Origin of the sequence: Roseateles saccharophilus, from assembly GCF_031458095.1 — a bacterium.
GTDB lineage: Bacteria > Pseudomonadota > Gammaproteobacteria > Burkholderiales > Burkholderiaceae_C > Pelomonas > Pelomonas saccharophila_A.
In genome coordinates this window covers 835,462-891,129 of sequence record NZ_JAVDXU010000002.1, presented here as the reverse complement: position 1 = coordinate 891,129, position 55,668 = coordinate 835,462, and the positions used below count along the sequence as shown (strand labels likewise).

The 55,668-nt window shown below is 64.8% G+C and carries 54 protein-coding genes and 1 pseudogene (2 of these 55 cut by a window edge); 36 read left to right on the top strand and 19 right to left on the bottom strand.

Annotated elements, in window-relative coordinates; all coding sequences use genetic code 11:
- Together J2X20_RS16780 and J2X20_RS16775 are read left to right on the top strand one after the other, a co-directional pair.
- Window positions 1-514, top strand: the 3' portion of a protein-coding gene (locus tag J2X20_RS16780) for a DUF6250 domain-containing protein (RefSeq protein ID WP_310266873.1). Its footprint begins 182 nt before the window's first position; the window shows 514 of its 696 coding nt (coding positions 183-696); the start codon falls outside the window, past its left edge; it ends in the stop codon at window positions 512-514.
- A 2-nt stretch (window positions 515-516) separates the two neighbouring features.
- Window positions 517-828 (top strand): hypothetical protein, encoded by a 312-nt coding sequence (locus tag J2X20_RS16775; protein ID WP_310266871.1) that lies wholly within the window; start codon window positions 517-519, stop codon window positions 826-828.
- 6 nt (window positions 829-834) lie between these two features.
- Here J2X20_RS16775 and dnaA read toward each other — a convergent pair whose 3' ends face one another.
- Window positions 835-2,289: a chromosomal replication initiator protein DnaA gene (gene dnaA / locus J2X20_RS16770; protein ID WP_310266868.1), complete on the bottom strand. Its 1,455-nt coding sequence runs from the start codon at window positions 2,287-2,289 to the stop codon at window positions 835-837.
- Between the two features lie 334 nt (window positions 2,290-2,623).
- On the opposite strand from dnaA, the gene rpmH reads away from it, so the two are divergent.
- The 7 genes from rpmH (at window position 2,624) to J2X20_RS16735 (ending at window position 8,499) form a co-directional block, all read left to right on the top strand.
- A complete protein-coding gene (gene rpmH, locus J2X20_RS16765; RefSeq protein WP_054021782.1) occupies window positions 2,624-2,758 on the top strand; it encodes a 50S ribosomal protein L34 in 135 nt (44 codons plus the stop codon).
- 45 nt (window positions 2,759-2,803) lie between these two features.
- A complete protein-coding gene (locus J2X20_RS16760) occupies window positions 2,804-3,286 on the top strand; it encodes a ribonuclease P protein component (protein ID WP_310266859.1) in 483 nt (160 codons plus the stop codon).
- Window positions 3,283-3,588 carry a membrane protein insertion efficiency factor YidD gene (yidD, locus tag J2X20_RS16755; protein ID WP_310266857.1) on the top strand — a complete coding sequence of 102 codons (306 nt, stop codon included), beginning with the start codon at window positions 3,283-3,285 and terminating at the stop codon, window positions 3,586-3,588. Before J2X20_RS16760 ends, yidD begins: the two co-directional genes overlap by 4 nt.
- The gene (yidC, locus tag J2X20_RS16750; protein ID WP_310266856.1) at window positions 3,581-5,296 is read left to right on the top strand and encodes a membrane protein insertase YidC; all 1,716 of its coding nucleotides are present in this window, start codon (window positions 3,581-3,583) and stop codon (window positions 5,294-5,296) included. Before yidD ends, yidC begins: the two co-directional genes overlap by 8 nt.
- A gap of 198 nt (window positions 5,297-5,494) precedes the next feature.
- Window positions 5,495-6,859 (top strand): tRNA uridine-5-carboxymethylaminomethyl(34) synthesis GTPase MnmE, encoded by a 1,365-nt coding sequence (mnmE, locus tag J2X20_RS16745; protein WP_310266853.1) that lies wholly within the window; start codon window positions 5,495-5,497, stop codon window positions 6,857-6,859.
- Window positions 6,860-6,934: 75 nt separating this feature from the next.
- Window positions 6,935-7,117, top strand: a complete 183-nt coding sequence (locus tag J2X20_RS16740) for a hypothetical protein (RefSeq protein WP_310266851.1) — start codon at window positions 6,935-6,937, stop codon at window positions 7,115-7,117.
- A gap of 92 nt (window positions 7,118-7,209) precedes the next feature.
- Window positions 7,210-8,499: an alkaline phosphatase family protein gene (locus J2X20_RS16735; RefSeq protein ID WP_310266850.1), complete on the top strand. Its 1,290-nt coding sequence runs from the start codon at window positions 7,210-7,212 to the stop codon at window positions 8,497-8,499.
- On the opposite strand, the gene J2X20_RS16730 is transcribed toward J2X20_RS16735, so the two are convergent.
- Genes J2X20_RS16730 through J2X20_RS16715 form a run of 4 tightly spaced genes read right to left on the bottom strand, consistent with a single transcriptional unit; the run spans window position 8,486 to window position 11,711 of the window.
- Complete coding sequence (locus J2X20_RS16730; RefSeq protein ID WP_310266848.1) at window positions 8,486-9,406, bottom strand: SMP-30/gluconolactonase/LRE family protein; 921 nt, start codon at window positions 9,404-9,406, stop codon at window positions 8,486-8,488. The genes J2X20_RS16735 and J2X20_RS16730 overlap by 14 nt on opposite strands.
- Window positions 9,396-9,866, bottom strand: coding sequence for an acyl-CoA thioesterase (locus J2X20_RS16725; protein WP_310266846.1), 471 nt, complete (start codon window positions 9,864-9,866; stop codon window positions 9,396-9,398). The genes J2X20_RS16730 and J2X20_RS16725 overlap by 11 nt, the downstream gene beginning before the upstream one ends.
- 13 nt (window positions 9,867-9,879) lie before the next feature.
- On the bottom strand, window positions 9,880-10,947 hold the full coding sequence (locus J2X20_RS16720; RefSeq protein ID WP_310266843.1) for an aldose epimerase family protein: 1,068 nt from the start codon (window positions 10,945-10,947) through the stop codon (window positions 9,880-9,882).
- Window positions 10,947-11,711 carry an SDR family NAD(P)-dependent oxidoreductase gene (locus J2X20_RS16715; protein WP_310266841.1) on the bottom strand — a complete coding sequence of 255 codons (765 nt, stop codon included), beginning with the start codon at window positions 11,709-11,711 and terminating at the stop codon, window positions 10,947-10,949. The genes J2X20_RS16720 and J2X20_RS16715 overlap by 1 nt, the downstream gene beginning before the upstream one ends.
- Before the next feature lie 220 nt (window positions 11,712-11,931).
- Here J2X20_RS16715 and J2X20_RS16710 point away from each other — a divergent pair, with 220 nt between their 5' ends.
- The 16 genes from J2X20_RS16710 (at window position 11,932) to J2X20_RS16635 (ending at window position 30,869) form a co-directional block, all read left to right on the top strand.
- On the top strand, window positions 11,932-12,861 hold the full coding sequence (locus tag J2X20_RS16710; protein WP_310266840.1) for a dihydrodipicolinate synthase family protein: 930 nt from the start codon (window positions 11,932-11,934) through the stop codon (window positions 12,859-12,861).
- The gene (locus J2X20_RS16705; protein ID WP_310266838.1) at window positions 12,861-13,787 is read left to right on the top strand and encodes an arabinan endo-1,5-alpha-L-arabinosidase; all 927 of its coding nucleotides are present in this window, start codon (window positions 12,861-12,863) and stop codon (window positions 13,785-13,787) included. Before J2X20_RS16710 ends, J2X20_RS16705 begins: the two co-directional genes overlap by 1 nt.
- Before the next feature lie 16 nt (window positions 13,788-13,803).
- The gene (locus tag J2X20_RS16700; protein ID WP_310266835.1) at window positions 13,804-14,895 is read left to right on the top strand and encodes an ABC transporter ATP-binding protein; all 1,092 of its coding nucleotides are present in this window, start codon (window positions 13,804-13,806) and stop codon (window positions 14,893-14,895) included.
- Window positions 14,892-15,785, top strand: coding sequence for a carbohydrate ABC transporter permease (locus tag J2X20_RS16695; protein WP_310266833.1), 894 nt, complete (start codon window positions 14,892-14,894; stop codon window positions 15,783-15,785). Before J2X20_RS16700 ends, J2X20_RS16695 begins: the two co-directional genes overlap by 4 nt.
- Window positions 15,782-16,618, top strand: coding sequence for a carbohydrate ABC transporter permease (locus J2X20_RS16690; protein ID WP_310266830.1), 837 nt, complete (start codon window positions 15,782-15,784; stop codon window positions 16,616-16,618). Before J2X20_RS16695 ends, J2X20_RS16690 begins: the two co-directional genes overlap by 4 nt.
- Window positions 16,618-17,946, top strand: coding sequence for an ABC transporter substrate-binding protein (locus tag J2X20_RS16685; RefSeq protein WP_409034170.1), 1,329 nt, complete (start codon window positions 16,618-16,620; stop codon window positions 17,944-17,946). Before J2X20_RS16690 ends, J2X20_RS16685 begins: the two co-directional genes overlap by 1 nt.
- A complete protein-coding gene (gene arfA / locus J2X20_RS16680; protein ID WP_310266825.1) occupies window positions 17,946-19,484 on the top strand; it encodes an arabinosylfuranosidase ArfA in 1,539 nt (512 codons plus the stop codon). Before J2X20_RS16685 ends, arfA begins: the two co-directional genes overlap by 1 nt.
- Window positions 19,481-20,419 (top strand): glycoside hydrolase family 43 protein, encoded by a 939-nt coding sequence (locus J2X20_RS16675; RefSeq protein ID WP_310266822.1) that lies wholly within the window; start codon window positions 19,481-19,483, stop codon window positions 20,417-20,419. The genes arfA and J2X20_RS16675 overlap by 4 nt, the downstream gene beginning before the upstream one ends.
- A gap of 4 nt (window positions 20,420-20,423) precedes the next feature.
- Window positions 20,424-22,319, top strand: coding sequence for a glycoside hydrolase family 97 protein (locus J2X20_RS16670; RefSeq protein WP_310266819.1), 1,896 nt, complete (start codon window positions 20,424-20,426; stop codon window positions 22,317-22,319).
- A gap of 29 nt (window positions 22,320-22,348) precedes the next feature.
- The gene (locus J2X20_RS16665) at window positions 22,349-23,101 is read left to right on the top strand and encodes a FadR/GntR family transcriptional regulator (RefSeq protein WP_310266818.1); all 753 of its coding nucleotides are present in this window, start codon (window positions 22,349-22,351) and stop codon (window positions 23,099-23,101) included.
- 5 nt (window positions 23,102-23,106) lie between these two features.
- Window positions 23,107-24,093, top strand: a complete 987-nt coding sequence (locus tag J2X20_RS16660; protein ID WP_310266816.1) for a LysR family transcriptional regulator — start codon at window positions 23,107-23,109, stop codon at window positions 24,091-24,093.
- Window positions 24,094-24,302: 209 nt separating this feature from the next.
- Entirely contained in the window at window positions 24,303-25,415 is a 1,113-nt protein-coding gene (gene dnaN / locus J2X20_RS16655) for a DNA polymerase III subunit beta (protein ID WP_310266814.1), read from the top strand.
- A gap of 95 nt (window positions 25,416-25,510) precedes the next feature.
- On the top strand, window positions 25,511-28,060 hold the full coding sequence (gene gyrB / locus J2X20_RS16650; RefSeq protein ID WP_310266811.1) for a DNA topoisomerase (ATP-hydrolyzing) subunit B: 2,550 nt from the start codon (window positions 25,511-25,513) through the stop codon (window positions 28,058-28,060).
- A gap of 115 nt (window positions 28,061-28,175) precedes the next feature.
- Entirely contained in the window at window positions 28,176-28,928 is a 753-nt protein-coding gene (locus J2X20_RS16645) for a nucleotidyltransferase family protein (RefSeq protein ID WP_310266808.1), read from the top strand.
- Window positions 28,929-28,930: 2 nt separating this feature from the next.
- Window positions 28,931-29,656, top strand: a complete 726-nt coding sequence (locus J2X20_RS16640) for a DUF6602 domain-containing protein (protein ID WP_310266806.1) — start codon at window positions 28,931-28,933, stop codon at window positions 29,654-29,656.
- A gap of 265 nt (window positions 29,657-29,921) precedes the next feature.
- Window positions 29,922-30,869 carry an Eco29kI family restriction endonuclease gene (locus tag J2X20_RS16635; protein ID WP_310266805.1) on the top strand — a complete coding sequence of 316 codons (948 nt, stop codon included), beginning with the start codon at window positions 29,922-29,924 and terminating at the stop codon, window positions 30,867-30,869.
- Between the two features lie 152 nt (window positions 30,870-31,021).
- Here the strand turns inward: J2X20_RS16635 and J2X20_RS16630 are convergent, their stop codons facing one another.
- The 6 genes from J2X20_RS16630 to J2X20_RS16605 form a co-directional block, all read right to left on the bottom strand.
- Window positions 31,022-32,449 (bottom strand): XRE family transcriptional regulator, encoded by a 1,428-nt coding sequence (locus J2X20_RS16630; protein ID WP_310266803.1) that lies wholly within the window; start codon window positions 32,447-32,449, stop codon window positions 31,022-31,024.
- Entirely contained in the window at window positions 32,446-32,973 is a 528-nt protein-coding gene (locus J2X20_RS16625; RefSeq protein ID WP_310266801.1) for a hypothetical protein, read from the bottom strand. Before J2X20_RS16625 ends, J2X20_RS16630 begins: the two co-directional genes overlap by 4 nt.
- 514 nt (window positions 32,974-33,487) lie before the next feature.
- Window positions 33,488-34,681, bottom strand: a complete 1,194-nt coding sequence (locus J2X20_RS16620; protein ID WP_310266798.1) for a DNA cytosine methyltransferase — start codon at window positions 34,679-34,681, stop codon at window positions 33,488-33,490.
- Window positions 34,668-35,081, bottom strand: coding sequence for a very short patch repair endonuclease (locus J2X20_RS16615; RefSeq protein WP_310266796.1), 414 nt, complete (start codon window positions 35,079-35,081; stop codon window positions 34,668-34,670). Before J2X20_RS16615 ends, J2X20_RS16620 begins: the two co-directional genes overlap by 14 nt.
- Window positions 35,082-35,291, bottom strand: coding sequence for a ribbon-helix-helix domain-containing protein (locus J2X20_RS16610; protein ID WP_310266794.1), 210 nt, complete (start codon window positions 35,289-35,291; stop codon window positions 35,082-35,084).
- 59 nt (window positions 35,292-35,350) lie between these two features.
- Window positions 35,351-35,566 carry a helicase associated domain-containing protein gene (locus J2X20_RS16605; RefSeq protein WP_310266792.1) on the bottom strand — a complete coding sequence of 72 codons (216 nt, stop codon included), beginning with the start codon at window positions 35,564-35,566 and terminating at the stop codon, window positions 35,351-35,353.
- 449 nt (window positions 35,567-36,015) lie between these two features.
- Here J2X20_RS16605 and J2X20_RS16600 point away from each other — a divergent pair, with 449 nt between their 5' ends.
- From J2X20_RS16600 to J2X20_RS16575, 7 genes and pseudogenes are all read left to right on the top strand, one after another.
- Window positions 36,016-36,441 (top strand): helix-turn-helix domain-containing protein, encoded by a 426-nt coding sequence (locus J2X20_RS16600; RefSeq protein ID WP_310266790.1) that lies wholly within the window; start codon window positions 36,016-36,018, stop codon window positions 36,439-36,441.
- A 364-nt stretch (window positions 36,442-36,805) separates the two neighbouring features.
- Window positions 36,806-37,393 (top strand): TnsA endonuclease N-terminal domain-containing protein, encoded by a 588-nt coding sequence (locus tag J2X20_RS16595; RefSeq protein WP_310266787.1) that lies wholly within the window; start codon window positions 36,806-36,808, stop codon window positions 37,391-37,393.
- Entirely contained in the window at window positions 37,356-39,371 is a 2,016-nt protein-coding gene (locus J2X20_RS16590; protein ID WP_310266785.1) for a Mu transposase C-terminal domain-containing protein, read from the top strand. The genes J2X20_RS16595 and J2X20_RS16590 overlap by 38 nt, the downstream gene beginning before the upstream one ends.
- Complete coding sequence (locus tag J2X20_RS16585; protein WP_310266782.1) at window positions 39,368-40,330, top strand: TniB family NTP-binding protein; 963 nt, start codon at window positions 39,368-39,370, stop codon at window positions 40,328-40,330. Before J2X20_RS16590 ends, J2X20_RS16585 begins: the two co-directional genes overlap by 4 nt.
- 25 nt (window positions 40,331-40,355) lie before the next feature.
- Window positions 40,356-40,694: pseudogene (locus J2X20_RS29490) on the top strand (TniQ family protein); the annotation flags it as partial.
- A gap of 150 nt (window positions 40,695-40,844) precedes the next feature.
- On the top strand, window positions 40,845-41,579 hold the full coding sequence (locus tag J2X20_RS16580) for a hypothetical protein (RefSeq protein WP_310266779.1): 735 nt from the start codon (window positions 40,845-40,847) through the stop codon (window positions 41,577-41,579).
- The gene (locus J2X20_RS16575; protein ID WP_310266778.1) at window positions 41,579-43,426 is read left to right on the top strand and encodes a TniQ family protein; all 1,848 of its coding nucleotides are present in this window, start codon (window positions 41,579-41,581) and stop codon (window positions 43,424-43,426) included. The genes J2X20_RS16580 and J2X20_RS16575 overlap by 1 nt, the downstream gene beginning before the upstream one ends.
- Here the strand turns inward: J2X20_RS16575 and J2X20_RS16570 are convergent.
- From J2X20_RS16570 to J2X20_RS16545, 6 genes are all read right to left on the bottom strand, one after another.
- Window positions 43,367-44,137 carry a S1/P1 nuclease gene (locus J2X20_RS16570; protein ID WP_310266776.1) on the bottom strand — a complete coding sequence of 257 codons (771 nt, stop codon included), beginning with the start codon at window positions 44,135-44,137 and terminating at the stop codon, window positions 43,367-43,369. The genes J2X20_RS16575 and J2X20_RS16570 overlap by 60 nt on opposite strands.
- The gene (locus J2X20_RS16565; protein WP_310266774.1) at window positions 44,137-45,540 is read right to left on the bottom strand and encodes an HNH endonuclease; all 1,404 of its coding nucleotides are present in this window, start codon (window positions 45,538-45,540) and stop codon (window positions 44,137-44,139) included. The genes J2X20_RS16570 and J2X20_RS16565 overlap by 1 nt, the downstream gene beginning before the upstream one ends.
- Before the next feature lie 125 nt (window positions 45,541-45,665).
- On the bottom strand, window positions 45,666-47,033 hold the full coding sequence (locus J2X20_RS16560) for a YfjI family protein (RefSeq protein WP_310266772.1): 1,368 nt from the start codon (window positions 47,031-47,033) through the stop codon (window positions 45,666-45,668).
- Window positions 47,033-47,914: a plasmid partitioning protein RepB C-terminal domain-containing protein gene (locus J2X20_RS16555; protein ID WP_310266770.1), complete on the bottom strand. Its 882-nt coding sequence runs from the start codon at window positions 47,912-47,914 to the stop codon at window positions 47,033-47,035. The genes J2X20_RS16560 and J2X20_RS16555 overlap by 1 nt, the downstream gene beginning before the upstream one ends.
- Complete coding sequence (locus J2X20_RS16550; protein WP_310266768.1) at window positions 47,911-48,810, bottom strand: plasmid partitioning protein RepB C-terminal domain-containing protein; 900 nt, start codon at window positions 48,808-48,810, stop codon at window positions 47,911-47,913. Before J2X20_RS16550 ends, J2X20_RS16555 begins: the two co-directional genes overlap by 4 nt.
- Window positions 48,807-50,369 carry a recombinase family protein gene (locus J2X20_RS16545; protein WP_310266766.1) on the bottom strand — a complete coding sequence of 521 codons (1,563 nt, stop codon included), beginning with the start codon at window positions 50,367-50,369 and terminating at the stop codon, window positions 48,807-48,809. The genes J2X20_RS16550 and J2X20_RS16545 overlap by 4 nt, the downstream gene beginning before the upstream one ends.
- A gap of 782 nt (window positions 50,370-51,151) precedes the next feature.
- Between J2X20_RS16545 and J2X20_RS16540 the strand changes: the two genes are divergently transcribed.
- Together J2X20_RS16540 and J2X20_RS16535 are read left to right on the top strand one after the other, a co-directional pair.
- Window positions 51,152-51,367, top strand: coding sequence for a hypothetical protein (locus J2X20_RS16540; protein WP_310266763.1), 216 nt, complete (start codon window positions 51,152-51,154; stop codon window positions 51,365-51,367).
- A 580-nt stretch (window positions 51,368-51,947) separates the two neighbouring features.
- On the top strand, window positions 51,948-52,343 hold the full coding sequence (locus J2X20_RS16535) for a 6-pyruvoyl trahydropterin synthase family protein (RefSeq protein WP_310266761.1): 396 nt from the start codon (window positions 51,948-51,950) through the stop codon (window positions 52,341-52,343).
- A gap of 12 nt (window positions 52,344-52,355) precedes the next feature.
- Here J2X20_RS16535 and J2X20_RS16530 read toward each other — a convergent pair whose 3' ends face one another.
- On the bottom strand, window positions 52,356-53,135 hold the full coding sequence (locus tag J2X20_RS16530) for a ThuA domain-containing protein (protein ID WP_310266758.1): 780 nt from the start codon (window positions 53,133-53,135) through the stop codon (window positions 52,356-52,358).
- A 129-nt stretch (window positions 53,136-53,264) separates the two neighbouring features.
- On the opposite strand from J2X20_RS16530, the gene J2X20_RS16525 reads away from it, so the two are divergent.
- Window positions 53,265-54,122: a GNAT family N-acetyltransferase gene (locus tag J2X20_RS16525; RefSeq protein WP_310266756.1), complete on the top strand. Its 858-nt coding sequence runs from the start codon at window positions 53,265-53,267 to the stop codon at window positions 54,120-54,122.
- Between the two features lie 7 nt (window positions 54,123-54,129).
- Here J2X20_RS16525 and J2X20_RS16520 read toward each other — a convergent pair whose 3' ends face one another.
- Complete coding sequence (locus J2X20_RS16520; protein ID WP_310266755.1) at window positions 54,130-55,098, bottom strand: alpha/beta hydrolase; 969 nt, start codon at window positions 55,096-55,098, stop codon at window positions 54,130-54,132.
- Window positions 55,099-55,449: 351 nt separating this feature from the next.
- Between J2X20_RS16520 and J2X20_RS16515 the strand changes: the two genes are divergently transcribed.
- Window positions 55,450-55,668: the beginning of a sensor histidine kinase gene (locus J2X20_RS16515; protein ID WP_310266754.1), read on the top strand. The gene runs 2,700 nt beyond the window's last position; 219 of the gene's 2,919 nt are visible here — the first part of the coding sequence; the start codon lies at window positions 55,450-55,452; its stop codon lies off the right edge, out of view.

Sequence of the window (55,668 nt, the reverse complement as noted above, 5' to 3'; positions counted from 1 at the left end):
CAATGGCCGGCTTGTCCTGGACACCGCCGGCGGCGTCACCGTCTGGCTGAACCGGCGTCTGAGCGGCAACCTCCTCATCGAATACTGCCGTCGCATCGTCATGCAGGGCGGCGCCAACGACAGGCTCAGCGACCTCAACCAGTTCTGGATGGCGACCGCGCCCGGTGGCGGCTCGCCGCTGGGTCGCAATGGCGTCTTCGAGTCCTATGACGGACTCAGCCTCTACTACTTCGGCATCGGCGGCAACGGCAACACCAGCACGCGGCTGCGCAAGTACGAAGGCGGCCAGCGCACGCTCTTGCAGGAGAGGCTGGACACTGACCACCTGCTCAAGCCCAACCACGACTACCTCGTCCAGACCTTGGTCAAGGGCGGCCGCTCGGCGGTCTATGTCGATGGCCAGCTCTTCTTCGAGCACCGCGACGCGAGTCCGCTGAAGCAGGGCTGGTTCGGCCTGCGCAGCACCTGGTCGCGCCAGGAAGTCAGCGCCGTGAGGATCTACGCGCTGGAGTAGTCTTGCGCGCCATGCGCTATCTGATCTTCGACTTCAGCGACGGCGACGACGGCATCGCCACGCTGGAGGCCATGGCCTCGACCCGCGCGGCCGAGCACGCGGCGGTGCTGGCCGAGGCCCGGCAGGTGCTGGACTGGGCCCAGGCCCACTTTCCCGGCCGCCAGGGCCCCGTCGAGGACGGCAATGCCTGGGACCATGAGCTGCTCGTGCAGCAGGAGGAGGGCGGCTGGCTCACCGTCACGCTGACGCTGAGCGCGTCGCCCGAATTCCTCGCGGCCTTCCTGGAGGTGTACGACGAAATCGACGACGACTGAGGGCCTTTAGCCCTTGAGCGTCTGCTCGAGCACATGCAGCTGCTGGTTCAGCTCGGTGTTCTTCTGGCGCTCGCCGCCGATCTTGCGCACCGCGTGCAGCACGGTGGTGTGGTCCCGCCCGCCGAAAAGTTCGCCGATCTCGGGCAGGCTCTTCTGCGTCAGCTCCTTGGCCAGGTACATCGCGATCTGGCGCGGCCGGGCGATGCTGGCCGGCCGCTTCTTGGAGTACATGTCGGCGACCTTGATCTTGTAGAAGTCGGCCACCGTCTTCTGGATGTTCTCCACGCCGATCTGTCGGTTCTGGATGGACAGCAGGTCCTTCAGCGCCTCGCGGGCCAGCGTGATGCTGATTTCCTTGTGCGAGAACTTGGCATAGGCCAGCACCTTGCGCAGCGCGCCTTCCAGCTCACGCACATTGGCGCGCACGTTTTTGGCGACGAAGAAGGCCACGTCCTCGGGCATGGGCTGGCCCTCGGCCTCGGCCTTCTTGATCAGGATGGCGACGCGCATCTCCAGTTCGGGCGGCTCGATGGCCACCGTCAGGCCGGCGTCGAAGCGGCTGGTCAGGCGCTCGTCGATGTCCACCAGCCCCTTGGGGTAGGTGTCCGACGTCATGATGATGTGGGCCTTCTTGGCCAGCAGGGCCTCGAAGGCGTTGAAGAACTCTTCCTGGGTGCGGTCCTTGCCGGCGAAGAACTGCACATCGTCGATGAGCAGCAGGTCCAGGGAGTGGTACTTGGCCTTCAGCTCGTCAAAGGTCTTGCGCTGGTAGTTCTTGACGACGTCGGAGATGAATTGCTCGGCGTGCAGATAGAGCACCCGGGCGTCCGGCCGGTCCTTCAGCAGCGCGTTGCCGACGGCGTGGATCAGATGGGTCTTGCCCAGGCCGACGCCGCCGTAGATGAACAGCGGGTTATAGGTGATGCCAGGAGCGCCGGCCACATGCAGGGCGGCCGTGCGGGCCATCTGGTTGGCGCGGCCGGGGACCAGGGTGTCGAAGGTCAGCTGCTGGTTGATGCGGTGCTTGCTGGCGGCCGGGCCTTGCGAGGGCAGCATGACGGTGGACGTGGCCGGCTGGACGACCGGCCTCAGCGCCGCGCTCAACTCGGCCTGGGCGGCCGGCTGCTGGGGCGCGGGCACCTGGCTGGCTGGCAGGCTGATGGCGGCGGCGGAGGGCTCGCGGGCAACCAGGGCCAGCTCCAGCCGCGTCGGGCGGCCGGCCAGTTCGGTCAGGATGGCTTCGATGCGGGCGGCGTACTGGCGACGGATCCAGTCGCGCTTGAAATGGTTGGGAACCTTCAGCGTCGCGATCAGCGCACTGGCGGCGTCGGCGCTCTCGCCGGCCACCGTCGCCGGCGGCAGCGGACGGATCCAGGTGTTGAACTGCTGCTCGGGAAGCTCGGTGGCCAGGCGCTCACAGCCGCGCCGCCACAGGTCCGATGCCCAATCCGCCGAATTCATGCCCGCTGTCACCTGCACCCCGTCCGCCCCGTTCTGTTCTTCTAGGCTCATTGTGGAAAACTTGTTCTCGAGCGGCTGGATTGTACGGATCCGGGGCCACCCAAACCGTGGGTTATCCACAGAATTTCGGAAGGGGTCAATCCCTGGCAAACCCGGCTTGAGAGGGGCGACTTATTGACCGCGCCGGCCGCTTCTGCTGTAATCACGGGTTTTCGCGCATTGCGACTCGTTCGCCATGCGCTTTTTTAGCCGGAATCCTCCTGAGGGCGCCGGCCTTTCTGCCGGGTGCCAACCGCTGCGCCCAGCCTGAACAAACCCTCAAAAGAGGTCTCCCATGAAGCGTACCTATCAAGCCTCCAAGACCCGCCGCGCTCGTACCCACGGTTTCCTCGTGCGCATGAAGACCCGCGGTGGCCGTGCCGTCATCGCCGCTCGCCGCGCCAAGGGCCGCAAGCGCCTGGCCGTCTAAGCCGCGCGACGACGCCTGCGTGCGTCGTCAGCCTCCGGGCAACCGATGATGATCGGCAAGCTGCAACGCCCGGTGGACTTTGAGCGTGTGCTCGGCCGCCAGAGCCGGGCTCGCAGCGCGCATTTCGCGCTGCACCACCTTTCGGCCAATCCGGCGCCCAGCGCCTGGCACGCCGCAAAGTTGCGCACAGCCTCAGCCGAGTTATCAACAGGCGAATCACAGCCTGTTCACAACCCTGTGGAACAAGACCCGCCCGCTGCGCCTGAAGGCTGCTGGGTGGGCATCGTCGTTCCCAAGCGGCATGCCAAGCGTTCGGTGACGCGCCAGCTCTTGAAGCGCCAGATCCGCGCCGCATTTGCCGAGCGTCCCGGCATGCCGCCGGGTTTGTGGGTTGTCCGCTTGCGCTCGCCTTTTGACCGCCAGAAGTTCCCCAGCGCCGCGTCCGACGCGCTGCGAGCCGCCGCCCGGGCCGAACTGGCGCAGCTGCTGGACAAAGCCATGGCGCCCAAGCCGGCGCCCAAGGCATGAAGCCCAGTTGGCCGGCCCGCGCTCTGATGGCCGTCGTGCGCGGCTATCGCCTGATGCTCAGCCCCTGGTTGGGCAATGCCTGCCGTTTCGAGCCGACCTGCTCGCGCTATTCGCTGGCGGCGCTGGAAAAGCATGGTGCCCTGGCCGGCAGCTATCTGACCGTGCATCGCATCCTGCGCTGCCACCCGTTCTGCGCCGGCGGGCACGATCCCGTGCCTGACAATCCGCCGCGCCTGTTTTCCCGCCTGACGTCCCCGGTGCCTTGCGCGCCGTCCTCCTCTCCCGAGTCCTTCCATGACTGATATTCGCCGCACCGTGCTGTGGGTGGTGTTCACGATGTCCCTCGTCCTGCTCTGGGACGGCTGGCAAAAGCACAACGGGCATCCTTCGATGTTCAGCCCGACGCCCAAGGCCGTGTCGACGGCACCGGCCACGCCCGCCTCGGGCGGCGTGCCCGCGGCCACCAGCGTGGCGGGCCAGGCTCCGGCAACGACTGCCGCCACTGCGGCTGCGGCGCCTTCCGAGAAGATCACCATCCGCACCGACGTGCTGACGGTCACCGTGGACACCCTGGGTGGCGACATCGTCCGCGCCGAGCTGCCCAAATACCTGACCTCGCCCGACCCGACGGTGACCGACCAGCTGCTGCAGATGGTGCATCTGCAGAAGAAGCCCGAGTTCACGCCCGAGCCCGTCGTCCTGTTCAACGCCGCCCAGCACTACCGCGCCCAGACCGGCCTGGTCAGTGCCCAGGGCCCGCTGCCCGCCCACACGACGCCGATGACGCCCGTCGCCGGCGAGCGCGAGCTCAAGGACGGCCAGGACGAGGTCAAGCTGCGACTGGAGTCGGCCGAGGTCGGCGGTGTCAAGCTGATCAAGACCTTCACCTTCAAGCGCGGCGCCTACACGGTGGGCGTCACGCATGAGGTCGTCAACCACGGCGCCGCCCCGGTCACGCCCCAGGTCTATCTGCAGTTGGTGCGCGATGGCAGCACCGTCACCGGCGGCGCGGCCTTCACGCCCAGCTTCACCGGCCCGGCGATCTACAACGACAAGACCAAGTTCAAGACCCTCAAGTTCGAGGACATCGACAAGGGCAAGGTCGACATCGAGAAGCAGGCCAACGACGGCTGGGTCTCGATGGTCCAGCACTATTTCGCCAGCGCCTGGCTCGTCAACGAACCCGGCAACCGCGAATTCTTCGTGCGCAAGCTGGCCGGCCAGGCCGGTGTGCGCGGCGACACCTATGCCGCCGGCATGGTCTTTACGCTGCCGACGCTGCAGCCCGACACCAGCGTGACCCAGCAGGCCACCCTCTTCGCCGGCCCGCAGGAGGAGAACAACCTCTCCAAGCTGGCTCCGGGCCTGGAGCGCGTCAAGGACTACGGCATGCTGACCATCCTGGCCGAGCCGCTGTTCTGGCTGCTGGACAAGCTGCATGGCCTGATCGGCAACTGGGGCTGGACCATCGTCGCCCTGGTGCTGCTGCTGAAGATCGCCCTCTACAGCCTGAACGCCAGCGCCTACAAGTCCATGGCCCGCATGAAGGCGGTGGCGCCGCGCATCAACGAGATGAAGGAGCGCCTGAAGGACAAGCCGCAGGAAATGCAGCAGGAGATGATGAAGATCTACCGCGAGGAGAAGATCAACCCCATCGGCGGCTGCCTGCCCATCTTCCTGCAGATGCCCATCTTCATGGCCCTGTACTGGGTGCTGCTGTCCACCGTCGAGATGCGCCAGGCGCCGTGGACGCTGTGGATCACCGATCTGTCGGTGCGTGACCCCTACTTCATCCTGCCGCTGCTGATGATGGCGTCCAGCCTGTTCCAGGTCTGGCTCAACCCGCCGGCCGCCGATCCCATGCAGCAGAAGATGATGTGGATCATGCCCGTGGCCTTTGGCGTCATGTTCTTTGTCTTCCCGTCCGGCCTGGTGCTGTACTGGCTGACGAACAACATCCTGTCCATCGCCCAGCAGTGGCTCATCAACAAACGGTTGGGCGTGAACTGATTCACACCCCCCATATGAGCCCCCGCAGCCGGGGGCTTCTTTCTGCCCGGCGTTGGCAGTTCAATAGCTCCGCGGGGCAGAGAACACCGGCCCGGACGAGTCTCACGAGAGCACTCGAACCGAGCCTCCCCCGCGCCAACGCCTGATGCAGCCGCTCCCTCGAGCGGCTGTTTCTTTTGGGCCGCGACAATCGCATCCATGCTGTCCCGCCACGCCGACCCCATTGCCGCCATTGCCACCGCGCCAGGTCGTGGCGCCGTTGGCATCGTGCGCGTGTCGTCGCCGCAAGACCTGACGCCGCTCATCGAAGCCGTTTGCGGCCGGCCGCTGAAAGCCCGCGAAGCGACTTACCTGCCGTTCCGCGACGCGAGCGGCGCGGCCATCGACCAGGGCCTGGCCCTGCACTTCCCGGCACCGCACTCCTACACCGGCGAGCATGTGCTGGAACTGCAGGCCCATGGCGGCGCCGTCGTCATGCAGTTGCTGCTGGCGCGGGTCATCGAAGCGGGTGCAAACCTCCGCCTGGCCGAACCGGGTGAGTTCACGCAGCGCGCCTTCCTGAACGGCAAGCTCGACCTCGCCCAGGCCGAGGCGGTGGCCGACCTCATCGACGCCAGCACCGAGGCTGCCGCGCGCAGCGCGAGCCGGGCGCTGGGTGGCGCGCTGTCGCAGGAGGTGGGTGTGCTGCGCGACCAGCTCATCCAGCTGCGCATGCTGGTCGAGGCGACGCTGGACTTCCCCGAGGAAGAAATCGACTTCCTTGAGAAGGCCGATGCCTTCGGCCGGCTGGATCGCCTGACCGCGCAGCTCAGTGCTGTGCAGGCCCGCACGCGCCAGGGCGCGCTGCTGCGCGATGGCCTCAAGGTCGTGCTCGCCGGCCAGCCCAATGTCGGCAAAAGTTCGCTGCTGAATGCGTTGGCCGGCGCCGAGCTGGCCATCGTCACGCCCATTCCCGGCACGACGCGCGACAAGGTCAGCCAGACCATCCAGATCGAAGGCGTGCCCCTGCACGTCACCGACACGGCCGGCCTGCGCGACTCGACGGCCGACGAGGTCGAGCGCATCGGTGTGTCACGCTCCTGGGATGCCATCGCCGATGCCGACGTCGTGCTCTTCCTGCACGACCTGGGCCGCGTCGGCCAGCCCGACTACGAGGCCGAGGACGAGCGCATCCGTGCGCGGCTGGCCGGCGTCGACACGAGCCGCATCGTGCAGGTCTTCAACAAGGCCGACCTGGCCGCAGCGCCTGCGGGCGAGATCGCGCTGAGCCTGAAGACGGGTGAGGGCTTGGAGGCGCTGCGCCAGCGCCTGCTGCAGACGGCGGGCTGGCAGGCGGTGCCCGAAGGTCTGTTCATCGCCCGCGAGCGCCATGTGCAGGCCCTGGCCCGCACGGCCGAGCACCTGGAACAGGCCCGCGGCATCGCCGAACAGCGCGACGCCGCCCTGGACCTGCTGGCCGAGGAGCTGCGCCTGGCCCATGACGCCCTGGGCGAAATCACCGGCGCCTTCTCGGCGGACGAGTTGCTCGGCGTCATCTTCAGCAGTTTTTGCATCGGCAAGTAGTCCGCCAGCCCTCCTTATGCGTTCTTGACGCGCCACTGCCTACGGTGGCGCTGTCTCGATGCCAGAGGAGGTCGCATGCGACGCCTTCAACACTTCAGCTTCACGGCCACCGCCCTGGAGCCCCGCCAGCCGGCGACCCAGGCCCGGCCTGCAACGCCCGTCAGCCCGCAGCCACGCGACGAGATGTGGCGCTCGCGCCGAGTGCTGTCGGGCTCGGACTGGATGGATGCCTGGGTGCAGAAGCCCGGCCGGCGCTAGGCGGCGGCTGGCGCCGACTTCGGGGGTGGAAGCGGACTCTGGCCGGCGCGACCGCCGCTAAAGTGAAGGACGGCTTTTCTTCAGCGTCCCTCATGCCGACACCTCCTCGCGATGCCCGGCCCTTGCTCGGCGCAGCCACCACCGCCGCAAGCCTGCTGACGGCCATCGTGCTGGGCCTGACCGGCTGTGCCACGCAGGCGCCGACCGCCACCGAGTCGCGCCAGCCCGTGACCATCCTCGTGTCCATCGACGGCTTCCGCGAGGACTACCTGCGGCGCGGCGTGAGTCCCACGCTGTCGCAGCTGGCGGCCGATGGCGTCTCGGGCGTCATGCACCCTTCCTTTCCGACCAAGACCTTTCCCAACCATTGGACGCTGGTGACGGGCCTGCGCCCGGACCGCCATGGCATCGTCGGCAACCGGATGGAGTCGCCCGAGCGCAAGACGCCCTTCACGATGGCCACGGACGACCCCTGGTGGTGGAACGCGGCACCGCCGATCTGGGTGGATGCGGAGAAGGCCGGCGTGCGCACCGCCGTCATGTTCTGGCCGGGCGCCAACGTCGCCATCGGCGGCATGGAAGATGTCGACGGCCACAAGCAGGTCGAGGGCACGCGCCCCTCGGACTGGATGCAATACCACCAGGCCATCACCGACGTGCAGCGCGTCAATACGGTGCTGGACTGGCTGCGCCGGCCCGCCGAGATCCGCCCGAAGTTCGTCACGGTGTACTTCGAGAAGGTCGACACCGCCGGCCATGACTACGGTCCGGACAGCGCACAAACCACGCAGGCCGTGGCCCAGGTCGACGGCGCGATTCGCGCGCTGCTGGCCGGCCTGAAGGAGCTGGCCCAGCCGGCCAATCTCGTCATCGTGGCGGACCACGGCATGGCCGCCACCAGCAGCGAACGCACGATCCCGCTCGACAAGCTGGTCGACCCCAAGCTCTACCACCTCGTCGAGACCGGCACCTTCGCCAGCCTCGCACCCCTGCCCGGCATGCAAGCGCAGGTCGAGAAGGCCTTGCTCGTTGCGCACGAGCACATGCAGTGCTGGCGCAAGACCGACATCCCGGCGCGCTTCCACTACGGTTCGAACCCGCGCATTCCACCGATCCTGTGTCTGGCCCAGCCGGGCTGGCTGGTGCTGGCCAGCGCGCCGCGCAAGGCCGCCACCGGCGGCAACCATGGCTACGACCACATGGCACCGGAAATGAACTCGCTGTTCATCGCGACCGGCCCCGCCTTCACCGGGCCTCGGGTGCTGCCGGACTTCGACAACGTCGAGGTCTATCCGCTGCTGCGCCGGCTGATGGGGCTGCCGGCGGCCACCGGCGTGGATGGCGACGGCGCCGTCTTCCGCGACGCGTTCAGGCGTCGTTGAACAGCGGGTCGGGCAGATAGAGCCCGGCTTCGACGACCATGCCGAACAAGCTGCCCGACAGCGGACGGGCCATCAGGTCGGCGGTGCTGAGGCCTTCACGAGCGGTCGTGACCAGCAGCTGGTCGCCCTCCGGGCCGCCGAAGGCCGGGCAGGTCACGTGGCTGACCGGCACCGAATAGCGCCCCAGCAGCCGGCCATCCGGCGCATAGCGGGCGACTGCCGCATTGCCCCATTCCGCATTCCACAGACAACCCTTGGCGTCGATGACGGAGCCATCGGGCCAGCAGTTGTCGTCGAATTCCTTCTTCGCGAAAAGACGCGGCTCGCTGACGCGGGCGCTGTCGGCGTCGTAGTCACAGACCATCATGCGCGTGGTGGTCGTGTCGCAGTAGTGCATGCGCTTGCCGTTCGGGCTGAAGCAGATGCTGTTGGAGATGCCCACGCCATCCAGCGCCAGGCGGCGCAGGCCGTGGGCCAGCGAGTATTGGTAGAAGCTGCCGATGCGCTGGCGCGGGTTGGCCTCATCCAGCGTGCCGAAGACGAAGTTGCCGCTGCGGTCGCAACGCCCGTCGTTGGCGCGCGTGGTGGGCAGATGGGCTTCCAGCGGCGTGATCGTCTCGGGCTCGGCCGCAATGCTGCCGCTCGCCTGCAGGTCCGGCAGGGTCAGGCGCGCCAGGCGCTTGGCCATGGCCAGGATGAGGGCTCCCGAGCGTGCATGCACGAAGCTGCCGACGCGCTCGGGCAGGCGCACCTGCAGCGTGACGCTGGCCCCGGGGGTCCAGGCGTAGATGCAGGCGCCTTCGATGTCGGTCCACCACCAGCGGCCGCTGGAGGCATGCCACTGGATGCCTTCGCCGAGGTTGTTGGCCTGGGCAAGGGCGAGGGCGAAGGGGTGTTCAGCTGGCATCGGGGGGAGCTTCAAGGCTGGCGCGGGCCTGTTTGCGGGCGATGGCCGCGGCGTGGCGGCGGCGTTCGTCCGGCGTGAAAGGCCGCAGCGGCGCGACGGCCACGGGCTTGTTGTCGTCGCCCACCGCCACCATCGTGAAATAGCAGCTGTTCACGTGGCGGGTTTCCTGGGTGCGGATGTTCTCGGCCACCACCTTGATGCCGACTTCCATCGACGAGGTGCCGGTCATGTTGACACTGGCCAGGAAGGTGACCAGCTCGCCGACGTGGATGGCTTGGCGGAAGATGACGCGGTCCACTGACAGCGTGACGACATAGCGCCCGGCATAGCGGCTGGCGCAGGCATAGGCCACCTGGTCCAGCAGCTTGAGGATGTTGCCGCCGTGGACGTTGCCGGCAAAGTTGGCCGTGTCCGGTGTCATCAGCACCGTCATCGTCAGTTGGTGGGCGGGCAGGTCCATGGCGCGATCCTCGTCAGGAGAAGCGATGGATTGTGGTGCTGCGCCACGTCTCACCGGGCCTCAGCACCGTCGAAGGCCAGTCGCTGCTGGCTTCGTGGTGCGGCGAGTCGGGGTTGTGCTGGGTCTCCAGGCACAGGCCGTCGCCCTGGCGGTAGATGCGCCCGTTCGGCCCGGCCAGACTGCCGTCGAGGAAATTGCCGGAATAGAACTGCATGGCCGGCTCGCTGGTCAGCACCTCCATGCGGCGGCCTGAGTGGGGATCTTCCAGCGTGGCGGCGTGGCGAACGCCGTCGGCGTTCAGCTCGCCGTCGAGCAGCCAGTTGTGGTCATAGCCCTTGCCGATCAGCAGCTGGGGATGGGCCTTGCGGATACGCGCCACGATCGCCGTTGGTTGGCGGAAGTCGAAAGGCGTGCCGTCCACCGGCGCGTGGCGCTGCGGGATCAGGTGCTCGTCGACCTCGCTGTAGCGCGACGCGGGAATGGTCAGGCGATGGCGCAGCACGCTGCCGTCGCCGGCGAGGTTGAAGTAGTCGTGGTGGGTCAGGTTGACGACGGTGGCGCGGTCGGTCGTGGCTTCGTAGTCGATGCGCCAGCTGTTGTCGGTGGCGCTGACCGAGTAGCGCACGCTGACCTGCAGCTCGCCCGGGAAGCCTTGCTCGCCATGCGGGCTCGTGTAAGTGAACAAAAGCGCTTCGGCCTCACCGGCGCGGGGCTCCGCGGGTGCGGCGTTCCACAGCCGATGGCCGAAGCCCTCGGTGCCGCCATGCAGGCAGTTGAGCCCGTCGTTGCAACCCAGCAGGTGGACCTCGCCGTCCAGCTCGAAGCGGGCGCCGGCAATGCGGTTGCCGTAGCGCCCGACGATGATGCCGAAGGACGGGTTGCGGTGCACATAGTCGTCCAGGTTGTCGAAGCCCAGCACGACATTGCCGCTCTGGCCCTGGGCGTCCGGCACCCACAGGCCGGTGACGATGCCGCCCAGCGTGATGGCGGTCAGCTTCAAGCCGAGGCCGTTGCTGAGGGTGTATTCATGCACCGGCCGGCCATCGGGCAGGCGGCCGTAGTCGCGCCTCTGCATGCTCATCAGGCCCAGCCGCCGTCGACGATGAAGTCCTGCGCGGTGCACATGGCGCTGTCATCCGCTGCGAGGAACAGCGCCATCGAAGCGATGTGCTGAGGCATCAACGGCTCGTCGATGCACTGGCCCTTGGCGATTTCCTTCTTGGTCTCTTCGGTGACCCAGAGCTTCAATTGCTTCTCGGTCATGACCCAGCCCGGCGCCAGCGTGTTGACGCGGATCTTGTGCGGTCCGAAGTCGCGCGCCAGGCAGCGCGTCAGCCCTTGGACCGCGGCCTTGCTGGCCGTGTAGGCCGGCATGCCACCCTGCTTGAGCATCCAGCTGATGGAGCCGAAGTTGATGATGGAGCCACCGCCCGCCGCCTTCATGTCGGCCAGCACGGCCTGGGCCGTGAAGAACTGGTGCTTGATGTTGACGGCGACGCTGGCGTCCCAGAACTCGGGCGTGGTCTCTTCGACGGCGTGGCGCTTGTCGTTGGCGGCGTTGTTCAGCAGGACCGTGAAAGGGCCCGTGCGCTCGCGCAAGGCAGCGACCGCCGAGCGCAGGGATTCGACGTTGGACAGGTCGGCCGCCGCGAACTGCGGCGCATGGCGCGAGCCCGCGAGGCGGGCGGCCAGCGCCTGGCCCTCATCCGCGGCCAGGTCGATGAAGGCCACCTTGGCGCCCTGGGCGGCAAAGGCCTCGACCAGGGTCTCGCCGATGCCGGTGGCCCCGCCGGTGATCAGGACGCCCCGGTCCTGAAGGCTGGGGTAGCGGGCGTAAGAACTCATCGAACTGTCTCCTGCGATAGGCGGCCCGGCTGCTTTGGCCCGGCGATGGATGGATTATTAGTCATACTTTTTTCTTTGAAAAGACGAGTAATTTCGGGTTAACCCCGATGATCTCGCATAAATAGTCATACTTTAATGACGGCCAATGCCGGCGAAGACAGCTGGCCGGGCCCGCCCGTCGGTGCCTGCATTCAACTTCCCAGAGACAAAGGCCCGCATCATGAGCGCCTCCACCACCCGCCCCTATCGCGGCGTCTTCCCCGTCGTTCCGACCATCTTCCACGCCGACGGCACGCTGGACCTCCCCGGCCAGCTGCGCTGCGTCGACTTCATGATCGACGCCGGCTCCACCGGCCTGTGCATCCTCGCCAACTTCTCCGAGCAGTTCGTGCTGTCGGATGCCGAGCGCGAGACCCTGACCCGCGCCATCCTCGAGCATGTGGCCGGCCGCGTGCCCGTCATCGTCACGACGACGCATTACTCGACGCAGATCTGCATCGAGCGCAGCCAACTGGCGCAATCGCTCGGCGCGGCCATGGTCATGGTCATGCCGCCGTATCACGGCGCCACCTTCCGCGTGTCCGAAGGCCAGATCGAGAGCTTCTACCAGCGCCTGTCCGATGCGATCTCGATTCCCATCATGATCCAGGACGCCCCGGTGGCCGGCACGCCGCTGTCGGTGCCGCTGCTGGCACGCATGGCCCAAACAATAGCCAACGTGAAGTACTTCAAGCTGGAGATGCCCCAGGCCGCCAGCAAGATGCGCGAGCTGATCCGCGTCGGCGGTGCGGCCATTGAAGGCCCGTGGGACGGAGAAGAGGCCATCACGCTGCTGGCCGACCTGGACGCCGGCGCCACCGGCGCGATGACGGGCGGCGGCTTCCCCGACGGCATCCGCAAGATCTTCGACGCCTTCCACGCCGGTGACCGCGAGGAGGCCGTCGTCCAGTACGGCCGCTGGCTGCCGCTGATCAACTACGAGAACCGCCAGGGCGGCATCCTGACCGCCAAGGCGCTGATGAAGGAAGGCGGCGTCATCAAGAGCGATGCGCCTCGCCACCCCTTCCCCGAAATGAGCCCCGAAGTGCGCGCCGGCCTGCTCGACGCGGCCAAACGACTCGATCCCCTGGTCCTGCGCTGGGGCAAGTGATGCGCTGGCTGGCAGCGCTGCTGGCGCTGTGCCTGAGCGCATCCGCGCTCGCGCTGGAACTTCAGGGCGACACGGGCGCGCATGACCCCACACTGCTGATCCAGGGCGAGCGCTGGTTTGTCTTCACGACGGGCAAAGGGCTGCAGCGGCTGGAGTCCACCGATAGCGGCAAGACCTGGCGCCGCCTGGCACCGGTGTTCAGCGAGCCACCCGCCTGGTGGGCCGAGGCCGTGCCCGAGCACAAGGGCCTGGACGTCTGGGCACCCAAGCTGTTCGCCCACCGGGGCCGCGTCTGGGCGCTGTACTCCATCTCCACCTTCGGCAAGAACCGCTCGGCCATCGGCCTGGTCAGCAGCGACAAGCCGGACGCCAGCGAGTGGCGCGACGAAGGCCTGGTCGTGCAGAGCGTGGCGAGCGACAACTTCAACGCCATCGACCCCGACCTCTTCGCCGACACCGACGGCAAGCTGTGGCTGAGTTATGGCTCCTTCTGGGGCGGCATCCGCCTCACCGAGCTGAATGCCGACACCCTGCGCCCCATCGGCGAGACGCGCTTCATCGCCCGCCGCAAGGCCGGCGTCGAAGCGCCCACCCTCGTGCGGCACGGCGACTGGATCTATCTGTTCGCATCCCTTGACCTCTGCTGCCGCGGCGTGGACAGCAGCTACAACATCGCCGTCGGCCGCGCGCGCAGCGTCGAAGGCCCCTATTTCGACCGCGACGGCAAGGCGCTGATGGACGGCGGTGGCACCCGGCTGCTCGCAGGCGGTACGCGCTGGAAGGGTCCCGGCCACCAGGACGTCGTCGGCGACTGGCTGGTGCACCACGCCTATGACGGCGAACGCGGCGGCAAGCCGCATCTGCGCATCAAGCGCCTGAGCTGGTCCGACGAAGGCTGGCCCGTGATCCCCTCTGAAGAAGAATGAACCGGAGACACCCAACGTGGCTGGCCTGAAGCTGGAGAACGTCTGCAAGCGCTACGGCGCCGTGCAGGTCATCGAGAACCTGTCGCTGGACGTGGCCGAAGGCGAGTTCGTCGTCTTCCTCGGCCCGTCGGGCTGCGGCAAGACGAGCCTGCTGCGCATGGTGGCGGGCCTGGAAGAGGTCAGCGGCGGCCGCATCCTCATCGGCGACCGCGACGTGACCGTCGCGCCTCCGGGCCAGCGCAACCTGGCCATGGTGTTCCAGCACTACGCCCTCTACCCGCACATGAGCGTGCGCGACAACCTCGCCTTCGGGTTGAAGAACATCGGCATCCCGGCGGACGAGATTGCCAAGCGCATCACCGAGTCGGCCCGCATGCTGGAGCTGGACACCCTGCTGGACCGCAAGCCCGGCCAGCTCTCCGGCGGCCAGCGCCAGCGCGTCGCCATCGGCCGCGCGGTGGTCAAGGAGCCCGGCATCTTCCTGTTCGACGAGCCGCTGTCGAATCTGGATGCAGCTCTTCGTGGACGCACGCGACTGGAGCTGGCGCAACTGCACCAGCGCCTGGGCGCCACCATGGTCTTCGTCACCCACGACCAGATCGAGGCCATGACCCTGGCCACACGCATCGTCGTCATGAAGGGCGGTGCCATCGAGCAGGTCGCCACGCCGGCCGAGCTGTACCGCCGGCCCGCAACCAGGTTCGTGGCCAGCTTCATCGGCACACCGGGCATGGGCTTTGTGCCGGTGCAGCGGGCGCCGGACGACCGCGGGCGCGTCGTGGTCACGGTGCCGGGCGGCCAGTGGGTGACGACGCGTGTCGCCAGCGAAGGCCTGTCGGCACAGGCCCTGACCTTGGGTATCCGGCCCGAGAACCTGCGCGTGGCCGAGCAAGGCCCGCTGCGTGGCCGCGTCGAGCTGGTCGAGTTCCTGGGTGAGCGCACGCTGGCCCACTTGAAGCTCGAAGGCGGCAGCCCACTCATCGTGACCGTGCCGGCCGGCACATCGCCCAAGCTGGGTTCCTATGTCGCCGTCAGCGTCGACGTGGCCGAAGCCCACCTCTTCGACGAGACCGGCCGCGCCCATCATGCGCAGGAGTCGCTCGCATGAGTGCGCCCACCGTCGGGCTGCGCGCCTCACGCCCGGCCTACGCCCTCTTTGTGCTGCCCTTCGTGGCGGTCTACGTGCTGATGCTGCTGTGGCCGCTGGCCAAGGGCGTGTGGATCAGCTTTCACGACCACGACCTGCTGTCCGACGACAGCTTCTGGGTGGGCCTGGCCAACTACAAGGAACTGTGGAGCGACGAGGTCTTCCAGCAGGTAGTCTGGAACACCCTCCGCTTCGTCGCCATCAGCACGCCCATCTTCGTCGTGCTGTCACTGATGCTGGCGCTGGCACTCAACCGCCCGGGCAAGCTGGCCACCTTGCTGCGCGCCACCTTCTTCTGCGCCTCGGTCTTCTCGGTCACGCTGATCACCCTGGTCTGGAAGCTGGCGCTGATGCCCGAGCGCGGCCTCATCGCCCAGGCCTTCGCGGCCGTGGGCCTGCCCGAGCTGCCGCTGCTGACCAGCGATTCGCTGGCCCTGACCACCATCGCCTTGGTCACGGTGTGGTGGATCATCGGCCTGCCGATGATCCTCTTCCTGTCGGCCCTGCAGCAGATCCCCTCGGACATCTACGAGGCCGCGGCCCTCGACAACACGCCGCGCTGGCGCGTGCTGACCCACATCACCCTGCCCAGCCTGAAGCGCGCCATCGTGCTGGTCGCGCTGATCGAGGTCATCCGCCAGTTCCAGGTCTTCCCGCAGATCATGCTGATGACCAACGGCGGGCCCAACAACACCACCCGGTCCATCGTGCAGTTCACCTACGAGCAGGCCTTCATGCAGCTGTCGCTGGGCTATGCCACCGCCGCCTCGCAGGTGCTGCTGGCCATCATGCTGGTGGGTGTTTCCGCACAGCTCTGGCTGGAACGTGATCGCAAGGGAGGCACGCGATGAACCCCTTGCTGCGCCGCGGTTGGTTCGACCGCTTGGTGATGGCAGCTCTCACGCTGCTGGCCCTGGCCTGGATGGCGCCGCTGCTGTGGGTGCTGGCCCTGTCCTTCAAGCCCAACGAGTTCCTGCTGCGCCACACCGACGTCTTCCTGGCGCCGCCCTACACGCTGGCCAACTACCTGGACATCCTGCAGACCTCGCAGGTCTTCCGCTGGCTGGGCAACAGCGCGCTGGTGGCCCTGCTGCAGACGGTGGGCGTGCTGGTGCTGTCGTCGCTGGCCGGCTATGGCTTCGCGCGCTGCGAGTTTCCGGGCCGAAAGATCCTGTTCGCCCTCGTCATGTTCGGCCTGGCCGTGCCGGCGCAATCGGTCTTCATCCCGCTGCACCGGTTGTTCTCGGAGTGGAACCTGCAGAACACGATTGCCGGCCTGGCGCTGCCGGGCTTGGCCGCGCCCTTCGGCGTCTATTTGATGACGCAGTACTTCAAGGCCATCCCGGCCGAACTGGAAGAGGCCGCGCTGCTGGACAACGCCTCGCGCTTCAAGACCTTTTTGACCATCATCCTGCCGCTGACGCTGCCGGCCCAGGCCACCTTGGGCATCTTCACCTTCCTGGCCTGCTGGAACGACTACCTCTGGCCGCTGGTCATCGCGACCCAGCCCGACATGTACACGCTGACGCGCGGCCTGGCCTCCACGCAGACCAACTTCGCGCAGTCGGAAGGGCTGGGCTTCCTGATGGCGCAGGCCGTGTTTGCCGGTGTGCCCGCGCTGATGCTTTATCTCTTCTTCCAGCGCCATCTGGTGACGGCCGTTGCCGGGACGGGCAAGTCATGATGAAGCGCTTGGCAGTTCTCTTTTGCACGGCCCTGCTTGCCGCCTGCGGCGCGGGCAAGGACAACTCGGGCAAGACCGAGATCACGCTGATGCGCTTCTTCGGCAGCTGCGAGTCGCAGTTCGGCCAGGTCGTGAAGGCCTCCGAGGGCGTCGGCGAATGCGGCATCGTCACGGCCCTGGTCAACGAGTTCAACGCGACCCATCCCGACGTCGTCGTGAAGACGCAGATCGGCGAGTGGGGACCCTACTACGACCAGCTCACCGCGCGCCTCGTGTCCAAGGACATCCCGACCGTGGCCGTCATGCACGAGTCGGCCCTGGGCGACTATGTGCGCCGCAAGCTGGTGCTGCCGCTGGACGAGGATTTCAAGCGCGTCGGCGTGCCGGTGGACGACTTCACCGAGCATGCGCGCAAGGGCACCACGTTCAACGGCCAGACCTATGCGCTGCCCTTCGACACCTGGGCCTGGCTGTGGCACATCAACACGAAGTTGATGAAGCAGGCCGGCCTGCTGGGCGCCAACGGCGAGCCGGTGCTGCCGCGCTCGCCCGAGGAGCTGCTGGCGCAGGCGCGCCAGTTCAAGCAGAAGACGGGCAAGCCCTTCTTCGCCTGGGCCGTGGCCAACGAGACCGCCGCCAACGACCGCACCTTCCAGACGCTCGTGGCCCAGCAGGGCGCGGCCCTGTTCGCTGAAGACGGCAAGAGCATCCGCATGCAGCAGCCCGCCGTGACGAAGGCGTTGACGCTGATGCAGACCCTCTACAAGGAAGGCCATGTGCGGCCCAACCTGGACTACGCCGCCGCCAACCAGGCCTTCCTGAACGGCGAGGCCGGCGTCGTCGTCGTCGGCACCTGGACCATCGACCAGTTCCTGCGTGAATCCAAGAAGCCCGACTCGCCGCTGCAGGGCGGCTACGCGGTGCGGCCCTTTGCCCAGCTCTATGACAGGCCGGCCGTGTTCGCCGACGGCCACTCGTGGGCCCTGTTCAAGGGCGGCACGACCGACGCCAAGGGCCACGAGGCGGCGCTGAAGTTCCTCAAGTTCGTCTGGGACCACAGCGCCGAGTGGTCGCGCACCGGCCATCTGCCGGTCAGCAAGACCGTGGCGGGCAGCGAGGCCTTCCGCGCTTTGCCGCAGCGCGAGTCGCTGGCCGAGATCACGCACACCGGTGCGTCCATGCCGGGCAACGTGCCCACGCAACGCAATATCGAACTGCTGATCGGCGAGGACGTGGCCAATTTGCTGCTATCGGGCAAGCCGGTGGCCGAGGTGCAGGCCAGCGTCGAGAAGCGTGTCAACAAGGCACTTCAAAAGGCACGCCGCTGATGTTCGAAGCCCAACTCATCGTCGACCGCGACTTCGCCCTCGCGCCGCTGGACCGCCGCTTGTTCGGCGTCTTCGTCGAGCACCTCGGGCGCTGCGTCTACAACGGCATCCACGAGCCCGGCCACCCCACCGCCGACGAGCACGGTTTTCGGGGCGACGTGGCCGAGCTGACGAAGGAGCTGGGCGCCACCATCGTGCGCTACCCCGGCGGCAATTTCATGTCGGGCTACAACTGGGAAGACGGCGTCGGCCCCAAGGAGCAGCGCCCGCGGCGCCTGGACCTGGCCTGGTTCTCGACCGAGACCAACCAGGTCGGCACGCATGAGTTCATGCACTGGTGCCGCAAGATCGGCATCGAGCCGATGTTCGGCGTCAACCTCGGCACGCGCGGGCCCGACGAGGCACGCCACTACCTCGAGTACTGCAACCACCCCGGCGGCACGGCGCTGTCGGACCTGCGCCGCAGCCACGGCGCCGAGGAGCCGCTGGGCATCAAGTTCTGGTGCCTGGGCAACGAGATGGACGGCCCTTGGCAGATCTGCCAGAAGACCCCCGACGAATACGGCCGCATCGCCAAGGAGACCGCCAAGCTGATGCGCTGGGTGGACCCGAGCATCGAGCTGGCCGCCTGCGGCTCGTCGGCCTACGACATGCCGAGCTACGGCGTCTGGGAAGACCGCGTGCTGGAGCATTGCTTCGAGTTCGTCGACTACCTGTCGCTGCACAGCTATTTCGTCAAGCCGCCTGTGGGTCAAGGTTCAGATACCAGCACCGAGGCCTTCTTCGCGCAGATCGAGACCAATGCCCGCTACATCGAGGACACGGTGGCGATTGCCGATGCGGTGGCCACGCGCAAGCGCTCCAACAAGCGGCTCAAGCTGTCCTTCGACGAATGGAATGTCTGGTACCGCGCCCGCCATGGCGAGCACCTGAAGCAAGCCGGCTGGCCCGAGGCGCCGCGACTGCTGGAAGAGGTCTACACGGCCGAGGACGCCCTGCTCATCGGCGGCATGCTGACCATGATGATGAACCACGCCGACCGGCTCAAGGTCGCCTGCATGGCCCAGCTGTGCAACGTCATCGCGCCCATCATGACCGAGCCCGGCGGCCCGGCCTGGCGGCAGACCATCTTCCACCCCTTCGCCCAGGCCGCGCGCTGGGCACATGGCGAGGTGCTGCGCTCGGTGGTCAAGTCGCCCGGCTATGCCAACGCCCGCCACGGCGAGCTGCCTTATCTGTGCGCCAGCGTCGTCGACGACCCGGCCACGGGCCGCACCGCCGTCTTCCTGCTGAACCGCCACCTGACCGAGGAGATGGACCTGTCCATCACGCTGCGCGGCCTGGGCGCCGAGCGCCGCCTCGTGCAGGCCGAGCAGCTGCACAGCGCCGACCTGAACGCCAGCAACACGGCCGACGCACCCGACCGCGTCGCGCCGCAGCCGCTGGAAGGCATCGCCATCCTCGACGAACGCTTGAGCGTGAAGTTGAGGCCCGCCTCCTGGAACGTCATCGTCACCCAAGCGATTCGCGCCGCATGACCTGGAACAACCCCCTCATCCCCCAGCGCGCCGACCCGCAGATCAGCCGGGTTGATGGCCGCTACTGGTTCACCGCCTCGGTGCCCAGCTACGACGCCATCGAGATCCGCAGCGCCGACAGCATCGCCGGCCTGGCGACCGCCACGCCCCAGGTGATCTGGCGCAAGCACGACAGCGGCCCGATGAGCTTCCACGTCTGGGCGCCGGAGCTGCACCGCATAGCCGGCCGCTGGTATGTCTACTTCGCAGCCAGCGAGCGCGACGACATCTGGAAGCTGCGCATGTATGTGCTGGAGTGCGAGGGCGACGACCCGCTGCGCGATGCCTGGCTGGAGCGCGGCCAGATCGCTACACCCGAGGAAGGCTTCTCGCTGGACGCGACGCCCTTCGAGCACCACGGCAAGCGCTACCTCTGCTGGGCCCAGAAGAGCCCGCCGACGGAGAGCAACCTCTACATCGCCGAGTTGGCCAACCCGTGGACCTTGAAGACCGAGCCCGTCGTCATCGCGCGCCCGGACCTGGCCTGGGAGCGCATCGGCTTCTGCGTCAACGAGGGCCCCGCGGTGCTCAAGCGCAACGGCCGCGTCTTCATCGCCTATTCGGCCGCGGCGACCGACGCGAACTACTGCATGGGCCTGCTGTGGGCCGATGAGAACGCCGATCTGCTGGACCCCACGAGCTGGAGCAAGTCGCCCGTGCCGGTGTTCAAGACCGACGAGTCGGTCAGCCAGTTCGGCCCCGGCCACAACAGCTTCACGACGACGCCCGATGGCCAGACCGACCTGCTGGTCTATCACGCCCGCAACTACCGCGACATCGTCGGCGACCCACTCAACGACCCCAACCGCCACACCCGCGTGCAGGCCTTTGGCTGGCGTGTCGACGGCTTCCCCGACTTCGGCACACCGGTCGCCGATGGTCCTTACTCGATCTGACGCCATGAAGCTCCTTGCCTCGCTCCTGATTGCAGTACCCGCTCTCGCGCAAGCCCTGAGCAGCCCCGACGGCCAGCTCCAGGTCGACGTGTCGGTCAACGCCGAGCAGCAGCTCGTCTACACGGTGCAGCGCGCTGGCCAGCCGGTGCTGCTGGCTTCGCGCCTGGGCCTGGTGCTGGAGCAGGGTGACTTCGCCAATGGGCTCAAGCTCGTCGCGGCCTCGCCCGTGAAGGCCCACCGCGAGCAGTACACGCTCGCCGCCGGCAAGAAGAGCCGCGTGGACTACCGCGCCAACGAGCAGCGCTTCACCGTCGCCAACGCCGCCGGGCAGCAGCTCATCCTGACGCTGCGCGCCTCCAACGACGGGCTGGCCCTGCGCTACACCGTGGACGGCCCGGGTCGCAAGCAGTTCAAGGACGAGCTGACCAGCTTCGCCTTCCCTGCCGACGCGCGCGCCTGGCTGCAGCCCATGGCCGTCGCCAAGACGGGCTACAGCCGCGTCAACCCGTCCTACGAAGAGCACTACCAGATGGGCGTCGCCGTCGGCACGCCGTCGCCCATGCCGGCGGGCTGGGTCTTCCCGGCACTGTTCCGCAGCGGTGCCAACTGGGTGGCCCTGACCGAAGCCGGCATGGACGGCCGCTTCCACGCGTCGCGCCTGCAAGCCGCCTCCACCGGTGGCATCTACCGCATCGGCCTGCCCGATCCACTCGAGGTCTTCACCGGCGGCCATCTGTTGGCCGACGTGAACGGCCCCCTGACCACCCCCTGGCGCGTGCTCGCCATCGGCCCGCTGAAGACGGTGATGGAGTCCACTCTCGGCACCGACCTTGCCGCCCCGGCCGTGCCCTTTGACAAGGCCAGGCTGAAGCCGGGCCATGCGTCCTGGAGCTGGGCGCTGCTGAAGGATGGAGCCACCGTCTTCGACGAGCAGAAGCGCTTCATCGACTACGCCGCCGACATGCACTGGAACTACACCCTGGTGGACGCCGAGTGGGACCGCCAGATCGGCGACGCCCAGATGAAGGCGCTGGCCGACTACGGCCGCACGAAGAACATCGGCCTGCTGGCCTGGTACAACTCCGCGGGCGACTGGAACGACACGCCCCAGACGCCGCGCAGCAAGCTGCTGACCCGAGCCGACCGCGCCCGCGAGTTCGCGCGCATGAAGGCCATCGGCGTGGCCGGCCTGAAGGTGGATTTCTTCGGCGGCGACGGCGCGTCCATGCAGGCCTATTACGTGGACCTGCTGAAGGAGTCGGCGGCGGCCGGCTTGCTGATGAACTTCCACGGCGCGACGCTGCCGCGCGGCTGGAGCCGCACCTACCCCCACCTGATGACGGCGGAGGCGGTGCGCGGCCTGGAGTTCACGACCTTCACGCAGGAAGACCAGGACGCCGTGGCCACGCACGCCGCCATGCTGCCTTTCACGCGCAATCTCTTCGACCCCATGGACTTCACGCCCATGGTGTTCGGCGACATCCCCAACATCAAGCGCACCACGCGCAACGGCTTCGAGTTGGCCGAGAGCGTGCTCTTCCTCTCCGGTATCCAGCACTATGCCGAGACGCCCGAGGGCATGGCCACCGTGCCGGCCTATGTGAAGGGCCTGCTGCGCGAACTGCCGCGCCACTGGGACGAGGTGCGCTTTCTCGACGGCGAACCGGGCAAGTTCGTCGTGCTGGCCCGCCGCGCCGGCAAGCAGTGGTTCATTGCCGGCCTGAATGCCGACGACACGCTGCGCGAGATCCAGCTCGACCTGGCCTGGCTCGGCAAACGCCAAGGCCAGCTCATCACCGACGGTGCCGGCGAGCGCGAGTTCACTGAAGCCCAGCTTGCCGCACCCGCGGCCCAGCTGACGCTGGCACCCCACGGCGGCTTTGTCGCCCGCTTTCGATAATGAAGGCTTTTGCGGCTAGCCTCGCGGCCATGCGAACCCGAGCGGATCACTCCACCTACAGCGCCCAGCCCGAGGGCAAGAGCCAGCATGGCCGCATCGTCAGCGAGCTGGGCCTGGCCATCATCGGCGGCGAATTGAAGCCCGGCGACAAGCTGCCGCCCGAGGCCCAGCTGCTGGAGCGCTACGAGATCAGCCGCCCGGTGCTGCGCGAGGCCGTGCGAGTGCTCGTGGCCAAGGGCCTGGTGGTGTCGCGCCAGCGCGCCGGCGCCATCGTTCGCCCGCGCAACGAATGGCACCTGCTCGACCCCGACGTGCTGTACTGGCTGATCCAGTCCCGCCCGCAGCGCGACTTCGTGCAGACCCTGCTGGAAGTGCGTCGCATCTTCGAACCCGCCGCTGCCGCCTTGGCCGCCCGCGCCGCGACCGATGAGCAGCTGGCCGGCATCGCCACCGCCTACGAAGGCATGGCCGCCGCCAAGACCACGGCCGAGCTGCTGGAGCCGGACCTGACCTTCCACCGCCGCATTGCCGAGGCCACCGGCAACGACCTGCTGGCCTATATCGGCAACATGCTGTCCCTGGCCCTGCGTGAGTCCATCATCCTGTCCAGCCAGCTGCCCAACACGCACGATCTTTCCCTGCCGCGCCACAAGGCCATCCTGACGGCCCTGCAGGCCCGCGACGCCGTCGGCGCCCGCCAGGCCACCCTGGTGCAGCTGGAGGAAACCGGCGACGACATCAACACCGTGCTGGCCGCCGACGGCCGCGTGAACTTGGCTTGAACACGATGGCCCGCGACGACGACGATGACAACAACGGCACGTCGCTGACCGACGCCAGCCCCAATCCCAACTGGTTCCTGCGCGCGCGCCTGAAGACGCGCCAACTGCTGCTGCTGATCGCGCTGGACGACGAGCGCAACATCCACCGCGCCGCCGAGGTGCTGTGCATGACCCAGCCGGCCGCCTCCAAGCAGCTCAAGGACCTGGAGGACATGCTGGACGTCAAGCTCTTCGAGCGCCACCCGCGCGGCATGGAGCCCACGCTCTACGGCGAGACCATGATCCGCCACGCCCGCATGGCGCTGACGTCGCTGTCGGCCGCCCACGACGACATCGTCTCGCTGAAGAATGGCCTGGCCGGCCAGGTCGAGGTCGGCGTCATCATGACCCCGGCCATGGGCCTGCTGCCGCGCGCCATCGCCCGCATCAAGCTGCAGGCGCCCAAGCTGCGCATCGGCGTCCACATGGAAAGCAGCAAGCAGCTCGTGGACATGCTGCAGCGCGGCAAGCTGGACTTCATGATCGGCCGCATCGTCGAAGAGGAAGACGCCGCCGGCCTGCACTATGAGGAGCTGACGGTCGAGCCCGCCTGCGCCGTCGCGCGCGTGGGCCATCCGCTCTTGAAGGAAGACAACCTCAAGCTCGCCGACCTGGCCGACCAGCCCTGGATCCTGCCGCCGCAGGGCAGCGTGCTGCGCCACCGCTGGGAGCTGATGTTCCGCCGCGCCGCGCTGGAGCCGCCGGCCAACAACGTCGATACCACGGCCCTGCTGCTCATCACCGCCCTGCTGCAGCAGACCGACTCCCTGCATGTGATGCCGGTGGAGGTGGCACGCTACTACGCGTCGCTGCACGTGCTGGCCATCCTGCCCATCGACCTGCCCTGCCATATGGACGCCTTCGGCATCATCACCCGCGAGGGGCATCTGATGTCCCCGGGGGCGCGCCAGCTGCTGCACGAGGTGCGCTCGGCCGCCCGCGACCTCTACTGAGGACTTTGGCCGCGGTTGCGGCCAGATGGCGGGTTTTGGCCCTTGCCCGGGCGTCGGGAGGCGCCACCCTGGGCGGCCTTCGGGTTCACCCGTAGCCTCCGCAGCAGCCCCGCCAGCCGGTCAGGCACCGTTTCCGGGCGACAATCGCAGCTTTACGCGCGCGCGCGTTTTTGGGCTTGCCCAGCTGAATCTCCCCCCAAGAGGCCTCCATGATCGTTTTGAAAGCTCCCCAGGATCAGGTGCTCGGCGCGCTGCAAGCGGTGTCCGGCATCGTCGAGCGGCGCCACACGCTGCCGATCCTGGCCAATGTGTTGATCCGCAAGACCGGCAACCAGGTGGAGCTCACGACCAGCGACCTCGAGATCCAGGTGCGCACCACGGTCCAGTTTGACGGCGACGCCGGCAATCTGTCCACCACCGTCGGCGCCCGCAAGCTCATCGACATCCTGCGCTCCATGCCGGCCGACCAGGTCGTCAGCCTGACGAGCAACCAGAACAAGATGACCCTGCAGGGCGGCAAGAGCCGCTTCACGCTGCAGACCCTCCCCGCCGATGACTTCCCCCTGGTGCAGGAAGCCGCCGACTTCGGCCCCGCCTTCAGCGTGCCGCAGAAGGCGCTGAAGGGCCTGATCAACCAGGTCCACTTCGCCATGGCGGTGCACGACATCCGCTACTACCTGAACGGCATCCTGTTCGTCGCCGAAGGCAAGAACCTGACGCTGGTGGCCACCGACGGCCACCGCCTGGCCCTGGCCCAGGCCGAGCTGGACACCGACATCCCCAAGCAGGAAGTCATCCTGCCGCGCAAGACCGTGCTGGAGCTGCAGCGCCTCTTGAAGGACGGCAAGGACGACGATGCCATCGAGATGCGCTTTGCCGGCAACCAGGCCAAGTTCAGCTTCAGCGGCATGGAGTTCGTCACCAAGCTGGTCGAGGGCAAGTTCCCCGACTACAACCGCGTCATCCCCAAGAACCACAAGTTCCGCCTCACGCTGGGCCGCGCGCCGCTGCTGAGCAGCCTGCAGCGCGCCGCCATCCTGACCAGCGAGAAGTTCAAGGCCGTGCGCCTGACCTTCGAGCCGGGCCTGCTGTCCATCGCGTCCAGCAATGCCGAGCAGGAAGAGGCCAAGGAAGAGATCGAGATCGACTACGGCGGCGACAAGATCGAGACCGGCTTCAACGTCACCTACCTGATGGACGCCCTGGCCAACATGAGCCAGGACATGGTCTCCATTGACCTCAACGACAGCGCCAGCAGCGCGCTGCTGACCATTCCCGAGACGACGGGCTTCAAGTACGTGGTCATGCCGATGCGAATCTGAGCCGGCACCCTGGCTTGGACACAGCGGGCTTCGGCCCGCTTCAGTGCTTTTAAAGGGCGATGAATCAGTCGCCCGCGAGTGAGAGAGAGTTCCCGATGAGTGATGTGAATAGCAGCCCCGAACACCCGGACGGCCTGAACGCCAACCAGCAGGCGGCCGCCGCGGCGGAGAAGCAGTCGGGGGCGGTCTATGACGCCAACTCCATCCAGATCCTGGAAGGCCTGGAGGCCGTGCGCAAGCGCCCGGGCATGTACATCGGCGACACCTCCGACGGCACCGGCCTGCACCACCTCGTCTTCGAAGTGGTGGACAACTCCATCGACGAGGCCCTGGCCGGCCACTGCGACGACATCGTCGTCACCATCCACACCGACAACTCCATCTCCGTCATCGACAACGGCCGCGGCATTCCCACCGGCGTCAAGATGGACGACAAGCACGAGCCCAAGCGCTCGGCCGCCGAAATCGCGCTGACCGAGCTGCACGCCGGCGGCAAGTTCAACCAGAACAGCTACAAGGTCTCGGGCGGCCTGCACGGCGTGGGCGTGAGCTGCGTGAACGGCCTGTCCAAGTTCCTGCGCCTGACCGTGCGCCAGAACGGCAAGGTGCACTTCCTGGAGTTCGCCAAGGGCATCCCGCAGGACCGCGAGATCGTCATGGTCGATGGCGTCGAGACCAGCCCCATGAAGGTCATCGGCGAGACCGACAAGCGCGGCACCGAGGTCCACTTCCTGCCCGACACCGAGATCTTCCAGCAGAACAACGACTACCACTACGACATCCTCGCCAAGCGCCTGCGCGAGCTGAGCTTCCTGAACAACGGCGTCAAGATCCGCCTGGTCGACGAGCGCAACAACAAGGAAGACAACTTCGCCTATGCCGGCGGCGTGAAGGGCTTTGTCGAGTTCATCAACAAGGGCAAGACCACCCTGCACCCGAACATCTTCCACGCCGTCGGCGACAAGATGAGCGACCAGAACACCAACATCGGCGTCGAAGTGGCGATGCAGTGGAACGACGGCTTCAACGAGAACGTCCTCTGCTTCACCAACAACATCCCGCAGCGTGACGGCGGCACCCACCTCACCGGCCTGCGCGCCGCGATGACGCGCGTCATCAACAAATACATCGACGACAACGACCTCGCCAAGAAGGCCAAGGTCGAAGTCGCCGGTGACGACATGCGCGAAGGCCTGGCCTGCGTCGTGTCCGTCAAGGTGCCCGAGCCCAAGTTCAGCTCGCAGACCAAGGACAAGCTGGTCTCGTCGGAAGTGCGCGCCCCGGTGGAAGACATCGTCAGCCGCCTGCTGACCGACTACCTGCTCGAGAACCCGCTCGACGCCAAGACCATCTGCGGCAAGATCCTCGACGCCGCCCGCGCCCGCGAGGCCGCCCGCAAGGCGCGCGAGATGACGCGCCGCAAGGGCGTGCTCGACGGCCTGGGCCTGCCCGGCAAGCTGGCCGACTGCCAGGAAAAAGACCCCGCCCTGTGCGAGATCTACATCGTGGAGGGTGACTCCGCCGGCGGCTCCGCCAAGCAGGGGAGAGATCGCAAGTTCCAGGCCATCCTGCCACTGCGCGGCAAGATCCTCAACGTCGAGAAGGCCCGCTACGAGAAGCTGCTGACCAGCAATGAAATCCTGACGCTGATCACGGCCCTGGGCACCGGCATCGGCCGCGGCGCGGGTGGTGACGACTTCAACCCCGACAAGCTCCGCTACCACCGCATCATCATCATGACCGACGCGGACGTGGACGGCGCCCACATCCGCACCCTGCTGCTGACCTTCTTCTACCGCCAGATGCCCGAGCTCGTCGAGCGCGGCCACATCTACATCGCCCAGCCGCCGCTGTACAAGGTCAAGGTCGGCAAGCACGAGCAATACCTGAAGGACGGCCACGAGTTCGACGCCTTCCTGCTCAAGGTCGCGCTGCAGGACGCCCACCTGGACACCGGCACCGGCAGCACCCTCAGCGGCGACGCCCTCGACACCCTGGCCCGCAAGTACGTGACCGCCCAGAGCGTCATCCAGCGCCTGTCCAACTGGATGGACATCGAAGCCCTGCACGTGCTGGCCAACGGCCTGGCGCTGGACCTCGACACCGCCGAAGCCGCCGCGGCCAGCGCCGCCAGCCTCAAGGGCCTGCTGCACGATGCGCTGGTGACGGTCGAGACCGACCCGCGCACCGACAAACTGTTCCTGAAGATTGCCCGCACCCACCACGGCAATGTGCGCGCCAGCGTCATCACCGCCGACTTCGTGCACGGCGCCGACTACGCCGTGCTGGCCGACGCCGGCCTCAGCTTCCAAGGCCTCATCAAGCCCGGCGCCCTGGTGCGCAAGGGCGAAGGCGAGAAGGCCAAGGAGGCCAAGGTCGAAGACTTCCGCGCTGCCATGGCCTGGCTGATGAGCCAGGCCGAAGGCAGCGTCGGCCGCCAGCGCTACAAGGGCCTGGGCGAGATGAACCCCGAGCAGCTCTGGGAAACGACGATGGACCCCACCGTGCGCCGCCTGCTGCGCGTGCAGATCGACGACGCCATCGAGGCGGACAAGGTCTTCACGATGCTGATGGGCGACGAGGTGGAGCCGCGACGCGACTTCATTGAGACGAATGCGTTGAGGGCGGGGAATATCGACGTCTAACTTCTGTAGGACGACACATCATTTGAAATCCGCGACAGTTCGGTGAGATACGCACGACCGCTCATTTGAAAAATTCCTAAGCGGCAGCGCCCCGCCGAATAAAACCATCAGTGCTATGACCGCTGACCAGTACCTCCGGAACGTGCTGGCCCAGCACCAAGTCAACGCCGCCAGCGCTAGGTCGGTGGCGGGTGAGCAGATCGTGCCGATCGTGCAGCAGTGGGCGGGCCAATACCTCAACAGCATCGACCTTTCCGGGTCGATCGCGAAGGGAACGGCCAATGCCGGCGCCAACGATATGGACCTTTTCGTCGCAATGTCGTCGGCCACCCCGGGCACGCTGCGCGACATCTACGAATCGCTGCACGCGCTGGCTGCGAAGCACTGGGGTGCCCGCCGGCAGAACGTGTCGATCGGGGTCCAAGTCGGCGGCTACCACTTCGACCTCGTGCCCGGCCGCATGCAGCCGGGGCATCAGAACTGGTTCTCTCTGTGGCGCAATAAGGCGGAGACCTGGACCCAGACCAACATAACGCTGCAAATTCAGACGGTGGCCCAGTCCGGGCGCACGGAGGAGATCCGCGTCCTCAAACGCTGGCGCACGCTGGCTGGCCTCGACTTTCCAAGCTTCATCCTGGAGCTCGCGGTCCTGGAGGCCCTGAACGGCCGGCGCCTGGGCGATCTAGCTGTCAACGTCAGTGCGGCTTTGGAATGGCTACGCGACAATATGCGAACGGTTCGCCTGGTAGATCCGGCGAACACCAACAACGTGGTCACTGACGATCTAACGGCCGCTGAGCGGGCGGCGATCGCCACGGCGGCTGGCGTCGCGCGCGCGCAACCGAACTACACCAACTTCGTCTGGTGACCATGGCTATCGACCTGCGTCAGCTCTTCGCCGATCGCCAACAGCAGCTGGCCGCCCAGCTGAGCCTGGCCCGGCATCACATCGGCCACCCGGGGGACAAGGGCGCTGTGTCGGAAACAGAGTGGCTGGAACTGCTCCGCAGCTTCCTGCCAAGCCGGTACTGCGTCGACAAAGCGACAGTGATCGACAGTTGCGGTAGCACGAGCGAGTCGATCGACCTGGTTGTCTATGACCGCCACCACTCGCCGCTGGTCTTCGAGCAGGGCGGTTTCCGCTACATCCCCGCAGAGGCGGTTTACGCAGTCCTCGAAGTCAAGCAGTCGCTCGACGCGGGGCATGTGGCCTACGCGGCCGGCAAAGCGGCCTCGGTGCGGCGCCTGCATCGCACGAGCGCTGCAGTTACCGATATCCGGGGTGCGACGCCCATCAAACCGCCCATTCCCATCCTGGCCGGTCTGCTCACGACTAACGTTGGCTGGGCCCGGGACAACGCTACCGAGCAACTGCTGAGACATGTCGAGCAGCTCGATGCCGAACACCTGCTGCAGCTCGTGTGCGCGGCCGACAGCCAGGCCTTTGAGATCTCGCGCAACGAGCGCGGCACACAAGTCCAGGCTTCCGCGCGGGACAATAGCCTGGTCTTCTTCCTTCTCAGCTTTTTGCAGCGCCTTCAGCAACTGGGCACCGTCGCGCCGATCGATTTCAGTGCGTATAAGGCAGCTCTGTAGCCCTCCGGTTGTCGCGTTGATAGAGGTCAATTGCGGCCCTTGCAGTCGCGATACCTCATGATCAAACACCTTGCCTTCTTTGCGGGGGCGTCGACGCCTTAGCTGAACACGGTGCTTATGTGCCCGGCGGTTGTGGTGGCGCCTTGCAATGTCCGCAACCGCCTCGTCTTTCGGCGACCAGTAGGACGCAAGATACCTTTTGGAGTGCCGACGGCGGCGCCTAAGATGCGTTGAGGCAACTTTGCCCTATAGGCTTAACTCGGCGATGTCATCAAAGAATCAGAAAGCGCTCTTTCCATCGCTAATTGACGAGCTGAACTATGTGGCAGATCGGCTAGTCGCGGCACAGGCCGAAGGCTCGCCGAGAGTCGTGAAGAGGGTAAGAGAGGCGCTCGAGACGGTATCGCAGCGACTCGCGCAGGCCGCAGCGGGTCTTGATCCAGTTATTCGGCCTTCTTCTACTTTCGACCCAACAAACCCAGCCACCGCAGGCCGCATCGTCGCGCTGACGATGGTCGCTCAGGCCCGCTACCCGCTATCGCGAGTTCCTGTCTTCTATGGGTCAGGCGTCTACGCGCTGTACTACATTGGCAAGGAAGGTGTGCCGGGTTGGGTCCCAGCCTACGCTCCCTTGGCTGGGACACAACATCCAATCTACGTTGGCAAGGCCGACCCAATTGATCCTGCGGCGAAGGAGCCGGTAGCGCAAGGACAAAAGTTGGCTGCGCGTCTGCGCGAGCACGCCAAGACCATCGGCAAAGCCACGACGACTCTCGACATTCATCACTTCGAATGCCGTTTCCTAATTGTTCAAACAGGGTTCCAGTCGTCTGCCGAGCGGTACCTGATTGACTTTTTCAAGCCCATCTGGAACTCGGAAACGAAGATCTGTTACGGCATGAGTAAACACGGTGATTCGGCCGAAACCCGCGGAAATGGCCGGTCACCATGGCACACCATGCATCCAGGAGTTGGGTGGTCTGACAACGAACGCCTCGTGGATCAGCGCCCGAAGCACCAGATCGAGCTGGATATCGCTGCCCACCTTGCAACTAACCGGCCGTATACGGATCTTACTCATATATTCGACAACTTTGTTGCCGACATGAAGCAGTTGCGTGTACCTTTAGCGTCCCAGGAAATTGACCCTAACGCTCAAGATGAGTTGGACCAGCTCAGCGACCAGCCAGACATAACTGATACCCCGGGATAACGAGTCCTGAGCCTAACGCCGCCTACGGGCAGCGGCTGACTACTCGATGCTTGGCTGCTAAATACATGCCAAGCCGGCCCCGAAACAGGCGTCTTCAGGAGTCATGGCCCTATTCGCCGGGATACCGCCCTCGTTTGGGATGCGCAGCAGGCCTAACTATCCTCTCGCAGCGTGCAAATCGCCTTTAGTGCTTCTTCAGTAACATCCCCAGGACGAACAGCTAGCCAAGAAGCGGCACTGTCAGTCGTAATCTCGCCTATTTGGCTAGACTTGGCAACACACCACGCAAACTTTCCTCGCCGGGACAAAGGAACTTTGTCGATGGGAAAGAAGTCCAACGTGAGGTTTTCCATTGCAATCCAATGGTCTTCAGGTTCGGGTAGATTGTCTTGCCAACCTCCGAATGCGTCTCTTTTTGCGACGTTTCTGACGTGATGCTTCGCAGCGGTAGCGCTGATACCAAAAGTCTCCATAACCTCGGCTACGATTGTTAGAGGATCAGAGTGTTTTTTGGCAATTGTTTGGACCGCACTAGGTGGGGCCAAAAATGCTACAGCAAACGCATTCGCCCTGATTTCCGGCGGGTCGCGTCTAGCGTCTCGGTCGCTCATCTCGAGATCTGCATAAGCATCAACTGTGACTCGTTGGAGTTGAGCGTCTGGGTCCCACAGTAAATGCCCTAATTCGTGGCACATCGTCATACGACGAACCCATACGTTGGAATTCATCCCAGTTTCATTGATAACGATGCCGCGCGCCCCGCCGTTCGCCATAGTTGCACCAGCAAATCGCTGATCCATCCTTAGCTGAATCAGTGGAAGCCCGAAATCGTCTTCAATAACCTTTCGAACGCTATCTATCGGTTCATCTTCAGTGAGCCCCAATAGCTGACGTGTTTTTCTAGCAAGCGAATACCCTATTTCCCACGCCGGGTAACCGAAGCTCGGATCATGCCTGGGAAGACGGACGCGACGAACAGCAAGAGTGCCTTGCAAAATGTCCTGAAGCGCAGCCTGTCGGGCGACCACCCACGCGGCTTCAGATAGTTGAAGGACGGTGGCGCCAGTGAAGCCGTGAATATCTTTGGCTGTCGCCATTTCACGGAGCCTTACTCCAAGATTGGAGTCACGGCCCGCATTAGGAACCAATCCCAACACCTGTTCATTTAAGGCAAGCGCTTGAGCCAAAAACTCCAACGTTCTAAAGGAAGTTTTTGTTCCCGGTGTTTCAATCTTCTCTAATTCATCAGCTGTAATGTGAGCTCGATCCGCCAGTTGCTTAATGGAAAGTCCAAGTTCTTCTCGTCGCGATCGTATCGTTGCTGCGGGCTCTTTCGATGAGCTCACCAATGGTGCGGAACCCTCTATAACGGCTTGCTTCAAGGCATGCCAGCCAAAAGTTCGAAGTGATTCGCGAGCAGAAAGAATTCTCCCCGTTGCACCTTGGCTATAAGGCGCAAGTTGAATCTGACTCCTAACAAAGCGAGCAGAAGAGGTGCGCGCGCGCGACTCAGGTGAGTCGCCTGAAGTGTCCGCGCCGAATACTAGGTCCAGCTCAGATGGATTAATATTGGTTGTCATTCAACCCACTCAGGGAATGCTCCGACGAAGCGTGCAGGTCGATTAGTTTCCTCATCAAAACCCATTGACCATACCCCATAACCGGATTGCGCAAACGCTCGGGCGACGGAGTCCAGTTCTGCCTTGCTTCTCGGACCATAGCGACCAGAACATCCGTTTACTACAATAGTTCCATCAGACAAAAACACCAACTCGCCACCAGAATATGCAGCAGCGCCCCCGGTTAGATTGGTATGTTTAATTACACCACTTTCAAGCGAGTCGCCGAATTCACAACGCTCACCAGCATGAACGACGTCCTCTGCTCGAACCACCCAAAGATGGGCCGCTTGTACCTGCTGCAGGTCCAATAAAGGCGTCGGCGGCCGTTCAACAGGCGGAACGCCGTCTATCCATTGAAGGAGTCCGTCTGACGGCTGCATTTGCTTCACTTGATCTATGTTGGCTATTAGACCTTCCGGGGGAAGTCTGGGCTCGCCAATGGCTTGCCGGAAAAAATCAAAGGCCTTCTTTGTAAGGATCATGAGGGCGACGGCGTTCCGCGCGAGCTATGCAACGCTACCGCTCGCGACTCAACTGACAACATGCTTGAACCCGAACGGGTCCTACATAGCGATCGTATGACGATCAGCTGCTAAGCGCGACACATCTATTCCTAGCGCTTCCTCGGGCGACATCCGGCATGGGCGCGTGCTGCGTGGCTGCCGCGCACCGATGATCCGCGCCATGTGACTGAGTGAGGCCATGTCGTGGGCTGATGTAGTCTTAGCTCACACAGGGCGAAGCACGGATGACAAATTGCGGAAGACAGCTAAATCCATCAGTAGCTGGAGCGAGAAATCGCCGCCGCAACTGCGGCCACTGCCCGGGCATTGCTTTCCGAGCGCCTCAGCTGGTCGATGCGGTCCTGAGGCGTGGAGCACGCAACCAAGTTAGCGGCAGCCCTCGATAAGCGCGTTGATCAGCGCATCAGTTCAGGTGCCACAGTGCTGCCTGCACGTAGCCCCCGATGACGTGGCGAAGCTGCGCACTCATCCGTTACGCCGCGCGTACGAGGTTAAGCCGAGACCGGCCAATTGCGTCTAGCTTGTCGGCAACCGACCCGGCAACCACTTCGCCTAATTTGACAGGCACTGCGTTGCCGAGCTGACGCATCGTCTCGCTCCATGAGCCGCGGAATACGTAGTCGTCCGGAAACGTCTGAAGGCGCGCAGCTTCGCGCGCAGTGAAATAGCGAATCGAGCCGTCCGGCCGCAACAGCATGTTCTCGCCGCCTGGCACACCATGATCGCCAGCCTTCAAGGTCTTGGCGGGCTCGTCCAACGGACTTCCCGTGTGCCCCGGATAACTCCGTGCCCCTGGGTTGAAGACGTGATTCGGAATGCCGTTGTTCGGCTGCTTCTCAGGGTCGGGCAGATCGGAGATCGCGTCGCGCACCGTGACCCACGGCAGACCCATGAATATGTTTTCGGCGCGAAGCCGAGCAATGCGACGCTCGAGCTTGGCCGGCATGGTCGGACGGTTGCGCTTTGCCACGCGGTGGCGCTCCCAGTAGTCGCCGGTGATCCACTGGTCGCGCAGGAGCGCATCCTCGCAATGCGTTGCTTCAGGGAACGACCAATTGACACCGAGATCTGATCGAAAGCCGATAAGAAAGACACGCTCTCGTCGCTGCGGCACGCCATAGTTGGCGGCGTTCAGCAGGCGGTACACGACGTTGTAGCGAGCGGCGCCTTGATTTCCGGTGTGGTGCCTCTCCAGCCGCGCTCGATGCTTTTCCCAAGCCTCGTCCTTTTTCCGCGTCAGCTCAGGATGCGAAAGCTGCAGGTGCACATACTCGAAGTAGGACGCGAACGATTCGCGCAGCAGGCCCTTGACGTTCTCGAAAATGAAGGCTTTGGGATTTAGCTCGCGCACGGCGCGCACCGCCTGGGGGAACATGTCGCGTTCGTCCATATGCCCGCGTGCCTTGCCACCAAGCGAAAACGGCTGACAGGGCGGCCCACCGGATACCACCATCACCTCGCCGTCGATCGTGCCGTAGTCGAACGCGCGCGCATCTCCTTCGAACACTGGCCAGCGCTCAACGTCATGGGCGTGGTTCTTCTGATTGAAGCGGAAGGTCTCGCATGAGTCATGGTCCCATTCGATGACCGCGGCGTGGTTGAACCCAGCTCGCCCCATCCCCATTGCTAGCCCGCCGGCTCCGGCGAACAGTTCAACGCTGCGCATCGAGAAATCCCCTAATCTTTTTGGCCAACTTGGCGATGTCCCCTAGCTGGCATTCCCAAATCGTCAAGACGCTCCACCCCAGCTTTCGCAACGCGCGCAAATTGCGTGCGTCGCGCTCGGCGTTCGCGGTGAGCTTCGGCAACCAAAATTCGCCGCGCGTTTTCGGCAGCCGTGCAAGAGCGCAGTTCAGATGACGATGCCAAAAGCATCCGTGTACGAAGATCACCTTGCTGCGGCCAGGAAACACCAGGTCGGGCGTGCCAGGCAGGTCTCTCCGGTGCAAACGGTACCGGTATCCCATGCCATGAACGAGGCGACGCACCTGCAGTTCCGGCTTGGTGTCCTTGCCGCGTACCAGCGCCATGCGCGCCGAGCGTTCTGCTGGGGTAAGGGTGTCCATTCATTCGCCCTGACCCGCCTCCGCGAATAGCGGCCATTGGTCGCCAACATATTTTTCAGCGGCTTCTCGCACCACCCAGGCCACGGACACCTTCTTGTGCTTGGCGATGCGCTCAAGCGTTGCGTAGAGGTCCGGCGGAAAGCTGACCGACGCGCGCGGCATTCGCGGTTCGCTACTTGGCCTCACCTCGTTCTTATCGCTAACCGTCATGGGGTTCCTGTGCTGCGTGCACCACTTTACACCACCGCGGTGCAGCAGTCGACCTGGCTCTACTGACGTGCTTTTCGCCGTTCTCTCGCATCCCACAGCCACCCTGGCAACGCCTCAAGCGCGGCCACTTCCTGGTCGTCGTGATACTGCCTTCGGCGTCGCTGCTCAGCTGTCCAAATGCCAAGTTTGAAACCGTCAGGCGCCACAAAGCCGCGAGGCACCAGGGCATGGCCGTGTTCCTTGGAATAGGCAAGTAGGCGGAGATAGTTGGTCATCCACTTGTCGTGGTTTCGGACGTTCGCCATCAGATTGGAAGGAGGTACAGATCTGAATCAATTCTCCCCACCCTGGCTACCGCCGAGGGGCAGATCTCGCGATGAAGCGTCCCTGGCCTCGTCGAGGCTGTGTCGATGTCATCCGTCGATCTGGCGCCGCTTTATCCCGCAGTGCGGCAGCGCTGCACGCACGTAGCGCGTGGCTCAAAGAAGATAAAGACGCAACCGAGCAAAGTCTTGCCAAACAGTGTCCCAACCCGCTCGACACACACTGCGTTTGCTTAGGTGAAGCGGCGCGTAGCCTTGTGTAGTTCATTGCACTACACCGTTGAACGTGCAGTTAGGACTGTGGCCGACATTACAGCACTTCGCCATCCGGTTTACCGCTGCGGCGGCTTCAAATATTTCCCACTACGCTGCTATCAAGACCTGCAATGGTTTTGTGCGCAATGAGCCCCTTCTCAGAACTTCTGTACCGCCTGCGCTGCCGGCACGACGTGAGGCAGGCTGAGCTCGCGGAAAAGCTCGGCTACGAGCAAAGCTACATCTCCGCACTGGAGATCGGCATCAAGGGCCCGCCCACAGAAGAGTTTGTCGAGCGCCTAGCTGGCGCTTTGCCGCTGACGCCTGAGGAGCGCCGCGAACTACGCACAGCGGTTGACGAATCAAGCCGCAAGCTAATCCTCGAAGGCGATGCGTCGCCAGAGCACTTTCGCTTCGTCGCTCGGCTGCGGCGAAAGCTGCACAGCGCCACGCCGCGCCAGCTTCGTCTGATGAGCGAAATCCTCGACATGCCTGACTTTGGCGTCCCGCCGCATGAGCGGCCGCTTCCGCGCATCAAACGCCGGCGAACCGTGAGGGAGGCGCCCATGTAGAAAAGCGGGACAACCTTTCGGCTGCCCCGCTGGTCGGAGCATCGAGCGATACCCCGGATAGGCAACTCCAGTATCGCCCTCTGCGGCGGAGCGTCAAGCCAAACCCTTCACACCGACCCCGTTCGCGCGGTTTTCACCACTGCGCGCGGGCGTTGCTACGTCCGAAATTGGTAATGACACATCGCTCCTGGAATCGGCGAGGCCCCGTCTCGTTCGTCCGGGAACTGGAGAAAAGATGAACACGACTCCTTCGCCCAGGCCATGGCACGCGCCTGGCCCGAACTCAACCGCGCCCGCGCGCCGGGTGGTCCGCCCGACCGGCGGGATCATTCGCGGGAAATTCCCAAGTCGAAAGAATCGCCGCATGGTCGAGTTCGAGGAACTCCTCGAACTCGACTTGATGCACCTGCTGGAAGCGGCGCCCGAGGTGGCGGCCTATCGGCAGCAGCCCGTCGACATCTCGTACCCCGACGACGACGCCTTGCGCAAGTACACGCCGGACTTTGAGGTGCTGCTGACGTCCGGGCAGTTCCTCTACGTCGAGGTCAAGCCGCAGGAGCGGCTCAGCGATCCTGAGATCGCGCGCAAGCTCGAAGCGATTCGTGTACAGCTGGAGAGGGACGAGATTCGGTTCGAAGTTCTGACCTGTGCCGACATCCGTCGCCAGCCGCGCCTCAACAACATCCGGTGGCTCTATCGGCAAGCGGGCACGGCGCCTGTCACCGCCGGCGCGGCAGACTTTGGCGCCAGAAGGCTCGCGGCGACTGGACCACACACGATAGGCAGCGCTCACGCAGCGCTGCGGGGCACCGGACTTGATCCAGCCATCTTGATCCTGAAGGGCATATGCGCCTGCGACCTCGACCACCCCGTTTCCTTCGAAACGCCGATCCACCTTGCACAGGAGAACAGCCATGAGCGCTTTCGCATTTCGCGTCGGCTTGGTTTTTGAGTGGGGCGGCGTCCAGTACCGAATCGAGAAGCTCCAGCCAAACTCGCAGGTGCTACTCGAGCAGGTCGACAACGGGTCTTGCAGACTAGTGATGCGCTCCGAGCTGCTGGAGGCTTACTGCGACACGGGGCCTACCGGCATCAAGGCAACGGTGCCAGAAGAGGTGCAGCGCAGCCATTTCTCGCGGCCGCTGAGCGATCTACCGCCAGAGACTCAAGCCGAGGTTCGGCGACGCAAGCACTACATTGATGTAGTCGCCGAGCAGGGGAGGCCGAGCTTCACTCGTGGCTATCTCCTGCCTTTGCTGCAGCAAGCGGCTGCAAGCATCGACGACAAGAAGAAGCCCAGCGTTGCCACGTTCTGGCGTTGGTGGCGCCGATATCAGATCGACCAGGATGCCAGGGCTCTGGTGCCTCAATCCCGGGCCAGACTTCAGCGTAACGGGCAGTCGGAGCTGTTCGAAATGCTGCGTGATGCCATCGCTGAGGCGATGGCCATGAGCCCGCTTGCCAATGCCGTAACCGTGCATACGGCTCTGGAGCGCCGAATCCAAGCAGAGAACAGGCGGCGCCTAGAGGATGACCACCTGCGAGCTCCATGCCTGCGCACAGTCCAGCGGCTGCTAAACGATGCGCCCAAGTATGACCTGGCGATGCTGCGGGAAGGCAAGCCGGCGGCGGATCGGAAGTTCAGGACCGTGGTCCGCAGCGTCAAGAGCAGTCACATCCTTGAACGGGTAGAGGTTGATCACACGCCGCTGGATCTCTTCCTGGTGGATGAGAAAACCATGCTGCCTCTCGGTCGGCCCATCGTCACCATCCTGATCGACCACTACAGCCGGATGGTCCTGGGCTACTACATCGGGTTTGGTCAGCCGTCGACGGCCGCAGTCATGTCGGCTTTGCGGCATGCCATCTTGCCTAAGAAGCCGGCCGAGCCGGTTGTCCCTGGCCTAAAGGTTGTGCACACCTGGAATTGCTACGGGCGTCCGCTTGCATTGATCCTCGACAACGGGCTGGAGTTTCACGGAAATGATCTGGAATCTGTCGCGCTCGATCTGGGCATCACGCTCCAGTTCTGTCCCAAGCGCGAACCGCGTTTCAAAGGCACGGTCGAACGCTTCCTCAGGACGCTGAACTACTCCTTCGCACACCAGCTGCCGGGCACGAGCTTCGCCCGCTTGCACCAACGAGGCGACTACGACCCTGCCAAGCATGCGCTGCTGACGCTCGTCGAGTTCCGGCATTTGTTCGAAAAATGGCTACTGGATATCTATGGTCAGACCTTGCATCGTGGCGTGAACGGCGTGCCCATGGCGTTGTGGGATGAGGGTGCCCAACGGACGACGATCGAGCTTCCCCCGGACCTCGCCGCGTTCCAACGCCGAATCGGCATGGTCGAAGAGCGTGCGCTGCAACACTACGGCATAGATCTGAACAACATCCGGTACTGCGACTCCTCGTTGAACCGACTCTTCGATATCCACGGCCCAGGCGCGCCGATGCGGATCGTGTTTGATCCTGACGACGTCGGCGAAATTCAGGTATGGGGACCGCAGGATCTGGAGCCGGTGACCGTACGAGCGACGCTGTTCGAGGAGTACACCGGGCTGACGCTGGTGCAGGCTGGTCTGGTCCACGACAAGATCAAGGAGAAGGGCTTGGCGGCGCATGATCGGGACGCAGTACGTCAGGCGAAGATCGACCTCGCAGAGGGCATGCAGCAGCTCCTTGGCAGCCGCAAGCAACGTGATCGGCGCCGCCACGCCGAGTTGCGAGGACTGTCCGCTACCAGGCGGAACAAGGGGACTAGTTTCGGCGATTCTTCGTCGCCAGCTCACGGCCCGTCCTTGGCGCCGCCGGCACGTCCCAGCAAGCGACCCAAGCTGCGCCTTGTGGAGGGGCCCGCTGTTGAGACCACTGAACCGTCGAAGCTCCTGCCGCGCTTCACCATCAAGTCGGAAAGGCTCGATCCATGAGTGCGCGCGAGCTCTATCAGGACCTCCGGCGGTTCGACGAGGAGTACATAGAGTTCGCGGCATTCCGGGCCGCGGCCGATGCTATTCGCGCCAATCTCGAGATGTTCCGCGAAGCTGGATTGGTGCAGCATCTCGTCGTCGTCGGGGAAAGCGGCACCGGCAAGAGCACACTGTGCCGCTGGCTTGCGGCGGCGTATCCGATGCAGCGACTGACGGAGCGCAACGTCGTGCCGGTGCTCGTGGTCGCCGTACCAGCCGCTGCGACGATCGCGAGCATGGCAGAGGCGATCCTGACGTCCCTTGGTGATCCCGCACCGAACCGCGGGACCATCTCCGAGAAGGCGCGGCGCATCGTCAAGCTGGTTCACGGTTGCAAAGTCGAGATCATCCTGATCGATGAGGCCCAGCACATCAGCGATCGGGGCCAGTCTCACACCCACTACATGGTGGCCGACTGGCTCAAGGTGCTCATCGACGGAATGGGGGTGCCAACTGTCTTCCTGGGCCTTCCGCGCGTTGAAACGTTGATCCAGGCGAACGAGCAGTTGCGCAGGCGCTTCTCAAATCGGCTGCGGCTGTCGCTGGGTCAGGACGAAAGCCGAACGGTCCGCGAAGAGTGCCTGGAACTCTTCCAGTCCCTTGGCCAGTCCCTGCCGCTTCGGCTCTCCGCCGAGCCTTTTCCGCTCGATGACCTCGGCGTGCGCCTCTACTACGCGAGCGACGGGCGGATAGCTCATATCAAGAAGCTGCTTGGAGGAGCGCTCCGACTGGCCATCGAAGAGGGGCATGACGCGATCGAGCCGTTCCTCCTTGAGCGTGTTTTTACCAACGAGGTCTGGTGGGAGGGCGTGGGCGCATTGAATCCGTTCAACGAGGCCTTCACTCATCGCCGGCTGGATCGTGCGGGCGAGCCATTTGAAGACGTCCGGCCAAGCCAGGTGAAGCAACGTGGTCGATAGCTCACTTTCAATCGGCGACCTGCCCATGCGTCCTACCTATGAGGCCGGAGAAAGTGTCCACGGCTATCTGTACAGGGTCTATGGATCGAATGGTCATCGGCTGCCTGCGAGCCTGCTAGAAGTGCTCGCGCGTGCATCGGGAGATGCCGCTACGCTCGACGCCTTGGGCGCGGCGGTCGGCAATGCTCAAACGATTGCGCAGGCCTGGAGGCCAGTCGCGCAACTGCGTTCTCATGCGGCGGCAGCCTCACGCAAGCTGCTGAGTGCAGCGGATCGCGTCGCGTACTGCGCCCTATGTCTCCGAGCCCACCCGAGGCACCGAATGCTCTGGCAGGCCCCGTGCGTCTGGGCTTGCCCAGAGCATGGGTGCAAGCTGATTGATCGGTGCATTGGATGCGACGAAGCCCTGACGTGGCAGACGTGCCGTCCTGGCTGGTTCTGTCGTTGTGGGGCATCTCTCAGTGACGGCGCTGTCGAAGCCGCATCTGATCACGAGCTTGTCCTCGCGCAGCTAGTGGAAGAGGGCTTCCAGCGCGGCGATCAAGCGGCCGGGACCAGTGTTGTGAACTCAGTATTGGATGGGGTAGAACTGCTAAAGCGGGTTGAGCAGTCGGACAGCATCGGAATCGCTGAGGCCGCAAAACTTCTTGGTCGCGTGCTGCGCGACCGTCGTACCGTCGTGATTGAGCTGGTTCAACAGCTGAATAGGCGCAACAGCAGGTTCATCGCGCCGCCTTCTGGTCGGTTGCGAAGCCTGATCACTTGGGCCAACGACGCCCGGCGGTCATGGAGCATGCTTCGGCACGAAGTTGCGGCCGGCCTGCACGACTTCATCTCGGCACATCAGGTGCAGCTCCCACTGGACAGAACTCTGCTGTACGTCGCGACCGGCGCTTCCGGGACGATCGCCGAGCTGCAGGCCTTCGGCGCGTGGTTCGGCTGCTGGGATGTTGACATCAGTGCATGTCAGGCGAAGGACCAGCTCTTTGGCGTGCATCACAGCTGGCAGCCGGAAGATGACGTTATTGCCGAAATCGTGATCGAACTGCATCGCGCATTTCGAAGGGGCGCGGAGGGTGAGTTCGAGCTTGATCTGTTCAGCATCGCTGCAATGGACTACCCACTTATCGTGCGCGACGCTCGGCACGTCGTGGCATCGATCTGGATGCAACTTCGGCCGGTGCCGATTAGCCAGCTCCGGCGGTATCTGGCCGAGCTTCGAGAGGCAGCTGCCGTTGAAGGGACGTAGTGCTTCCATTGCGCCCACCACCAGCTTCAGACGAGTCTCGTTTCGGGTACCTCGTCAGGTTATCTGCGGCCCACGGCTTTGATGGACCGCGGGCACTTTGGCAAGCATTGGGGTCCCCAGCAGGTACGAGCTTCGCGTTGACGATCTCTGAGGCGGTAGGCATTCCCTGTCACACCATCGAAGAGCTGAGGGGGCCGATGCCACCTTGCTTCCGAGTTCTCGCGTCAACCGACATGGCCGTCGCAGCCTGGAATCATCGGCATCTCAGATGGTGCCCAGCGTGCATGCGCGACCGCGCATATCTGCGGCAGGCGTGGCAACTGAAGGCCGTCACCGCATGCTCAAAGCACGGGCGGCGGCTGACGGACAGTTGCCATGCGTGCGGTAGCCAGGTTGCTGCCTTCGGCGTTGTCGACCTCCGATGTAGCTGCGGTGTGCAGCTCGGCGAAGGAGCAGACGGTAGCGCTTGCAGTGAGCTGGAAATGGTGCTGGCCAAGGCAGCTGCTCGGGCGCTCGCTCGGCAGGAAACGTCTTCCACCTTTGACGGGTTGAGCCGACTTGTTCTCTTCATGGGGCAGTTCAACTCGCCGACGTTTCCACAGAAGCCTGGAAAGCTCGACGGGTTCGACCGCCTTGATCTGGCTTGCTCTCTCGCCAGCTCTACCGACAGACTGCTATCCAGTTGGCCTACCCAGTTCGATAGCCTTCTGAAGGAGCGTCTCGAGCACGTGCGGAACAGCTCGTTCTCAGCCCGGTTGCCTGAGGTGTTCGGCCCGCTGTACCGAGTTTTGTACAAGCGCCTGGCGGGGGCGGAGTTCCAGTTTCTTCGTGACGCCTTTGAGGCCTTCCTTCGCGAGCACTGGTGGGGGCTGTTGTGCGGGCGGAACCGCCGCCTCAGCGCTGACACAGTAGGCGGCCACCGTAGGGTCAGCCGCAAGCATGCTGTCCGCGAACTTGGGTTGACCGAAGGCACGCTGAAGCGCCTTGTCCAATCCAAGGCGGTACGTGCGGACGTGGTCAGCGGTCCATCGGGACGCCAGTTCACTTTCCTCGATGAGGACGAGCTGCCTCAGCTGCGCGACATGGCGAAGGCCGCGCTGACCCTGCAACAGGCGTCCGAGCGGCTGGCCCTACCGCGGAAGATCGTGAGGCAGATGATTGAGTCAAAGTTGCTATCGCTGGTCGCTGACCGGTCGAACAGCGCCGGTGCTTGGATGATCTCGGGCGAGCTACCTCGCATTCCTGCCTCGAGCGTCGCGCCGCCTAAGCAGGCTCTGCGATCGGTTCTGCGCTACTGGCGGCTGACGGACAAGGAGCGGATGAGCGTTGTAGCTGGCGCAGTTGGAGGTGAGCTTCTCTCATTTGCTGGTACCAGTCATGATGGAGAAGCTCTGGGACATGCGTGCATCAACGTGGCGGCATTGCGTCACTGGATCGAAGCCGCCCGAGCCACGCAGGCCAAGACTGATTTCACGTTGCGTGAAGCGGCCCGAGACCTGGGCATCAAGGAAGAAGTGGCCTACGAGTTGGCGAGGCGAGGCTTGCTGCGATGCGCCAGGACTGGTCGCGGGGCCCGCGTAGCGCCTGACGAGATCGCCCGGTTTGCAGAGGCCTATGTGTCGCTCGCGACCCTTGCCAAGGGCGTCGGCACATCGCCCAGGTCATTGCTTTCGAAGTTGGGCGTGCGTCCGGTCTCCGGTCCGTCGATCGACGGCTGCCGACAGTATTTCTTCAGCAGATCAGATCTGAAAGGCAGTACTACATGTCCTGTACCGGGGACAACTGGGTCACGGCAGCGCGTCTTGAAGAACTCGGGCCAGCCGGTCAGCGGCGATCCTCAGCCTTGAAGCCATTGGTCGCCCCCACCGGTTCAGGTAGTGTTCTGTGATGAACCGCCCCTCCGGATAGAACTCTGAATAACTGGCTATGCGGCATGACTCTTCAACCCAGCGACGAGGGGGCAAGGCGTCTTGCGGTGCGTCGCCGGCCTCCATGAGGTGTTCTCGAAGGGCACCCAGGCCTCCAGGCCAGTTCTTGATCATCCCGCCGTCCCAAACGGCGTGGAGGTTGCTGCCGCGTCCAAAGGCACGCACTTGGAGCAGATTGCCGCCCTTGTCGTCTGCAAAACCAGCATGAAGCGGCTGATGCGCATCCGCGACCAGGTGGACAACCCACTTCAGTGCCTTGAACCGCTCACTAGCTGGCCGCGAGCTGGCGAGGATTTCGAGCTGATTTTCGATCGCGCCGACCACGCACTGGCCACCTGGGCAGTTGGTTCCCTCGTCGAAGTGACAGCCCGACCCCCGCGCAAAATTGACGTAGTGCCAAGCGGCGGTACTGGGTGATCGCACATCGTCCGCCCATGTCGATATGGACGGCAAGGTGGCGCCCGGATCTACGCCGAGAAGTGAGTCAACTTTGGTGCGTGTGGACGTTGGAAGTGACTGGTATGCGATGTCCGCGACCAGGCGGTGTCCGGCGGCACCCCATGCCTGGGCGATCAGCGGAACCAGAAGAACTGCAGCACTGGTTGCGACACGAAAAAAGGCAGCGGGCATCAGATTGCAGAGGGGGCGGTTCTGAGAAAGCCAGCATCTTTATGAAGCTCCCTGTGCCTGGCAAGGTTGACTCGCAGCCCCAGACGTTCACTGTCGGTCAAGTGATCCCACCCGATGCGCAGACCAGCACGAACGCCGAAGAGCGCACGAGTTTCTGGCGCAAGTTTGGCCGCCGCCATCAATACACCGTCGGCGTCAAATGAAATCAGCCCCTGATCGAACAGACAATCCAGCGGCACCGACAAGAGCAAGCCGTTGTTGACGTCGGCTCGGATGGCTTCATCATGGCTCCACGGCACGATGTGCGAGGCCCGAAGTTGCTCGTTGCAAGCCACACCGTGAACCGAACAGCGGCCGTTCCAACGTTGAATCAGATAGCGGCGGAAGGCCGCGTGCTGAGGACCGCGTACCCAGCCTAGACGCAGGACCTCGGAAGGGCCGGAATTCGGCGTCGACGCCAGTTCAATAGACGCATGGTCGGTGGTCCGCGCGACTTCCAGGAGCAGGGATTCCTGCAACCATTCGCGCTTGAGCGCGGTGAGGATCGCGCGCATGCCGGCAGACCGGCTCCCCCATTTGCTCTCTGCGTAGCCAACGTAGGCCTCGACCGAGCTGATCACGTTGGGGACAACGTCCGCGCCCTTCTTGGCGATGATCGCGTCCACGAAGAGTTGGAGGCCCCATGCCTGCATCGGCGCCTTGAAAGCATGGCCGCTCAGGATGCAACGGAAGTTGTTGAACAGCGCGTTGACTGTAGATTTGTTGATCCCTTGCGAGACAAGTCTCCGAACCTCGTCGGCTCGAATGGCGTCACCAAAGTAGATCCCCACGGCCGCATCGCGCACTGCGATGTACGCCTCTTCTGGAAGCGCCGAAGGGCGTCTCTCCGCCAGGGCTGCCGCCAGTTCGACCATCTCTGGAAGGGGCGCTTCTTCAACCTGGGTTCCAACGCCGCCTTCAGGCTCACCGAGCCTCAGCCAGAGCGCGGAGCCGTCCGCCTGTTCTAGAACCTCTTGAATATCAAACACGTGATCGGGTGCGCAGCGACTGGTCTTGCGGTCCTTTAACAGGCCTCGCATCGGTATCCGGTCTGGCATCTGAGCTGCAAGCTTCAATGCATTCAACAGGGACTGCCTGTTTATCGTCGTTTTTCCGTCGCGCGCCTTGACGACTCGATACCACAGCAAGCCCGACGCGCGGTCTCGCGTGAACGCCCAAGATTCAAACTCGCCAGTGGCCTTGACGGTATGAAAGTTCCACAGCGTCATCCCAAACCGTGTTGCGTTCCCGGCCTTTGCCTGTTCCATCGGAACATCGAAAGAGCACCAGCGCTGGTCTGCAGGCAGCACATCGAGGATCTCCTGATAGGCCCGGTTCGGGGGCATCGAGTAAGCGGCCGACACAACTTCTCCTCCCTAGAAGGAGGCATTCTGTTGCATCAGAGCTCCGAAGGAGCCTCTGCAAACTTAGCGAACATGGCGAACTTTGTTGTGCGACAACGGCTTGCCACTGCGAACGGCGATGCGAACTAATTCGACGTTGGCTGGGGACGGAGCCTGTAGATCGTCGTAGGCCGGCCAGGCCCGCCTCTCGACCTGGGGCGAACCTCAACGTGGATACCGCCTACAGCACCGGCTAGATGTGCAATCGCCGCGTCTATGACTGCAGCAGGCTGGTGTCGTGCGAAGCAGTCGATAACAAGATCGCGGCGGGATGCGCTACCCCGCGCTGCCAAGAATTCCGAGATGCGTTCAGCGGCCCAGAGCATCTGCAGCTGTGCGGGGCTGGCGGCCTTGCCGGTGAAGACGAAGCACGCAGATTCTGTCGCGTATCTGGTCCATGCCATCGCAGCCTCTATGTGCTTCTCCTCTATCGACCACTGCCGGTCGGTCAGGGCAAAGACCATAGCCAGTCGAAGCAGCATGGGCGCCCGGCGCTCCAGGAGGCTGTCGACCAACGTATTGCCAAGGTCCTGATTCAACTCGGCCTGGTACAGCTGCGCATAGCGCCGCCGCGCGCTGTCCGCCATGGACATCAGCACCGTTTCGCGCCCGTCCGCGTCTCGCGGGCGCGTAAAGTCCAGCACCCCCGCCACCTCCGCCGCTAGCGCCTCGACACGCGCTTGCGGCACTCTTCGGGGAAAGGCCTCGATGTGTGTCCGCTCGCCCCACGCCATCAGGAAGCGGTTGACGAAGCCGTTGCACAGATCTCGCCGCTGGACGAGGCCAAGCAGTTCCACCGGCGAGATCGCCCCGCTCAGACAGACATGCGGCTCGGTGGCGTACACACGGTTCGTCTTGGTTGCGGGCTTCAGGTCGACACCGTCCCAGCAATCTCGCAGCGCTGCGGAAAGCGTGTTGCCCCCGCGCTGGCTCTGCTGGAGGACGTTGGCGAACTCGGATTCAACGACCCAAAGGCGCTTGTCTTCAACCGCTGCAACGTCCTGCGTCCCGACTCGATAGCCATCATGGATCAGCGCTGCCAGGCCCTCACGGCTCGATAGCCCGCCGCGATGGATCTGCGGCGCCAGGCTGCGTCCCTTCCTGCGCACAAGCTCGTCGATGCGGGTGACGAGGGAGACGGCGTCTCCTTTCCTGCCGCGGCCCGAGCGGCCCACGTGCAGAAAGAACAGCCTAGCGTGATGACTGGTGTTGCCGACCGCTAGATGCGGCGTACGTCCGATGGCGCACGAGAGGTAGGCGATGAAGTTGCCAGCGATGGCAATGGGGTTTGTCTCAGCACCCTCGCTACCCTCCAAGGCCACGTCTCCCACCAGGCCGTACAGGCACGCCGCGTCTGGCACCGGCGCCCGGGCGTCACCCGATCCGCCATCCGCCCATCGGAGCAAAGCGTCGGCTTGCGCGGCTTTCAGCGTCCGCCGGGGTTGGCCGTCCATCACTTGTCCAGCGCATCGACCTCGACGAGGTTGGAGAACTCGCGCAGCACGTCGGGCTGCCGCATCGACAGGAACCGGATGACCGCTTCGTTGTCCAGCAGGTTCTTGAGGTAGCCCTTGGCCAGCACGAGGTTCAGAACGTCCTGGCCGTAAGAGTGCTCGATGGACTTGTACTGTCCCTGCAGGTTGCCCATCTCCTTTTCCATTTTGGCCATCTGCTCCGCACTCACGCCTGCGAGCTTCTTGGGCTTGCGCTCGTTGACCAGCATGGCGGCCGGAGTCGCGGCCAGCAGCGCGTTTGCATAGGAAGTCGACACATTGTTGGCGGCCACCATCAGCTCGACGCATTCGATCTGCCGCGTCGGCTTCATCTTGCGGATGGTCGCGCCCAGGTTGGGCGAGAACCGCTTGTCTTTAAGCAAGCCGGCGGCCTCGGCGCAGATGCCGTCGAGGAGGTTGAGCTTCTTTTGGATGTGGCTGACGTCCACCTTCAGGTCGTTGGCGATCCGTTCTGGCGTGACGCCGCGGTCGACCGCGCGGCGGATCATCATGTGCTCTTGGATCGTGGATAGCCGGTTAATCCTGTTGTTGTAGGTGTAGGTTTCGTCGTCAAGCGTCACTAGGCAGGGCGCGTCCTGAAAGTCCAACTCCTTCATCGCATGGACGCGGATGTGCCCGTCGCGCAGCACATGCATCCCCGTGGCCTTGTCGGCAGCCCCGACGGACAGTGGCTCGATGAGGCCGATCCCTTCGATCGACGCCTTGATTTGCAGGTACTTCTTGGAGGTTTCCAGTCCGATAGGCAGCTTCTTGGACGGCAGCAACTTGTCGAAGGGCACAGTGATGGGATCGGGCACGAAACCTAGCAGCGGATTGTTCATGCCGCTCTCCCGAGCGGCCAGACGCGGTCGTTCAGATATTTGGGCAGCGTGTCGAGGCCTTCGGCCCTCAGCAGGTTGGTGAAATCCTCGTCGGTCAAAAGCTGCCGCAGGGCCTCCGTCACAAACAGCAGCCGCTGCTGAACAAGCTCTGCCTTACGCACCATCAAGCGCTGGCGGTCAACCTCCTGCTGGTAGGTTCGGATCAGGCTGGCGGAGGTGACGTTCGTGGACCTGCGCGGACCGTTCTTGGCCACAGACCGGCCAAGGTTCCGGCGCCGCTCGATGATCTTGCGGGCCCGCAGCAGCTGGTTGCCACGCAGCTGGCCGCTTTCGTAGGCTTCCTGCAGAGCGGCCTGGATGTCCTTGTCGTTGGAGCCGGCGCCGGCGATCGTCAGCGCGGCGCTCAGTGGAATCCGCTCGCGCTCGACGGCAACCAACAGCCGCTCTTCCCCGTTTTCCAGCAGCTGCAAGATGCCGCTGACATAGTCGTAGCTCAGGCCGGTCTTCTTCGCAATCTCGCGGCGGTCATAGCCCTGCTTCTTGAGCAAGTCGATGCCAGCCAGCAGCTCCAGCGGACGCCCCTGCCGCCGAGCGATGTTCTCGGCCAAGCTCATGATGAAGGCGTCCTCGTCGCTGACGTGGACGACCATCGCCGGGATCTCCGTCTGGCCGAGGTTGAGGAATGCCTTCAGGCGGCCCTCGCCACAGATCAATAGGAAGTACGAGCCATTCGCATCGGTGCGCGGCGTGACGGTCACTGGCTTCTTGAGGCCCAGCGCCTTGATGTTGCCGACAATCTCCTCGAAGACCTGGGCGTTGCGATCCCTTGGATTCAGCACCCGGATGCTGTCGATGGGGATCATCTGCAGCTCGCCGGGCGGGTGCTCCCGGCTCATGCAGCTCTCCTCAACCTGGCGCGCTCAGCCATCCGGTACAGGTAGTCAAGAGAATCGAATCGATAGCTCTCGAATTCGATGCCGTTGTGATCTGCCAGGCTGATCCTAGGCAGTCCGAAGTCCAACCTCGGCAACAGGTAGTAGTCCTGGATGGCCTCGTTGCCCGGCGCGAGCCTCACCGCCACCGTGACGTCGGGGGCCAGGCTGGTGTCGAAGCGGACCTTCCAGCGCTTGCGGCCGTCATCGTGGCTTTGGCAGCGTGCCAGCACAATGGACACGCTGAACTCGCGATTGACGTCGAGTAGGTCCGTAGCTGGATCTCGTACAAGAACGCCGCCAAGGTTTGCGATCTCGCGTTCCGTGGTCGCGACGACCTCGGGGTGCAGTCGGCGGAGGAACTTGTTGACCTCGAGGAACTGGTAGTCCCGGTCGGGTGTGAAGCCCACGGCTTGGTAGGCCCGGATAAGGCTGCCGAAGCGGTGGATATACGCCGCCGCCGATGGCATGCCTTCGGTCTCGTCGATGACCAGGCCGGAGAGGAAGCCGCGGCGCTCATAGAGACCGCGCAGCTTCTCGATCAGTTCCTCGTCGCTAAACCGGCGGGCTCGCGCTCGGATGATTCCCTGTGCCGTGTAGAACGCCTCCTGCGACACGACCGCCTCGAAGGCGCAGTCCTTGCGGATCCACATGTCCGGCCCGTTAATGACACGCAGCTTCTTGAGCTTGTAGGAGACGCGGTTGTAGACGTTGTTGCCGATGTACTTCTCGTTGGTCAGGATCTCTCGCACGGTGGCCCGAGTCCAGCTGCGGCCCAGGTCGGTGCTCAAGCCTCGGTCGTTGAGCCGCTTGGCGATCTCGACCTCGTGCATGCCTCCATCGGTGAACCAGCTGTAGATCTCCCGGACGACGCGGATCTCGCTGTCGGGGCCTGGTGTCAGGATGACCCGATCAGTCTGCAGGCTCTTGTGCTCCCCTCGCGACAGCTCGCCCTTCACGTTGCCGACCTGGTCGACCAGCACCCGCCGCAGGCCGAAGCCTGCCGGCCCGCCCTGGCGGAAGCCCAGCTCGATCAGCCTGCATTGGCCAGCAAAGACCTTGGCCGAGAGCTCGCGGCTGTACTCGCCGGCCATGGCACGTTTGACGCCTTTGACGATCGTCGAGACGGGCGAGCCGTCGTTCTCGAACTGCTCGGCGCAGTAGCAGACCTGAATGCCCGCGCGCCGGCAGATGTACTCGTAGTACGCGCTCTCGTCGGCGTCCTGGAAGCGGCCCCAGCGGCTGACGTCATAGACGAGGATGACGTTGAAGTCCGCCTGGCCAGACTCGACGTCACGCAGCAGTCGCTGCAGGGCCTCACGGCCGTCGATCCTCAGGCCGCTCTTGCCGGCGTCTGCATAGGTCCGGATCACCTTGATTCCGCGCCGGGCAGCGTACTCGCGGATCTTGTCGGCCTGGTTCTCGGTCGAGTACTGCTGGTGCTCGGTGGACATGCGAACGTACTCAGCAGCGCGGAAATCGCTGGTTCGTTCTTCGCCGGGTTGAAGGTCTTCTGGCTGCATGACCGTCTCCGCCCAATGGGGCAATGCCAATGCGCGCCTCGGTCCGTCGTAAGCCCGATCAGGCATCCCGCCGAACGGTCACGGGAAATCGAAGCTGCGCAGTCGGGACATTAGGCGGCGCCCGGAGGCGCTGCTATCGAGTCCTCTCTTTGCACGCGTCCATATTTGCGGACGGTGGGCTGACGCATCAACGAAAGCTCCACTCGCCATGCCCTCGGAACACCGTCCGGCCCTGGCGTACAGACCTCCATCCAGCAGATGCCGGCATCTGGATCGGCACCGCAAGATGACGCGTCAATTGTTGCAAGCGTCCGCTGAGGGGCCGGCGTCACGGCGCCCGGCTTCCTTTTCCCGCGGTAGGTTTGCCAGTAGTCTGGATTCCGGGCGTGCCAGGCACGCTGGGCCGCCGCTTGGTTGGCTCGGTAGTCCGGGTCGGTCCTGAGCTTGACCCGGTTCCACCGCCGGCGCCGTTCGCGCTGGCACTCCAGCGCCCCACAGTAGGTCTGCTTGGGCGATTGAGGCCGGACAGGGAACGCCCGACCGCACGAGGCACAGGTGAGCTCGATCATGGCTACTCCTTGGGGAGTGCGATCCCAACGGAAATGAGAAAGCCCGCCGGTTAAGGTCGGGCTTGCCGAATTTTCGCCCGTCTGCTGGTGGGGAACGAAGCCCGCGTTTCCTGTAGCAACGCCGAAATTTCAGCGCGCCTTGGCCAGACCGACGCTCTACGAGCATCGAGCTCACCACCTTGACCAAGCCGACCTGGTCGGTAGCATCCGAGCATGCTTCCCCCGGTCCAACCAGCAGCTCAAAGTCTCGAGGCGCTGACGCGTCTTCAGGACGCACTCGCCCAGAAGATCGACGGCTTGGCTGAGCTGTTCGAGAACGACGCCGCCCGGGCGCGCAAGGAGCTGCTCGCCTGGTGCGCCTTCGCCGGGTCCTGCTGCGCGGGTCTGGCGGTCATTGGGACGATCCTCACGCCCCTCCTCCGACCCTAGTGCGCTGACGTCCGAGTAGCGCGAGAACACGCCTTGGAGGCGTTTCAAATCTGGTGTCGCCTACGTAGGCTGGTTTCAGATCTGGTGTCGCGAAATCGCCGGGATGGCGAAACGCGAGATGAAATAGTCCAGCTGCGACAATGCTTCAGTTTTCGCATGAAATGTCGCCCCACAACTTCGCTTATATGGCGCAGTTTGTGAAAGACTGCGTCAAGGCAGCCCATTAAGCGCTGCTGAACGGAACGCGTCAGCTTGCCTGGCGCATCAACGGTGCAAGGGAGTGAAAGATGAAAGATCAGCAGCACGAGGGTGTGGCGGTTGTTCCGATGCGCTACAGATGCGACTTTTTTCGGCAACGGCCTACGGCACCTATTCAATGCTCATTTGTCGCTACTACCGCTGACATTGCGGACTGGAGCACTGTCCCAAAGAAAGCTGCTAACGATCTGCGGAATTTCCAGCGACCCGAAATGCCGGAGCACGTGGAGGAGATAACGGAGTTCTTCGAGAAGTTTGAAGACAACTCGTCGCCGTCCGCTATCGTGCTGGGATTCAGGGGGAAGGTACGATTGAAGACGTAGTGTCGGTTCTCGCCCTTGGCGATACTCTTGGCAACCGGGCGATGGGTTTCGCGTGGGCGGCACTTGCGCCGCCCGGGCATCCATTGACCGCGCTGCACGGCCACACCTACGACTTGCGGCTGCACCTGCGCGCGCCGCTGGATGAAGTGATGGGTTGGACGATGGATTTCGGCGATGTGAAGACGCTGTTCGATCCCATCTTCAAGGCGCTGGACCATCAGCCGCTTCATGAACTGCCGGAATTGCAGGACTGTACGACCGAGCAAATCGCGCGCTGGGCCTTTGCTAAAGCGCAAAGTGCGCTGCCGGCCTGCGAGCGCATCGACGTTTTCGAGATGCACGGCGCCGGTAGCCTGTTGATTTCAGGTGATGCTCCCGACCTGCTCCCAATCTAAGCGAGGGTGTATCTAAGGCCGCCTCTGAACACCCAGCCCCGTCGCCGCCCACCACACCCCACCCCACAAGTGCTCCAGATACTGTCCCTCGCGGTACATCTCCCCGTTGTGCCCCAGCGCCGTGACGAACACGCGGCCTTTTTCGTAGGGGTGCCACCAGCTCACCGGGTGGTCGGCGCCCATGCCCTTGGCGACCTGGCCGGGCCAGATCTTGGTGGGGTCGTAGCTGCGCTCGTCCACGGCCAGCACGGGGTGGATGGTGATGCCGTGCGGGTTGCTGAATTCGTACCACTCGTCTGACCAGATCCAGCGGTCGGGCAGGCCGAAGGTGGCGGGGTGGCCGGCGTCGGCCTTGGTGACGACGGCCGTCTGCAGCATGGGGTGGATGATGAAGCTGCGGCCGACGAGCTTTTCGTACCAGGGCCACATGCCCGGCTTGCTGATGATGGCGCGGTGCACGACGACGGCGTTGCCGCCCGAGCGCATGTAGCGCTCGAAGCCTGTGCGCTGGGCCTCGTTGAATTCCTCGCCCGAGCTGTTCAGCAGCACCACCGCCGCGTACTTGCTCAGGTCGCCCTCGAAGGCGCCGGGCTGGGCCGTCCACATGAGCTCGAAGGCGTGCAGCTTGGCGAGCTTCTCGAAGCTCTCGCGCGCAATGGGGATGTACTCGTAGTGGTACTTGCTGGGCATGGCCAACACCAGCAGCGAGAACTGGCCGTCGCGGGCCTGTGCAGGCACCGTGGTGCCAGCGACCGCGGCGGCCACGGCGAGGGTGTGCAGCGTCTTCTTCATGGTGCGGTCGATTCTTCCATCGCGGGGTTACAGGCGGCGCTCAAGCGGTTGAGCGGGCCGCATGACTTTGAGGCCGACGGTCCGGCATGGCCAGAATGCCCCGGTAGTCCAAGCTCGACGCCCACTCCCATGACCGCCTCTTTCTCCCTCGTCCCCACCGACCAGCTCGCCCCCGAAGCGCTGCACGCGGCCTTTGTGCGGGCCTTTTCCGACTACCTGATCGGCCCCTTCAACCTGGCCTTGGACCAATGGCCGGGCTTTGTGCTGCGCCAGGGCGTGGACCTGGGCCTGGGGCGGGCGGCGGTCAGCGCGGAAGGCAACGTGCTCGCCTTCGCGCTGGTGGCGCCGCGGCCGGCGCTAGCGCGCTGGCGGCTGGGCACCATGGGCGCGGTGCCGCAGGCGCGCGGCAGCGGCGCGGCGGTGCAGTTGCTGCAGGACTTCGTGAACCGGGGCCGCGAGGCCGGCTTGAAGGCGGTGGAGCTGGAGGTGTTCGTGCAGAACGAGCGCGCCGCGCGCCTGTACCGCCGCCATGGCTTTGTGAAGCAGCACGCCTTGCATGGCTACCAGCGCATGGCGGACGCCGGCGAGGCCCGCCCACCATCGCCCGAGCTGGCCTGCACCCAGGCCGAGGCGCTGGCCTGGCTGCGCGAGGCGGAAGCCTCCATCGCCGACCTGCCTCTGCAGGTGGGCGCCGACGTCGTGGGCGTGCTGACCATGCCGTGGACGGCCTGGCGGCGCGGCAGCGCGCAGCTGGTGTTCACGGGCGACGTCGAAACGGGCGTCATCGTGCGTTCGCTCATCGACGGCAACCCCGCCCAGCTGGATGCCGAGGCCCTGGTGCAAGCCCTGCTGGCGGCCCACCCAGGCGCCAAGGTCAGCGTGCCGCAGCTGCAGCGCAGCGACCTGGGCGGCGAGGCCTTGCAGCGCTGCGGCTTTGCCGCCGAGGCACTGCACCAGGCCCTCATGCGGCTGGACCTGGGCGCCTAGAGCCGCCTCATCGCGCCGCCTCCTTGCCCAGCAGCCCGCGCTGGCGCAGCCAGTCTTCGGCGCGCCGGGGCCAGGCGGAGGCCGTGCCCAGCCCGTCGCGCATGCCGATGCCGTGCCCGCCCTGCTCGAACACATACAGCTCGGCCGGCACGCCGGCGCGGGTGAGGGCCTGGTAGTAGAGCAGGCTGTTCTGCACGGGCACCGACTTGTCGCCCTGGGTGTGCAGCAGCAGCGTGGGCGGCGTGGCGGCCGTCACCTGCTGCTCCAGCGACATCTGCGCCAGCAGGGCGGGGCTGGGGTCGGCGCCCAGCAGCGCCTTGCGCGAGCCGGCGTGCGCCGCGGGGTCGGTCATCGTGATGACGGGGTAGACGAGCACGGCGAAGTCGGGCCGGGCGCTGACCGTGTCCAGGGCGGCGCCGGTGCGGCCGTCGGCATGGTCGAACAGCGTGCTGGCGCTGGCCGCCAGGTGGCCGCCGGCGGAGCTGCCCATGACGCCGATGCGCCGCGGATCGACGCCGAACTCGGCGGCGCGCGAGCGCACCAGGCGCACGGCGCGCAGCACGTCCTGCAGCGGCGCGGGGTGGCCCCACTCCTGCAGCCGGCTCTTGAGGATGAAGGTGGTGATGCCCAGCGTGCTCAGCCAGGCGGCGTATTGCTGGCCCTCGCGGTTGGCCGACAGATAGCTGTAGCCGCCGCCGGGGCATAGGATGACAGCCGTGCCATAGGGCGATAGATGGCGGTCGACGGCGGGCGGCACGATGGTCAGCGTCGGTTGCGACACGTTGGAGATGCTGCCGTTGGCGTCGACGCGCTCGGGGCCGAGGTCGCCGCGCGCGGCCGGGGCATCGGCGCGCCGGGCGGCAGGCACGCCCTCGGGCCACAGCGTCAGCACGGCGGGCGCGGTGGCTGCCCGGCCCAAGCTCGGCAGCAGGGTGGACAGGGTCAGGAGGGTCAACAGGCGACGCTTCGGGATCATGGCGGCGCAGTGTGCCTGGGCTGTTGCGCTTGTGCCGTGGCAGGCCGCAACCGCTCAGCAGGTTGACGGCTGCCCCAGGAGATGCGCCGGCGTCCGGCAGAATCGGCGCGCTCTCCGGCGGTCATCACCCTCACCCCTGGCCCTCATGGACAACCCCCCTGCCGCGCCGGCCACCGGCGTGCGCGTCTGCCTCGGCGCATCCCGCCGGTCGCGGCCATCGTTGCCGGCTTCTTCGTGCCGGCCGGGCAGGTGCGCATGGTGGGGCTGATCCGGCGTTGCCGCGCCTCGCTGGCTGTGGCGCTCGTGGCGCTCGTGGCGCTTTGCGCGGGGGCGGCGCGGGCGGAGCACATCGTGCTGGAGTCCTTCGAGGAGCGTGACGGCCTCACCGGCCTGACGTCGCATTGCCTCGTGCAGGACCCGCGCGCCATGCTGTGGATCTGTACCGAAAGCGGTCTGTTCCGCTTCGACGGCTTTCGCATGCGGCGTGAACCGCTGCCGCCGGACGCGGGCGCCTGGGTGCGCGGCGCGGCGGTCGACCGGCGGGGCGAGCTGTGGGTCGCCACCGAGCGC

Bases quoted from the DNA above. Each gene is read 5' to 3' on its own strand.
- dnaA (WP_310266868.1), bottom strand. From the start codon at position 2,289: ATGAATTCGGCGGATTGGGCATCGGACCTGTGGCGGCGCGGCTGTGAG.
- rpmH (WP_054021782.1), top strand. From the start codon at position 2,624: ATGAAGCGTACCTATCAAGCCTCCAAGACCCGCCGCGCTCGTACCCAC.
- J2X20_RS16760 (WP_310266859.1), top strand. From the start codon at position 2,804: ATGATGATCGGCAAGCTGCAACGCCCGGTGGACTTTGAGCGTGTGCTC.
- yidD (WP_310266857.1), top strand. From the start codon at position 3,283: ATGAAGCCCAGTTGGCCGGCCCGCGCTCTGATGGCCGTCGTGCGCGGC.
- yidC (WP_310266856.1), top strand. From the start codon at position 3,581: ATGACTGATATTCGCCGCACCGTGCTGTGGGTGGTGTTCACGATGTCC.
- mnmE (WP_310266853.1), top strand. From the start codon at position 5,495: ATGCTGTCCCGCCACGCCGACCCCATTGCCGCCATTGCCACCGCGCCA.
- J2X20_RS16740 (WP_310266851.1), top strand. From the start codon at position 6,935: ATGCGACGCCTTCAACACTTCAGCTTCACGGCCACCGCCCTGGAGCCC.
- J2X20_RS16735 (WP_310266850.1), top strand. From the start codon at position 7,210: ATGCCGACACCTCCTCGCGATGCCCGGCCCTTGCTCGGCGCAGCCACC.
- J2X20_RS16730 (WP_310266848.1), bottom strand. From the start codon at position 9,406: ATGCCAGCTGAACACCCCTTCGCCCTCGCCCTTGCCCAGGCCAACAAC.
- J2X20_RS16725 (WP_310266846.1), bottom strand. From the start codon at position 9,866: ATGGACCTGCCCGCCCACCAACTGACGATGACGGTGCTGATGACACCG.
- J2X20_RS16720 (WP_310266843.1), bottom strand. From the start codon at position 10,947: ATGAGCATGCAGAGGCGCGACTACGGCCGCCTGCCCGATGGCCGGCCG.
- J2X20_RS16715 (WP_310266841.1), bottom strand. From the start codon at position 11,711: ATGAGTTCTTACGCCCGCTACCCCAGCCTTCAGGACCGGGGCGTCCTG.
- J2X20_RS16710 (WP_310266840.1), top strand. From the start codon at position 11,932: ATGAGCGCCTCCACCACCCGCCCCTATCGCGGCGTCTTCCCCGTCGTT.
- J2X20_RS16705 (WP_310266838.1), top strand. From the start codon at position 12,861: ATGCGCTGGCTGGCAGCGCTGCTGGCGCTGTGCCTGAGCGCATCCGCG.
- J2X20_RS16695 (WP_310266833.1), top strand. From the start codon at position 14,892: ATGAGTGCGCCCACCGTCGGGCTGCGCGCCTCACGCCCGGCCTACGCC.
- J2X20_RS16690 (WP_310266830.1), top strand. From the start codon at position 15,782: ATGAACCCCTTGCTGCGCCGCGGTTGGTTCGACCGCTTGGTGATGGCA.
- J2X20_RS16685 (WP_409034170.1), top strand. From the start codon at position 16,618: ATGAAGCGCTTGGCAGTTCTCTTTTGCACGGCCCTGCTTGCCGCCTGC.
- arfA (WP_310266825.1), top strand. From the start codon at position 17,946: ATGTTCGAAGCCCAACTCATCGTCGACCGCGACTTCGCCCTCGCGCCG.
- J2X20_RS16675 (WP_310266822.1), top strand. From the start codon at position 19,481: ATGACCTGGAACAACCCCCTCATCCCCCAGCGCGCCGACCCGCAGATC.
- J2X20_RS16670 (WP_310266819.1), top strand. From the start codon at position 20,424: ATGAAGCTCCTTGCCTCGCTCCTGATTGCAGTACCCGCTCTCGCGCAA.
- J2X20_RS16665 (WP_310266818.1), top strand. From the start codon at position 22,349: ATGCGAACCCGAGCGGATCACTCCACCTACAGCGCCCAGCCCGAGGGC.
- J2X20_RS16660 (WP_310266816.1), top strand. From the start codon at position 23,107: ATGGCCCGCGACGACGACGATGACAACAACGGCACGTCGCTGACCGAC.
- dnaN (WP_310266814.1), top strand. From the start codon at position 24,303: ATGATCGTTTTGAAAGCTCCCCAGGATCAGGTGCTCGGCGCGCTGCAA.
- gyrB (WP_310266811.1), top strand. From the start codon at position 25,511: ATGAGTGATGTGAATAGCAGCCCCGAACACCCGGACGGCCTGAACGCC.
- J2X20_RS16645 (WP_310266808.1), top strand. From the start codon at position 28,176: ATGACCGCTGACCAGTACCTCCGGAACGTGCTGGCCCAGCACCAAGTC.
- J2X20_RS16640 (WP_310266806.1), top strand. From the start codon at position 28,931: ATGGCTATCGACCTGCGTCAGCTCTTCGCCGATCGCCAACAGCAGCTG.
- J2X20_RS16635 (WP_310266805.1), top strand. From the start codon at position 29,922: ATGTCATCAAAGAATCAGAAAGCGCTCTTTCCATCGCTAATTGACGAG.
- J2X20_RS16630 (WP_310266803.1), bottom strand. From the start codon at position 32,449: ATGACAACCAATATTAATCCATCTGAGCTGGACCTAGTATTCGGCGCG.
- J2X20_RS16625 (WP_310266801.1), bottom strand. From the start codon at position 32,973: ATGATCCTTACAAAGAAGGCCTTTGATTTTTTCCGGCAAGCCATTGGC.
- J2X20_RS16620 (WP_310266798.1), bottom strand. From the start codon at position 34,681: ATGCGCAGCGTTGAACTGTTCGCCGGAGCCGGCGGGCTAGCAATGGGG.
- J2X20_RS16615 (WP_310266796.1), bottom strand. From the start codon at position 35,081: ATGGACACCCTTACCCCAGCAGAACGCTCGGCGCGCATGGCGCTGGTA.
- J2X20_RS16610 (WP_310266794.1), bottom strand. From the start codon at position 35,291: ATGACGGTTAGCGATAAGAACGAGGTGAGGCCAAGTAGCGAACCGCGA.
- J2X20_RS16605 (WP_310266792.1), bottom strand. From the start codon at position 35,566: ATGACCAACTATCTCCGCCTACTTGCCTATTCCAAGGAACACGGCCAT.
- J2X20_RS16600 (WP_310266790.1), top strand. From the start codon at position 36,016: ATGAGCCCCTTCTCAGAACTTCTGTACCGCCTGCGCTGCCGGCACGAC.
- J2X20_RS16595 (WP_310266787.1), top strand. From the start codon at position 36,806: ATGGTCGAGTTCGAGGAACTCCTCGAACTCGACTTGATGCACCTGCTG.
- J2X20_RS16590 (WP_310266785.1), top strand. From the start codon at position 37,356: ATGAGCGCTTTCGCATTTCGCGTCGGCTTGGTTTTTGAGTGGGGCGGC.
- J2X20_RS16585 (WP_310266782.1), top strand. From the start codon at position 39,368: ATGAGTGCGCGCGAGCTCTATCAGGACCTCCGGCGGTTCGACGAGGAG.
- J2X20_RS16570 (WP_310266776.1), bottom strand. From the start codon at position 44,137: ATGCCCGCTGCCTTTTTTCGTGTCGCAACCAGTGCTGCAGTTCTTCTG.
- J2X20_RS16560 (WP_310266772.1), bottom strand. From the start codon at position 47,033: ATGGACGGCCAACCCCGGCGGACGCTGAAAGCCGCGCAAGCCGACGCT.
- J2X20_RS16555 (WP_310266770.1), bottom strand. From the start codon at position 47,914: ATGAACAATCCGCTGCTAGGTTTCGTGCCCGATCCCATCACTGTGCCC.
- J2X20_RS16550 (WP_310266768.1), bottom strand. From the start codon at position 48,810: ATGAGCCGGGAGCACCCGCCCGGCGAGCTGCAGATGATCCCCATCGAC.
- J2X20_RS16545 (WP_310266766.1), bottom strand. From the start codon at position 50,369: ATGCAGCCAGAAGACCTTCAACCCGGCGAAGAACGAACCAGCGATTTC.
- J2X20_RS16540 (WP_310266763.1), top strand. From the start codon at position 51,152: ATGCTTCCCCCGGTCCAACCAGCAGCTCAAAGTCTCGAGGCGCTGACG.
- J2X20_RS16530 (WP_310266758.1), bottom strand. From the start codon at position 53,135: ATGAAGAAGACGCTGCACACCCTCGCCGTGGCCGCCGCGGTCGCTGGC.
- J2X20_RS16525 (WP_310266756.1), top strand. From the start codon at position 53,265: ATGACCGCCTCTTTCTCCCTCGTCCCCACCGACCAGCTCGCCCCCGAA.
- J2X20_RS16520 (WP_310266755.1), bottom strand. From the start codon at position 55,098: ATGATCCCGAAGCGTCGCCTGTTGACCCTCCTGACCCTGTCCACCCTG.